This is a genomic window from Ruegeria sp. CDSC068, assembly GCF_059610545.1.
In genome coordinates, this window is sequence record NZ_JBXWNV010000001.1 from 57,672 (window position 1) to 115,342 (window position 57,671).

Annotated in this window: 47 protein-coding genes and 4 pseudogenes (2 of these 51 cut by a window edge); 36 read left to right on the plus strand and 15 right to left on the minus strand. The window is 53.6% G+C overall.

Features of this window, described 5'->3' with window-relative positions; translation table 11 throughout:
• The 6 genes from AC2FID_RS00245 to AC2FID_RS00270 form a co-directional block, all read left to right on the plus strand.
• Nucleotides 1-439, plus strand: partial view of a transglutaminase family protein gene (locus AC2FID_RS00245; protein WP_282121409.1) — the 3' portion only. The gene continues 359 nt to the left of window position 1, outside the view; 439 of the gene's 798 nt are visible here — the last part of the coding sequence; its start codon lies beyond the left edge, outside the window; the stop codon is at nt 437-439.
• An 11-nt stretch (nt 440-450) separates the two neighbouring features.
• A complete protein-coding gene (locus AC2FID_RS00250; protein ID WP_496834785.1) occupies nt 451-1,182 on the plus strand; it encodes a proteasome-type protease in 732 nt (243 codons plus the stop codon).
• Between the two features lie 447 nt (nt 1,183-1,629).
• Complete coding sequence (locus AC2FID_RS00255; protein WP_496834856.1) at nt 1,630-2,151, plus strand: ricin-type beta-trefoil lectin domain protein; 522 nt, start codon at nt 1,630-1,632, stop codon at nt 2,149-2,151.
• Nucleotides 2,148-2,825: a PEBP family protein gene (locus AC2FID_RS00260; protein ID WP_496834858.1), complete on the plus strand. Its 678-nt coding sequence runs from the start codon at nt 2,148-2,150 to the stop codon at nt 2,823-2,825. Before AC2FID_RS00255 ends, AC2FID_RS00260 begins: the two co-directional genes overlap by 4 nt.
• 36 nt (nt 2,826-2,861) lie before the next feature.
• The gene (locus tag AC2FID_RS00265; RefSeq protein WP_496834860.1) at nt 2,862-3,368 is read left to right on the plus strand and encodes a ricin-type beta-trefoil lectin domain protein; all 507 of its coding nucleotides are present in this window, start codon (nt 2,862-2,864) and stop codon (nt 3,366-3,368) included.
• Nucleotides 3,369-3,854: 486 nt separating this feature from the next.
• Nucleotides 3,855-4,010: a hypothetical protein gene (locus tag AC2FID_RS00270; protein WP_282151865.1), complete on the plus strand. Its 156-nt coding sequence runs from the start codon at nt 3,855-3,857 to the stop codon at nt 4,008-4,010.
• A 97-nt stretch (nt 4,011-4,107) separates the two neighbouring features.
• Here the strand turns inward: AC2FID_RS00270 and AC2FID_RS00275 are convergent, their stop codons facing one another.
• On the minus strand, nt 4,108-4,527 hold the full coding sequence (locus AC2FID_RS00275; protein WP_496834861.1) for a hypothetical protein: 420 nt from the start codon (nt 4,525-4,527) through the stop codon (nt 4,108-4,110).
• Nucleotides 4,528-4,803: 276 nt separating this feature from the next.
• Here AC2FID_RS00275 and AC2FID_RS00280 point away from each other — a divergent pair.
• Nucleotides 4,804-5,019, plus strand: a pseudogene (locus AC2FID_RS00280) (protease HtpX); the annotation flags it as partial.
• Between the two features lie 123 nt (nt 5,020-5,142).
• Here the strand turns inward: AC2FID_RS00280 and AC2FID_RS00285 are convergent.
• The 4 genes from AC2FID_RS00285 to AC2FID_RS00300 form a co-directional block, all read right to left on the minus strand.
• Nucleotides 5,143-6,168, minus strand: coding sequence for an adenylate/guanylate cyclase domain-containing protein (locus AC2FID_RS00285; RefSeq protein WP_496834862.1), 1,026 nt, complete (start codon nt 6,166-6,168; stop codon nt 5,143-5,145).
• Nucleotides 6,161-6,502, minus strand: coding sequence for an Hpt domain-containing protein (locus AC2FID_RS00290; protein ID WP_496834864.1), 342 nt, complete (start codon nt 6,500-6,502; stop codon nt 6,161-6,163). Before AC2FID_RS00290 ends, AC2FID_RS00285 begins: the two co-directional genes overlap by 8 nt.
• A 3-nt stretch (nt 6,503-6,505) precedes the next feature.
• Nucleotides 6,506-13,897: a GAF domain-containing protein gene (locus AC2FID_RS00295; RefSeq protein ID WP_496834865.1), complete on the minus strand. Its 7,392-nt coding sequence runs from the start codon at nt 13,895-13,897 to the stop codon at nt 6,506-6,508.
• A gap of 197 nt (nt 13,898-14,094) precedes the next feature.
• Nucleotides 14,095-14,421 carry a hypothetical protein gene (locus AC2FID_RS00300; RefSeq protein ID WP_496834867.1) on the minus strand — a complete coding sequence of 109 codons (327 nt, stop codon included), beginning with the start codon at nt 14,419-14,421 and terminating at the stop codon, nt 14,095-14,097.
• Between AC2FID_RS00300 and AC2FID_RS00305 the strand changes: the two are divergent.
• Nucleotides 14,360-14,992 (plus strand): annotated as a pseudogene (locus AC2FID_RS00305) (IS6 family transposase); the annotation flags it as partial. The gene AC2FID_RS00300 and the pseudogene AC2FID_RS00305 sit on opposite strands and share 62 nt — an antisense overlap.
• A gap of 469 nt (nt 14,993-15,461) precedes the next feature.
• Here AC2FID_RS00305 and AC2FID_RS00310 read toward each other — a convergent pair.
• Nucleotides 15,462-15,689 (minus strand): hypothetical protein, encoded by a 228-nt coding sequence (locus tag AC2FID_RS00310; protein WP_496834869.1) that lies wholly within the window; start codon nt 15,687-15,689, stop codon nt 15,462-15,464.
• Between the two features lie 59 nt (nt 15,690-15,748).
• Between AC2FID_RS00310 and AC2FID_RS00315 the strand changes: the two genes are divergently transcribed.
• From AC2FID_RS00315 to AC2FID_RS00340, 6 genes are all read left to right on the plus strand, one after another.
• Nucleotides 15,749-16,366 carry a GNAT family N-acetyltransferase gene (locus AC2FID_RS00315; RefSeq protein WP_282168692.1) on the plus strand — a complete coding sequence of 206 codons (618 nt, stop codon included), beginning with the start codon at nt 15,749-15,751 and terminating at the stop codon, nt 16,364-16,366.
• Between the two features lie 270 nt (nt 16,367-16,636).
• Nucleotides 16,637-18,367, plus strand: coding sequence for a sensor histidine kinase (locus AC2FID_RS00320; RefSeq protein WP_496834871.1), 1,731 nt, complete (start codon nt 16,637-16,639; stop codon nt 18,365-18,367).
• Nucleotides 18,364-19,704, plus strand: a complete 1,341-nt coding sequence (locus AC2FID_RS00325; protein ID WP_496760654.1) for a sigma-54-dependent transcriptional regulator — start codon at nt 18,364-18,366, stop codon at nt 19,702-19,704. The genes AC2FID_RS00320 and AC2FID_RS00325 overlap by 4 nt, the downstream gene beginning before the upstream one ends.
• A gap of 125 nt (nt 19,705-19,829) precedes the next feature.
• Nucleotides 19,830-20,840 carry a TRAP transporter substrate-binding protein DctP gene (gene dctP / locus AC2FID_RS00330; RefSeq protein ID WP_496699831.1) on the plus strand — a complete coding sequence of 337 codons (1,011 nt, stop codon included), beginning with the start codon at nt 19,830-19,832 and terminating at the stop codon, nt 20,838-20,840.
• A 68-nt stretch (nt 20,841-20,908) separates the two neighbouring features.
• On the plus strand, nt 20,909-21,541 hold the full coding sequence (locus AC2FID_RS00335) for a TRAP transporter small permease subunit (RefSeq protein ID WP_496834874.1): 633 nt from the start codon (nt 20,909-20,911) through the stop codon (nt 21,539-21,541).
• Between the two features lie 11 nt (nt 21,542-21,552).
• Complete coding sequence (locus AC2FID_RS00340; protein ID WP_282168687.1) at nt 21,553-22,953, plus strand: TRAP transporter large permease; 1,401 nt, start codon at nt 21,553-21,555, stop codon at nt 22,951-22,953.
• A gap of 460 nt (nt 22,954-23,413) precedes the next feature.
• Here the strand turns inward: AC2FID_RS00340 and AC2FID_RS00345 are convergent, their stop codons facing one another.
• Nucleotides 23,414-24,139 carry a TetR/AcrR family transcriptional regulator gene (locus AC2FID_RS00345; RefSeq protein WP_496834876.1) on the minus strand — a complete coding sequence of 242 codons (726 nt, stop codon included), beginning with the start codon at nt 24,137-24,139 and terminating at the stop codon, nt 23,414-23,416.
• Between the two features lie 394 nt (nt 24,140-24,533).
• On the opposite strand from AC2FID_RS00345, the gene AC2FID_RS00350 reads away from it, so the two are divergent.
• The 7 genes from AC2FID_RS00350 (at nt 24,534) to AC2FID_RS00380 (ending at nt 32,207) form a co-directional block, all read left to right on the plus strand.
• Nucleotides 24,534-25,031, plus strand: coding sequence for a hypothetical protein (locus AC2FID_RS00350; RefSeq protein WP_496834878.1), 498 nt, complete (start codon nt 24,534-24,536; stop codon nt 25,029-25,031).
• Between the two features lie 145 nt (nt 25,032-25,176).
• The gene (locus tag AC2FID_RS00355; RefSeq protein ID WP_282168684.1) at nt 25,177-25,680 is read left to right on the plus strand and encodes an outer membrane protein; all 504 of its coding nucleotides are present in this window, start codon (nt 25,177-25,179) and stop codon (nt 25,678-25,680) included.
• A 386-nt stretch (nt 25,681-26,066) separates the two neighbouring features.
• Nucleotides 26,067-27,170 carry an alpha/beta fold hydrolase gene (locus tag AC2FID_RS00360; protein ID WP_496834880.1) on the plus strand — a complete coding sequence of 368 codons (1,104 nt, stop codon included), beginning with the start codon at nt 26,067-26,069 and terminating at the stop codon, nt 27,168-27,170.
• Between the two features lie 82 nt (nt 27,171-27,252).
• Nucleotides 27,253-27,765: a DUF6653 family protein gene (locus AC2FID_RS00365; RefSeq protein ID WP_496834881.1), complete on the plus strand. Its 513-nt coding sequence runs from the start codon at nt 27,253-27,255 to the stop codon at nt 27,763-27,765.
• Nucleotides 27,766-27,901: 136 nt separating this feature from the next.
• Nucleotides 27,902-28,234: an NIPSNAP family protein gene (locus AC2FID_RS00370; RefSeq protein WP_496834883.1), complete on the plus strand. Its 333-nt coding sequence runs from the start codon at nt 27,902-27,904 to the stop codon at nt 28,232-28,234.
• Nucleotides 28,235-28,643: 409 nt separating this feature from the next.
• Nucleotides 28,644-29,510, plus strand: a complete 867-nt coding sequence (locus AC2FID_RS00375) for an NAD(P)-dependent oxidoreductase (RefSeq protein ID WP_496834885.1) — start codon at nt 28,644-28,646, stop codon at nt 29,508-29,510.
• A 324-nt stretch (nt 29,511-29,834) separates the two neighbouring features.
• Nucleotides 29,835-32,207 (plus strand): autotransporter family protein, encoded by a 2,373-nt coding sequence (locus tag AC2FID_RS00380; protein ID WP_496834887.1) that lies wholly within the window; start codon nt 29,835-29,837, stop codon nt 32,205-32,207.
• Between the two features lie 241 nt (nt 32,208-32,448).
• On the opposite strand, the gene AC2FID_RS00385 is transcribed toward AC2FID_RS00380, so the two are convergent.
• The gene (locus AC2FID_RS00385; RefSeq protein ID WP_496835625.1) at nt 32,449-33,354 is read right to left on the minus strand and encodes a LysR family transcriptional regulator; all 906 of its coding nucleotides are present in this window, start codon (nt 33,352-33,354) and stop codon (nt 32,449-32,451) included.
• 113 nt (nt 33,355-33,467) lie between these two features.
• Between AC2FID_RS00385 and AC2FID_RS00390 the strand changes: the two genes are divergently transcribed.
• The 6 genes from AC2FID_RS00390 (at nt 33,468) to AC2FID_RS00415 (ending at nt 39,740) form a co-directional block, all read left to right on the plus strand.
• Nucleotides 33,468-33,842 carry a hypothetical protein gene (locus AC2FID_RS00390; protein ID WP_496834889.1) on the plus strand — a complete coding sequence of 125 codons (375 nt, stop codon included), beginning with the start codon at nt 33,468-33,470 and terminating at the stop codon, nt 33,840-33,842.
• Nucleotides 33,843-33,854: 12 nt separating this feature from the next.
• Nucleotides 33,855-34,820 carry a TIGR03571 family LLM class oxidoreductase gene (locus AC2FID_RS00395; protein WP_496834891.1) on the plus strand — a complete coding sequence of 322 codons (966 nt, stop codon included), beginning with the start codon at nt 33,855-33,857 and terminating at the stop codon, nt 34,818-34,820.
• Between the two features lie 12 nt (nt 34,821-34,832).
• Nucleotides 34,833-35,621, plus strand: a complete 789-nt coding sequence (locus AC2FID_RS00400; protein ID WP_496834806.1) for an SDR family NAD(P)-dependent oxidoreductase — start codon at nt 34,833-34,835, stop codon at nt 35,619-35,621.
• A 92-nt stretch (nt 35,622-35,713) separates the two neighbouring features.
• The gene (locus tag AC2FID_RS00405; RefSeq protein ID WP_472724441.1) at nt 35,714-36,559 is read left to right on the plus strand and encodes an enoyl-CoA hydratase/isomerase family protein; all 846 of its coding nucleotides are present in this window, start codon (nt 35,714-35,716) and stop codon (nt 36,557-36,559) included.
• An 81-nt stretch (nt 36,560-36,640) separates the two neighbouring features.
• A complete protein-coding gene (locus AC2FID_RS00410; protein WP_496834893.1) occupies nt 36,641-37,627 on the plus strand; it encodes a zinc-dependent alcohol dehydrogenase family protein in 987 nt (328 codons plus the stop codon).
• 355 nt (nt 37,628-37,982) lie between these two features.
• A complete protein-coding gene (locus AC2FID_RS00415) occupies nt 37,983-39,740 on the plus strand; it encodes an adenylate/guanylate cyclase domain-containing protein (RefSeq protein ID WP_496834895.1) in 1,758 nt (585 codons plus the stop codon).
• 136 nt (nt 39,741-39,876) lie between these two features.
• On the opposite strand, the gene AC2FID_RS00420 is transcribed toward AC2FID_RS00415, so the two are convergent.
• Nucleotides 39,877-40,809 carry a LysR family transcriptional regulator gene (locus tag AC2FID_RS00420; RefSeq protein ID WP_496699845.1) on the minus strand — a complete coding sequence of 311 codons (933 nt, stop codon included), beginning with the start codon at nt 40,807-40,809 and terminating at the stop codon, nt 39,877-39,879.
• A gap of 366 nt (nt 40,810-41,175) precedes the next feature.
• Here AC2FID_RS00420 and AC2FID_RS00425 point away from each other — a divergent pair, with 366 nt between their 5' ends.
• Nucleotides 41,176-42,855, plus strand: a complete 1,680-nt coding sequence (locus AC2FID_RS00425; protein ID WP_282121420.1) for a BCCT family transporter — start codon at nt 41,176-41,178, stop codon at nt 42,853-42,855.
• 486 nt (nt 42,856-43,341) lie between these two features.
• On the opposite strand, the pseudogene AC2FID_RS00430 reads toward AC2FID_RS00425, so the two are convergent.
• A pseudogene (locus AC2FID_RS00430) lies at nt 43,342-44,088 on the minus strand (IS5 family transposase).
• A 545-nt stretch (nt 44,089-44,633) separates the two neighbouring features.
• Complete coding sequence (locus AC2FID_RS00435) at nt 44,634-45,203, minus strand: hypothetical protein (RefSeq protein ID WP_496754500.1); 570 nt, start codon at nt 45,201-45,203, stop codon at nt 44,634-44,636.
• A 482-nt stretch (nt 45,204-45,685) separates the two neighbouring features.
• Between AC2FID_RS00435 and AC2FID_RS00440 the strand changes: the two genes are divergently transcribed.
• From AC2FID_RS00440 to AC2FID_RS00470, 7 genes are read left to right on the plus strand one after another with little or no spacing between them, the layout of a single operon-like run.
• Nucleotides 45,686-46,807 carry an aromatic ring-hydroxylating oxygenase subunit alpha gene (locus tag AC2FID_RS00440; RefSeq protein ID WP_496834899.1) on the plus strand — a complete coding sequence of 374 codons (1,122 nt, stop codon included), beginning with the start codon at nt 45,686-45,688 and terminating at the stop codon, nt 46,805-46,807.
• Nucleotides 46,808-46,830: 23 nt separating this feature from the next.
• On the plus strand, nt 46,831-48,339 hold the full coding sequence (betC, locus tag AC2FID_RS00445; RefSeq protein ID WP_496835627.1) for a choline-sulfatase: 1,509 nt from the start codon (nt 46,831-46,833) through the stop codon (nt 48,337-48,339).
• Complete coding sequence (locus AC2FID_RS00450) at nt 48,339-49,130, plus strand: SDR family NAD(P)-dependent oxidoreductase (RefSeq protein ID WP_496834901.1); 792 nt, start codon at nt 48,339-48,341, stop codon at nt 49,128-49,130. The genes betC and AC2FID_RS00450 overlap by 1 nt, the downstream gene beginning before the upstream one ends.
• Nucleotides 49,130-50,062: a 3,5-dioxohexanoate:acetyl-CoA acetone transferase gene (gene kce / locus AC2FID_RS00455; RefSeq protein WP_496834903.1), complete on the plus strand. Its 933-nt coding sequence runs from the start codon at nt 49,130-49,132 to the stop codon at nt 50,060-50,062. The genes AC2FID_RS00450 and kce overlap by 1 nt, the downstream gene beginning before the upstream one ends.
• A 10-nt stretch (nt 50,063-50,072) precedes the next feature.
• Entirely contained in the window at nt 50,073-51,491 is a 1,419-nt protein-coding gene (locus tag AC2FID_RS00460) for an aminobutyraldehyde dehydrogenase (RefSeq protein ID WP_496834905.1), read from the plus strand.
• Nucleotides 51,491-52,231 (plus strand): SDR family NAD(P)-dependent oxidoreductase, encoded by a 741-nt coding sequence (locus AC2FID_RS00465; protein WP_496834907.1) that lies wholly within the window; start codon nt 51,491-51,493, stop codon nt 52,229-52,231. Before AC2FID_RS00460 ends, AC2FID_RS00465 begins: the two co-directional genes overlap by 1 nt.
• The gene (locus AC2FID_RS00470) at nt 52,231-53,163 is read left to right on the plus strand and encodes a 3-hydroxyacyl-CoA dehydrogenase NAD-binding domain-containing protein (protein ID WP_282168664.1); all 933 of its coding nucleotides are present in this window, start codon (nt 52,231-52,233) and stop codon (nt 53,161-53,163) included. Before AC2FID_RS00465 ends, AC2FID_RS00470 begins: the two co-directional genes overlap by 1 nt.
• Here AC2FID_RS00470 and AC2FID_RS00475 read toward each other — a convergent pair.
• Nucleotides 53,141-54,172, minus strand: a complete 1,032-nt coding sequence (locus tag AC2FID_RS00475; protein ID WP_282150826.1) for a GlxA family transcriptional regulator — start codon at nt 54,170-54,172, stop codon at nt 53,141-53,143. The two genes, AC2FID_RS00470 and AC2FID_RS00475, sit on opposite strands and share 23 nt — an antisense overlap.
• Nucleotides 54,173-54,297: 125 nt before the next feature.
• On the opposite strand from AC2FID_RS00475, the pseudogene AC2FID_RS00480 reads away from it, so the two are divergent.
• Nucleotides 54,298-54,426: pseudogene (locus AC2FID_RS00480) on the plus strand (IS6 family transposase); the annotation flags it as partial.
• Between the two features lie 2 nt (nt 54,427-54,428).
• Here the strand turns inward: AC2FID_RS00480 and AC2FID_RS00485 are convergent.
• The 3 genes in view from AC2FID_RS00485 to AC2FID_RS00495 are tightly spaced (at most 5 nt apart) and all read right to left on the minus strand, a layout consistent with a single transcriptional unit that may run on beyond the window.
• Nucleotides 54,429-55,484, minus strand: a complete 1,056-nt coding sequence (locus AC2FID_RS00485) for an ABC transporter ATP-binding protein (protein WP_496834909.1) — start codon at nt 55,482-55,484, stop codon at nt 54,429-54,431.
• The gene (locus AC2FID_RS00490; RefSeq protein WP_496834911.1) at nt 55,484-56,731 is read right to left on the minus strand and encodes an MGH1-like glycoside hydrolase domain-containing protein; all 1,248 of its coding nucleotides are present in this window, start codon (nt 56,729-56,731) and stop codon (nt 55,484-55,486) included. The genes AC2FID_RS00485 and AC2FID_RS00490 overlap by 1 nt, the downstream gene beginning before the upstream one ends.
• 5 nt (nt 56,732-56,736) lie before the next feature.
• Nucleotides 56,737-57,671: the 3' portion of a carbohydrate ABC transporter permease gene (locus AC2FID_RS00495; RefSeq protein ID WP_496834913.1), read on the minus strand. Its footprint extends 274 nt past the window's final position; 935 of the gene's 1,209 nt are visible here — the last part of the coding sequence; the start codon falls outside the window, past its right edge — the gene reads right to left on this strand; it ends in the stop codon at nt 56,737-56,739.

Here is a 57,671-nt window from a genome sequence, read left to right on the forward strand (position 1 = left end):
GTTGCCAACAGGCAAACCACTTGAGCAGATGCATGCCCTGTCTGAAAGAATTCGAACACAGGTCGCGTACGAGGTTGGAAGTTCGCACCCGGGTTGGAGCGCAGAAGACGCTCTCAGAGCAGGTTGTGGCGTGTGTCAGGACCACGCGCATATTTTCATTACCTGCGCGCGGCAGATCGGAGTGCCGGCACGCTATGTATCCGGTTACCTTATGATGAACGAAACGGAACTACAGGACGCGACCCATGCCTGGGCCGAAGTGCATTTGGATGGTTTGGGGTGGGTCGGGTTTGACGTTTCAAACGGTATTTCACCTGACGATCGATATGTACGTGTCGCGACCGGTCTGGACTATTCCCAATCTGCACCAGTAATAGGGAACAGAATAGGGACAGCGGGCGAGCAATTGACAGTGCAGTTGCAGGTCGCACAGCAGTAACGGAGAATCTGATGACCTATGCTGTGGGCATGCGGCTGAACCGCGGACTGGTTTTCATGTCCGATACACGCACAAATGCAGGCGTGGACAATGTTTCGACCTTCAACAAAATGTTCAATTGGACAGTCGAAGGCGATCGGTCGATCACAATCTTAGCAGCTGGAAACCTGGCGACGACCCAGGCCACGATAAGCCTTCTGGAAGAGCGTACGAAAGCGCCCGCAGATCGTTCGCCATCGATTTTAGAAGCGCCGACCATGTTTCAAGTTGCGCAATTGGTCGCAGCTACACTGAATGACGTCATCGAGGAGCATGCCCGGTCCGGTCAGCAAGCCGACAGTGCCTTTCACGCGACACTCATTTTAGGTGGGCAGATAAGGGGCGGCCCGTCACGCCTGTTTCTAATTTACCCCGAAGGCAACTTTATCGAGGCTGGCGACGACACCCCGTTCTTTCAGATTGGAGAGACAAAATATGGTCGCCCAATTCTGGTACGCGCCTATGATCCGGAAATGAGTTTTCCGGAAACCGTAAAACTCCTGCTTGTAAGTTTCGACTCCACAATTAAGGCCAACCTATCTGTCGGCGCTCCGCTTGACCTGCTTCTGTACGATGAAGACAGCTTTGAAAGTGGTACACGGTCCAGATTTGAAACCGACGACCAATACTTTCGTATTATTTCCGAAGGGTGGGGCGACGCATTGAAATCTGCCTTGTCCAAACTTCCGGAATACAACTCTTAGGGAAAACTAAACGGTTGAATGCCGGTTTTGTCCGCGGTGTGGCCGTTCGGATGTACTGCAGCGAAGGACCGCATCGAGTCCAAAGCGACCAGCGCGGCGACATACATAAATGTATGTTTCCATCTCCAAGAATAATTGCGACGGAAATTAACTAATCAGCCGTTGTACCAATTCGGACAACGGAGAAAAAATGCCGGACTGCGCACGAATACTACCTTTCATCGCATTGGTTGTCTTTTCTGGGATGAGTTTGCTCGCCATGGAAGCATTAGAGACGCTTGCCGTCGCGGGGTACACCCCGTTAGAACGCCTGTCACCGACGGCGAACCCAATTGCGTGGGGCGATGCCACGCTACAGGCAACGCGACCTTTGAGTTGAAAACCTTGGAGTGAAGAGCGTGACCCTCACGACCAGATCGCACCGAATATAGAAACGGAACACTGCTCATGAAACCTGATATCCTGTTCAATTCCATTGTGGCATTTGCCTTCATTGCCGCGCCTGCGCTTGCCGATTCACCGAGGCTTCCAACGCCTGCCCCCGTCATCTACTTGGCCGACAACCTTGACGAACAAGACGATCTCGGTTGGTGCATTGACACGCTTGGCAGAGGATTTGCCGAGCGACTGCAAGCCCATTCCTGCAAACCGGAAGGCGGCGACGTGCAGTTTTCGTTCGATGCCAAAACAGGAAATATTCAATCGGTCGCATTCTCGGACTATTGCATGTCTCATCAACCCAATGAGGAAAGCACGTTCGCCCTCGTCTCCTGCGATACTGCAGCAACTGACCAGCAGTTCGTATACGACCCAGAGAGTAGGGCCATTCGTACATCAGACGACGAAACCACTTGTGTTTCCGCTGGCCAACACAGCCAATCTGCCGGACCGTACATGTCACGGGCACTCGTTTTAACTGACTGCGTGACAACTCCTGAAGCGCTCAAGGAATGGGTGATTCTAGAATGAGACGCGCTAACGACTTCACAAAAGGACGTTTACTGAAACCAACAATTTACCTAATCGCGCTATTCTTTGTGACGCCCGCGGCCCTACAGGCCGAGACCTTCTCTGCGGATGTTTGGGCCGACAATTGGTTCGAACTGCGCGTAAATGGCACCCAAGTTGCTGAAGACAGCGTGCCGATCACGACGGAACGCTCGTTCAATGCAGAGAGCTTTGATTTCACGGCTGAGCGCCCCTTTGTGCTGGGTCTTGTGGCCAAGGACTTTAAAGAGGATGACACGGGACTGGAGTATATCGGCACCCGTCGTCAGCAAATGGGCGATGGTGGCGTGATCTTGCAAATCAGGGATGCCTCTGGCGCGACAGTGGTAGTAAGCAATGCTGACTGGCAATGCCATGTGATCCACGCCGCACCGCTAGATAAAACTTGCGAAAACGAAAACGATCCCGTGGCAGGCACTGCCCCGTGTGGATTTGATGCCAGTGAAGAGCCCTCGGGTTGGGATGGTGCTGACTTCGACGCATCGTCTTGGGCAAACGCAAGCGTTTTTATTGAGGCTGAAGTCGACCCAAAATTCGGGTATGATGAAATCTCTTGGGATGGGTCCGCCGAATTGATCTGGGGCCCGGAATTGGAACAGAGCAACACCGTTTTGTGCCGTTTGACCGTCAACTAACACCCAAGGACAACCAAATTGTTAAAATCAACCTTCTTGACCATTGCTGTTTTAAGCACCGGGATGGCCCATGCGGAAAACGTCGAAATTTATGTCGTTGATATGCTCGACAACATTCAGAACGGTTATTGTATCGACATAGCAAAAGGTAAAGGCGCTTCTGCCAATCCCGAAGATGGGCTCCAAGCGCACACCTGCTACAGCCCGCTCGGTGAAGTGCTGGTCGATCAGGCGTTTGATTCAGAGCAATTCGCGGACGGTGTCCTCTTTATGCCTGAGTTTGACGTCTGCATGCAGGTTATCTCGACCGAGGCCGATGCGTCCGCCGAATTGGCAGCCTGTGATGGCTCCACAGCCCAAAGTTGGATTTTTGACGGCGAAGGCACCATAACCCCTGCGGCTGCCCCAGAAATGTGTCTAACCCTGACGGGTGAGACCAGAACCGGTCGCAGCGAGGAAAACCAGATGATGGCAATGACGCTTCAGGCGTGCTCTGAAGAACGAGCGGCGTATCAGACTTGGTCTAATCGCACTGCGGACTGAAAGGGGCCAAAGAGGCACCCAAGTTGTGCTTCTGGGGCCGACAAGCGCGTCTGTGCAGATTTCTGTAAGTATCGTCAGAGTTCGTGTTTTTGAAAAGCCGATATTAGATTGAGCGCCCAGAATTGGCGCTTTGTCCGCAATGCGGCCTCTCTGGAAAATTTAGCAAAAGACCGCATTGAGCCCAAACTCTCGAATGCTGCGCAAAAGAACGTCGGTACGAATTAGGCAGAGGCCAGCTGTTGACCTCTGCCTTATGGGGTCATTTGCTGAAAAACTCTGCCACAGCATCAGTCGACGCTTTCACTGCCTCAGGCTTGTAGTAGAAGTCCACATGAGAGAATTCGTAAAACGCCAATTCTTCATGTTCGTTCGTCAGCTTGGCAACAAACTGGGTTGAGCAAGGCCCGATAGGTGTCTGGACACTCGGAGATCGACTTCCAGGTGAACGCCATGACTACTCGCCGAAGGTCTCTGTTGGTAACCGCAATGGCTGATCCGCACACTGCGCGGGGACAAACGGTGGCGCTGATTGATGCGGTAAGTAATCTTCCGCAGTTGCACTCTCTACAAATTCAACACGGAGACGAGGTCATTTTGCTCAAGCCCAACATGGCGCTGGCTTTGATAGGTTGGCCAATCTGAAGTTTTGTTCGAAAAGCATTGTGGCTCTGTTGCTATGGACGGCAATAGATCAGCAGGAAATCCCACCCGTAGTCGAAATTCCTTGTTGGGAACTCATTTAGTTGAGAAAATCTTCACCGAATTTACTTGCCACGTCGACCACACGGTTATCGTCAGTTTGAATGGAGTTCGCGGGATTGCCTCCTCCAAGTTCAGCCTTAGGGGAGGTCATCCAAAAAGCTCGTTGCCAGGGCGTCAAATCGGCCGGCAGCGCCTTTAACACAGTTTCCATCAAGGGAAGCGGAGTTCCGTCTTCTGCGAACTGAAAAGATGGGTACGCGTTGATGCCTTCATATGGGACAGAAAAAACCTTTCCGGTCCTCTTCCAGATCTCACCTATTCGCGTGATTTGCCAGGAACCTTTCTTCCACTGCGCATGAACAGATCTATTGTCCAGCAACGGATATTTCCGGGCAAACTCATCTTTGCGGATGTCATCGACCGCGCAAAACGGTTCTTCGAACTTGGTAAAATACATCTTCTAACCAACAACACTTGTTGAAACACACAAGTCCATACTGTCAGAAACCCAACTTCTTGAAAGTAAGATTGTTCACACATTGCAGCACGATCTTTAGTGAGGGTTAAGGTTCATATTGTTGAATATAAATGATTTATTTAAAATTCAGTTCGAGGGAAAATCACCATTTGCTCAGCGTAGTAGCCCCCATTGCCGCAGATCGGGGCGACAATCATTGCAACATGAACGTATTGATCACACATCATGTATGAGCCGCGTAGAGGTCTGCATCGAATGGGTTATACGAAGACTGCATTATTGATGGCCGCAATGACGGCCTTGTTCATGGGATTGGGATACCTTCTGGCCGGAGCGGGCGGCATGCTGTTCGCATTGGTGCTGGCAGCAGGCATGAACCTGTTTACCTGGTGGAACTCAGACAAAATGGTCCTTCGCATGCACAACGCAAGGCCAGTTTCATCTGGTGACCATACGGGGTTGTCCCAAATGGTCGGCGTAAAAAATTCAAACCGTTTTCGCGAATCCAAATTGAGTGGCTGCGACGGCGGGGAGGTTAATAGTAAACGATCTTTCAGGAAATGATATCTGAGAAACGATACTCGTGTCGGAAGATCACAAAGCGTGAATGTCGAATGGATCGGAGAAGCCCTTGATCTGGGTCCCGCCAAATGTCTCCTGAATATCAACTCCGTCGAGCAGATCCAGGGTCTCTTGATCGACCAAAATCCGGCTTCCGGTGTTCTGGGTTTCCGCTTCCAATCGGGCTGCGAGATTTACCGCGGATCCGATACAGGTATAGGTCGCCCGGTTGTCAGTGCCGGAATAGCCCGCGACGACTTCGCCTGTGGCGATACCGATCCCGATCCTTAGACTCCGTTCTCCATCCGCGAGCCGGTCGTGATTCAGCATCTCTATCATGCTCTGCATTTCATGCCCCGCAGCTACAGCACTTTGCGCAGTGTTGTTCAGAGGTTGTGGAACACCGAAGAGAGCCATCAACCCGTCACCCAGCATCAGGCTGACAATGCCGCCATTGCTGGTCACCGCCTCGAACATCAACGTGTAAAAGGTGTTGAGTAGATCAATTGTTGCCTCGGGCGCTAGGCTTTCTGAAAGGGCTGTGAAACCGCGAATGTCGCAAAAAAGAACCGATGCGTTTGCACGTTTGCCGCCGATGGCAAACCCAGACTCTTGTAGGTCTTGCGCAACCTCGGTGGTTGCGAAGCGTTCGAGAAGGCGTCTTTGTTCGTCCCGCAGTCGCTTTTTTTCAAGGCAGCTGGAGACGCGGGCGCTGAGAAGCGTCTTGTTCACCGGCTTAGGCAAGTAGTCTTCTGCGCCTAACTCGATGCAGCGCACAATATTGTCGAGCCCTTCGACAGAGGAGGTCACAATTACCGGTAATTCGCGCAGGTCGGGGTCCGCATTGATTGCCTCCAGAACCTGAAACCCGTCCATTTCCGGCATTTCGATATCGAGTAGAAGCAGGTCATAGGACTGACTCGACAACATCTCCATCGCGACGAGGCCGTTTTCCGCGACAGAGGCTTTGTGCCCCAACAATTCAACATTGCGAGACAGGAGTAGCCGATTGACTTTGTTGTCATCAACGATGAGGAGATGGCCGGGTGTATCAGTCATTGTTCAGGGTCCGCAGGGCCGCAGCAGCTTTGGCGAAAGCGGCCTCCAGATCTTTCGCATCTGTAAGGTCGCCAGTCGCTGGTATGTCCCCGAGCTCGATTTTTCTGGCCAACTCGGCCAGTGCAGTCGCACCAAAGGTGTTTGCATTCGACTTAATGGAATGAGCCGCGCGGCGATATCCATCAGCGTCAGACGCGTCGGCAGCCGCTTTCAATTCGGCGATCATGCCAGGGGCTTCGTCGAGGAAGGTGTTCACAAGCTCGGCGGCAAATTCGTCGCCTGTCGCGTCCTTGAGTTCAGCGAAGATATCAAGATCAATTGGACCGTTTGTCATGGATTACTTGCTTTTCCTAGGAACATTCAAAAGGGCTTCGATAAGAATAGGCAGGCGGATCGGTTTGGCGATGTAGTCGTCCATCCCGGCATCTAAACACATCTCGCGGTCGCCTTGCATGGCGTTAGCGGTCATGGCGACTATACGCGGTCGGTCTTCTCCGGGAAAATCTTGGTTTATGCAGCGTGAGGCTTCGAGCCCATCCATTTCGGGCATCTGCACGTCCATCAATACGACATCGTATGCTTGCCGGTTCACGCTTTCGACCGCCTCAGCGCCGTTGCTGGCCAGATCAGCGCGATAGCCCATCTGTTCAAGCAGGCGAAGCGCAAGTTTCTGGTTCACCAAATTATCCTCAGCCAACAGAATACGCAGAGGGTGGCGTTTTGCCATCTCTGGATCGGTCTGGGGTTTGTCTACGGGCTTGGCCGGCTTCACTGGGGTATCTTCGGTTGAAAACAACGTGACCAGAGTGTCAAAGAGATGCGACTGACGCAGCGGCTTGGTGAGGTTGGCAGCAAAGAGGCCGTCTTCGAGGTCAATGTCGCGCGGACCAAGAGAACTAAAGAGGATCAGCGGCAAGTCCGGATGCTTGGCCCGAATTTTCCGGGCAAGTTCCTCACCATCCATTTCTGGCATGTGCATGTCGAGAATTGCCAGATCGAACTTTTGAGCCTTCTCGAGTGTGGCCAGCGCATCGGACGGGGTTTCGCAGGTAGTGGTTTTAGTGCCCCATTTCTCGGTCTGGAGCGACAAGATTTTACGGTTGGTGGCGTTGTCATCCACCATAAGGATGCGTTTGCCTTCAAGCTCGGACTGAACGCCCACCAGATCGCGCGACGATGATTTGACCGGTTTGGAGGGTTTGGCCCGGATCGTAAACATAAAGGTCGAACCGTGCCCCACGCCGTCACTTCGTGCCCACATGGTGCCGCCCATGAGTTCTGCAAGACGTTTGGAAATCGCCAGACCAAGACCGGTGCCGCCATATTTACGAGTTGTTGAGCTGTCTGCCTGACTGAAGGACTGGAACAGACGGCTCATACCTTTTTCGCTCAGGCCAATACCAGTGTCGCGGACTGTGAAAGTCAGCTCAAGCGATCCGCGTTTCTTGGTGGTTTGTTCAACAGATAAAACCACTTCCCCGCTTTCGGTAAACTTCACGGCGTTGGAAAGCAGATTCAGCAGGATCTGCCGCAACCGGGTCAGGTCAGCACTGATCGCAATGGGCAGAGCGTCGTCAAATTCATAGGCCAGATCAAGCTTCTTTTCGGCGGCCTTGCCGCTGATCAGATCTAGCGCGCTTTCAATACATTCACGCAAATCGAACGGATGGTTCTCGATGTCCATCTGCCCGGCTTCGATTTTTGAGAAATCGAGGATTTCGTTGATTATGCCCAGTAGTGCGTCGCCACTGTCCCGGATCGTGTTGGCATAATCGCTTTGCTCGGCATCTAACTTGGTATCAATCAGGAGCCCACTCATCCCGATAACGGCATTCATCGGTGTGCGGATTTCGTGGGACATGGTGGCGAGGAAGGCACTTTTGGCCTCGTTGGCAGACTCGGCCGCTTCACGTGCCTCTTGAGCCTCTTGGAATAGGCGCACGTTCTCGATGGCAATAACAGACTGATCTGCAAAAGACTCAGCCATTGCAATATCGTCGTTCGAGAACGGTGTTTTTGATTTCCTGATGAAATAGAGCCCGCCCAAACACTTGTCTCCGCGCATTAACGGTATGCCAAGGAAAGCTTCAAATCCGTTTTCTTCGTGAAGCTTCTTTGCCAAGCGCGGCAAGCCCTGCGACGTCAAATCGTGGACATGCATGGTTTTCCCGGACAGTAACACGGACGACAGAAAATTATCCTTCGGGTCCAACGGGTGTTGGGTTCGTCCGAAATCACGTAAAAGGCCTTTTGGCGTCGCCAAAGCCACTTGCCACCAGGAACTGTCATCTGACAAAGCGGCGCCTGCCATGTCGCATGAAACAAGCCGTGTCGCGGAATTTACAATCGCCTCAAAAACAGGTGTGGTATCTGAAGGCGATTGGCTGATCACCCGCAGTACATCAGCACTGGCAGTCTGTCGCGCTAAGGAAGCCTGAGTTTCATTGAACAGACGCACGTTTTCCAGCGCGATGATAGCCTGATCCGCGAAAGATTCGGCAATGGCTACTTCGTCATCACTGAAAGCCTTCGACGTTTTCCGAATAAAGACGAGAGTGCCGAAACAGTCTTTCCCTCGCATCAAGGGTACCATCAAGAACGACTTGAATCCTTGTCGCTCAACGATTTCCGTGTCCCGCGGAGATAGTTCATCAAAGCGCGATTCATCCAATTGCAGCGTCTTGCCGCTCTGGATGACGCGGGATGGCAGGTTGTCGTCGGGATCAATTGGCAGGCGCTCAGTCCAAGTGATTTCCTCTAAACCATCCGGAGTTGCGGCCGCCACTTGCCAGTATTCAGTTTTGTTAGCCTGCATGGCAATCGACAAGTCGCAATCGATGAGAGCTGTAGCCAGTCCGACAATCTTCTCAAAAACCGGTTTGGTATCTGTCGGGGATTCCGAGATCACTCTGAGAACATCCGCACTTGCCGTTTGGCGAGAGAGTGCGACTTGCGTATCGTTGAACAATTTAGAGTTTTGAATCGCTATGATCGCCTGCGAGGCAAAAGTCTCCATCTGCTTGATTTGCTTGTCCTCAAAGGCGGCTTTATTTCGGCTGCCCATACTGATGACACCAATCGTGTCACCGTCGCGTATCAAAGGTACAGAGAGAACCGACCTGTATCCTTGCAAGTTGGACCTAAGGACCGGATCATAGTTAGGGTCCGCTTGAGTATCCTCAACGTAGTCGGCGCGCCCATATAAAAGCGCCCGGGCGGTCGCCGACGTTTCCCCTGGCTCAAATGGATGCGACTCGAGGAATTTGGCAAAACTCTCTGTGAGATTGTGCCCGGCAAAGAAATGGAATTTTCCGTCCTCGGGTTTCTTTAGCGCCACGAAAGCATCTTGTAGGCGGCAGATGCGCGACGAAACGGCCACCAACGCTTCCAAAACCGGCTCTAAAGCGTCAGGGGAACGGGAAATCACCTCGAGCACTTCGGATGTCGCCTTCTGATACCCCAATGCCTCTTCAACTTCTGCAGTGCGGGCCTGCACTTCTTTGAACAGTCGCGTATTGTTGATGGCGATCACGGCCTGGGACGCGAAGGTTTCGAGTAGGCTGACTTGTTTGTCGCTAAACGCAGCTGCCTGCCGATGCGCCATAACAATAACGCCAACGGTTACGCCATTGCTGACCAAAGGGACACCAAGAGTGGTAAGATAGTCCCCGATCTCAGCCGCTTTTTTCCATGTGTAAGTCGGATCCCTACGGGTGTCTTTTATATAAACCGTCTTGCCGTGCAGAGCCGTGCGCCCGATGCAAGAACCTTCCTCTGGCGCGATAGGGTTATCGGACAGGAATTTGAGAAAAGCATCACTTACATTGTGGGACATGGCCACGCGGTATAGGCCATCGTCAGCATCCTTCATTGCAAAGAACGCGTATTCCGGTGAACAGATACGCGACGAGACCTCCAGGATGGCGTCCAATACCGGTGGAAGATCGTTCGGTGAGCGCGAGATGACGTCGAGCACTTCAGACGTCGCCGTCTGATACTTCAACGCCTCCTCGACTTCAGCAGTGCGTTCCTGAGTTTCCCGGAATAGCCGTGCGTTCTCGATGGCGATACTGGCTTGATTGGCAAAACCCTGAACGAGCTCGACGCTGTTTTGTTGCGGCGGTCCGGCCTCGGCCCAACCGACAATTATGACGCCCCAAATCCGCGCCTCAGCCCGGATCGGTACGGCCATCAAGCGCCGATACCCAGCCTTTCGGGCAAGCTCTGGACTGAAATACTCGGGTCCCCGCGCATCTGCTAGATGCTGAACTTCGCCGCTTTCCACGACCAATGGAGCCAGATGACCCTTTGAAGCTTCCAAGGGATAATCCGAAGTCAGTGCCTTCAAAGTAGCCTGCGGAAACCCGTATTGTGCGCAGAAATGATAGAGATTGCCGTCAAAGCGCTCGAGGACGCAGAACTGCGCTCCACAAAGCTCAGCGGATTTTTGCACGACAAGGTCAAACACAGGCTGGATGTCGGACGATGCTTCGTTGATGAGGTGCAAGATTTCAGCACTGGCACGTTCGCGCACCAATGCCTCTTCGACCTCGGCCGTGCGCGCCCGAACTTGCTCAAAAAGCCGAGTGTTATTGATAGCAATCAACGCTTGGGAGGCGAACGTTTCCAAGAGCGCGATCTGTTTTGAATTGAATGGTGCAACTTTGTCGTGGCAGAGCACGACCACACCGACCACAACCTTATCCTTGACCAATGGGACACCCAGAAGCGAGCGATACTTGCCAATACGTGCGGCTTCCTTCCAGGCGTATTCGTTAGCTTCAGTGTCCTGGTAGTAGACTGTTTCTCCTCGTGCAGCTGTTTGGCCAATGCCGCTCCCATGACCTGCCGGCACTGGGTGTGCCTTCATGAACTTCATGAAATCACTGTCAAAGTCGAGCATGATGTTAGTATGGTAAAGGTTGTCTTGGGGATTCAGAATCGAGATTGCCGCATATTTTGGCTCGCAAATCCGGCTGGCGACTCTCAGTATCTCCGTCAGCACCGGCTCCAGCTCATTCGGAGATCGCGAAATCACCGACAATACGTCTGACGTGGCGGTCTGATACTCCAGCGCCTGCGTGACTTCTTCTGTCCGCTCCTCCAACTCGTGGAAAAGGTTTGCGTTGGTAATCGCGATAACCGCCTGATCCGCAAAAGTTTCCAGCAGTTTGATCTGTTTGGCGGAAAAACCCGAGACCATTGGCGCCCCAAGAGAGATAACGCCTACGACTTCGCCGTTTTTGACAAGCGGAAGTCCAAGCAATGATTTGTAATCACCCACGCCGCTTTCTTCCAACCAGGTGTAGGTGTCATCCGCTTCGACATCTTCGACATAGCTTGTGCGTTTCGACAAGATTGCACGCCCGCTTACACCGTTCTCCGCTGGCGAAATCGGGTGAGCTTTGACGTACTCTGCAAAGGCCGTGTCTTGTGTGAGCGTCGAGTGCACATGAAAAAGCCCATCGTCCGGGTCGAGCATTGCGACATAGGCATCCTGCAATTCGCAGATGCGCGACGCTTCTTTAAGAATGGCGTCCAGAACAGGCGACAGTTGATTGGGAGACGCTGAGATCACACGCAGCACTTCGGATGTTGAAGTCTGATACTCCAAGGCTTGCGTGACTTCCGCGGTACGGTCCTGCACCTCTCGGAACTGGCGTACGTTATCCATTGCGATCACGGCTTGGGCCGCAAAGGTTTGGACCAGAGCGACATCATCATCCGAAAATGGCGAAACTTCACGGCGATAGAGAACGATCACCCCAAGACCCGTGTCGTCTTTCATCAACGGCACCGCAAGGACCGAGCGAGCCCCTTCGACTTCAACCATCTGAACCCGTTTTGGATCGCGATCCTGATAATAAAGCGGATCATCTGCAATATCGTCTTGCCGGATGACCTGGCCATCGAACATAGGGCGGATTGCAACGAGTTCCGTGCGGGTCAAGGGCTCCACGAACCCCTTCAGGGCCTCATCAAAATCCGTTCGCGCACCGATATTGGCCGGAATTGTTGCAAGGCCACGTTCGTGATCGGCGACACACAGAAAGGCCAGTGGGGCTTTGCACAAACGGCTGGCATTTTTGAGTATGCTATTGAAGACAGGGCTATCGTCATCGCGACTGCGGCTGATGACTTCGAGGATTTCGCGCGACGCTTCTTCCCGTTCAAGTCGTTCCTGAACTTCACGAAACTGGCGCGTATTTTCGATGGCAATGACTGCATGTTTGGCGAATTCTTCGATCAACTGCACGTCAGGGTCAGCAAATGGCCGCACCTCACGGCGGCTGACCGCGATGGCACCGATAGCCTGATCTCCTTGCATCAGGGGGACTGTAACGCGTGACCGAATGCCTTCTATCTCAACCATCATGGCAGCTGTAGGATGGCCCGAGCGATAAAAATCCGTGTCGGTCAAATCATCGATGCGACCAACCTTACCTGTTCGTATCGCAGTGGCTATGGGAATCGATTCATCCAACTGCCACTCGTCTCCAACATCAAATTCGGTTCTCTGATGCCCCCAATTCGCCGCCAACCGCCCGTGGGTCCCTGCAGCGTTGATCAAAATAAGTACCGCCTGATCTGCATCACATACCCTGGTGGCCTGCTGAAGCACTGAATCAAAGACGCGCGCATCGTCATCACGGCTTTGGCTAATGACCGTTAGAATTTTCTGTGTTGCCGCCTGACGCTCCAACTGCGTGTGCAGTTCATTCAATTGTCGCGTGTTGTCCAAGGCGATCACGGCCTGGGCGGCAAAGCCCTCAACCAGAGAAATCTCGTCTTCTGTAAAGGCCCGAACCTCACGTCGGTAAATCCCGATAACGCCCGCGGGCGTGCCATCTGCCGACATTAATGGGACCGTCAGAAATGACCGGACACCTTCTTCGTCTACAAGTTGACGGCGCCATGGGTCGCCCTTGATATACTGGTCAGTCAGGCGCAAATCGACATTGTGAACAACGCGCGCCCCGCGCACGGACTCCGCAATCTGGAGATGTGAGTCCAGTGACCAACGATCTACGCCAACCTCGTAGGTCGCCAACTGATCACCAAAATGGGCCGCATATTCAAGGTGGGTTCCTGCCTCATTCAAAAGGCTCAATGTGGCGACATCTGTTTCGCAAAGCCGAGCGGTGTTTTCCAGGATCGTCTGGAACACCGGCGTCTCATCTTCTCGTGATTGGCTAATTGTCTCAAGAACTTCACGCGAGGCGCCTTCGCGTGCCAGGCGGATTTGCAATTCGCGGAATTGGCGAACGTTCTCAATGGCGATTACCGCTTGGGCGGCAAAGGTTTCGACGAGCTTAACCTGATCGTCGGTATAGGGCCGCACCTCGTCTCGCGCCAACATCAAGCATCCGATTGCACCGCCGTCCACCTTTAGAGGAACAAACAGATTGCTGCGGCACCCATGCTTGTCGACAATCAACTTGAACCGTTTATCGCCGGATTTGTGGAAATCAGTGTCTCCCATATCCACAACGCGTTTGGTCTCGCCGCTGAGGATTGTTTCAGTCACCAGAGAATTGCCCGGCTCCATCGTGTATTTACCGTCGCGCCAGAGCTGCTGAATGTCAGGGTGCAGGTTAACACTGGCCACGAGCCGCTGAAGAGCGTCGCCTTCCTGTCCAAGAACCAAGCCAGCAAAAACAGCGTCGCAAAGGTCTTTGGCAAGCGCGACAATCAGATCGCAAACCGGCTGTACGTCGTCCTTGGTCACAGAGATCGCCTGCATCACGCGAGCGGTGGCTTCAAACCGCGCCTGTTGATCAGCTGCGCTTAACTCCGAACTTGGCGCAGATGATGGCGCAGGACTTATAGGGGTCCCTGATGCCTTTTTGTCGCCCAACTGCGCCCAAACTCCCACGTCAATTCTGACTAACAACTGCCCGGAGTTTAGAGAGCATGTAATAGAAGTCACTGGAATTCTTTACGGATGATGCCCCTTGCATTCATGCACATGCGAGCACGGCCCACTAAGCTCGGATCATCCAGCAGGTCAGCGCGATGAATCAACAGTATAGTGTCAAGGCGCTGAAGGGCCTTATAGGCCTTACTGCTCTGGCCCTCCATACGCGCTTCGAAATCCTCAGGATGTTCGACCTCTGAGGTCTCCACCGAAGGTTTAGTCAGCAGAACTTGTGTTGAAGCGGGCAGGGTGCCCTCGTAGCCTTCGCGCAAGATTAAGCAATCGCTATTCAAGTACTTCAAAACCAGTCCAGAGGTCATTCGTCTGGCGGTCATGCTGTACGTTCATTTCCCACTTTAGAGACGTGGAAGACCTATTGCATGAGCGTGGTATTGAGGTGAGCAACGAAACCATCCGCTATTTGTGAAACAGGATTGGCCCGATGTTTGCTGCTGAGATCAGACGGAAGCGTGTCTAGCAACTGCGCGCGTTCTCCCAATAGAAGTGGCACGTGGAAGAGGTTTTTGTGAAGGTGAATGGCAAGCGGCATTGTCTTTGGCGGGCTGTTGATCACGAAGGCGAGGTACTGGAAGCGATTGTCACCAAACGTCGAAACAAGCATGCGGCATTGAAATTCCTCAAGAAATTTATGAAGCGACACGGTAAAGCGGAAAACGTCGTCACGGATCGCTTCGCATCGTATCGGGCCGCTCTCAGAGAGCTTGGTGCAACCGAAAGACAGCAGACGAGCAGGTGGCTCAACGACCGCGTTGAGATCTCCCACCTGCATTCCGACGAAGAGAACGCGCCATTCAACGTTTCAGGCGCATGCGAAGTTTGCAGAAATTCGCCTCCGTCCATTCCTCTGTCTACAACCAATTCAACCAGGAGAGATCTCTAACTAGCTGAGACACTTTCAAACTGACACGCTCCGGCGCTCTTTCCGAGTGGCACGATCTTTGTGCCAAATAAAGGTCAGCTATGCTGGACTAGCTGAGACTGGTTCGAATTTGTCTAACAGCACCGCCATAAATATATGGCAAATCCGACCACCCTTTGACCACGCTAGAAACCGTCGATTTTGCGGTTTCCCAGAAAGTTTCTCACGTTCATGTTCAGTTCTTGTTCTGGTCCCGCTTAACCGGGCCTGCTTCGCGAGTCGCTTTTGACTGGCACTCTTCGAGTATTTTTGGACCATGGCCAGCCTTTTGTGACCTGTGATGGCCGAAATTTGGTGGTCAGTTCATCCCGCCTCTGCCAGTTCGCTTGCTGCGCTATATCGCAAGCCGTGAAGGCTGTAAGCGTCGAGGCCCAGCTTTTTGCGTTGCACGATCGTGGCCTTCTGAATTTGGTCGTAGTTCAGTTTACGACCATGTTAGTCGCAAAGGATGTAACGCAGGCTATTGGTCCGCAAAGTCCCGGAGTGTGAGAGTTCAGCCAGCGCAATGCTTTGCCAGTACAGCGAATGGCCGGTTTGTAGAAGTTTCACTGTGGCGTATGACGTCAACGTCAACGGCCAGAATGGGCCGGTATTCATCCAAGTGAAATGCGCCTGACCTCCGAATGTTGTACCGCCCACAAACGCCTGGGCCAGTTCAGTCATCCATCGGTGCTTGAGCAGGACAAAAATTGCTCATTTGACAACATGTATTTGCGACCCACATGCTGAAACGTGAAAATCGAGGTGGAACGACCAAAGGTAATTTCATGTTTAGATCATCAACCCGACGTGAAGCAGAAAGTTTGTTAAGCGGACTTGCTCTTGGATTTTCTGCCGACCCATTCATGCGTTGGCTGTATCCTGAACCTGCCGATTTCCTTACCCACTTCCCGCGAGTAATGGACTTCTTTGGCGGGCGTGCATTTGAAAAGGGTAGCGCGTTTCAAAACGATGATTTCACTGCTGGCGCACTTTGGCTTCCGCCAAGCATTCACCCTGACGAAGAACGGCTTGTCGCCTGTTTTGAGCAGACGGTCTCACCAGAAAAGCATGATGCGTTGTTCGAAACCTTCGGGCAGATGGACAATTATCATCCCGATGAAGACTGCTGGCATTTAGCTTTTATTGCGGTCGATCCAATTCGCCAAGGAAAAGGGTTGGGGTCCGCGTTGCTTGAATGCTGCCTTAAACGTTGTGACGAAGATGGAAGACCTGCTTACTTGGAGTCGACAAACCCTACAAATCTATCGCTGTATAGGCGCTATGGTTTCCAAGAGATGGGTCTAATAAAAGCCGACCAAGCCCCACCCCTGTTTCCGATGTTTCGAGCCGCCCAATAGAGAGAGATCAAACGGCTGCATTGTCTGCGATCTGTGAGTTTGACAGGCTTCCTATCTCGCCGCTGCAACGAATGGCGGCAAAGAGGGCTGCGACCGCAGCAATTCGGTTGGCTACTGGATGTTGGCTGTGGCCCGGAACGTTAACTTAACTTGCCATAAAGACCCTGACAGCCTTATTGGGCCTGAAAACTCACACTTAGGATTAGAAGTCCCGGGATGGACGGCCAAAAAATGCTGTGATCCTATGCTGACGCAGTTTATGAGCAATTAATGCGGTCAACTTCGCTTATTGTCATCTTTTTAGCGGCCATTGCAGCGAGCATTGGCCTTAATCTGGTGTCATACCAATACTTCCTTTCGGAGGAGCTTTCGAAAGCGCAGGGCCGACTTTCTCTCTATCAAAGTTCGGTTAACAGCGAACTCGAACGGTTTTCCCACTTCACATATGTGCTTTCACAAGACTCCTATGTCATTGGAACGGCCGAAGGTGACGGCACGGGAATATTAAACCGACGGCTCGAAGATTTTGCGGCGCGGGCGGGACTGGATGCGATCTACCTGATGGACGAGGACGGGATCACGATTTCCGCATCGAACTACCGCGACACTGAGAGCTTTGTTGGGCAGAACTACGCATTCCGCCCGTATTTCCAAACTGCCATTTCCGGTGAACAAGGCCGCTTCTATGCCATTGGGGCAACGACTGGCTTGCCGGGCTACTTCATTTCCAACGCGGTGCTTGACGATCACGGAGCTTCAACTGGAGTCATAGCTATCAAGATCGACTTCTCGGACCTTCAGGACAGTTGGAAAAATTCGGGCGAACAGGTTTTGTTGGCCAATGAGGACGGTGTTGTTCTTCTGTCCTCTAACTCTGATTGGCAATACCGCGTGCTGACGCCATTGTCGGAACAGCAACAAGAACGGATTCAAAACGCAAGACAATTTCCGGGGCAAGACTTAGATCCATTGGATTGGGCTGAGTTGCCGGGGGATCGGGCCAGAATTGCGGGGACGAAGCGGTTGCATCTTGCAGCAGCAAACTTACCGCATGGGTGGTCGCTTCACTATTTCGCAAGCGATGATCGGGCCGTCGCGCGAAGCTGGCTTGTGACCGCGCTTTTTGTCCTTTTGGCAGGGCTCGCATTCACTTTTTTTCAGGTACAACGTGCACGACGTGTAAGCGCGGCCTTGGCGCGGTCTGAACAAGAGGAATCGATGTTGCGCGAAGCGAATGAACGGCTCGCGATCGAAGTCGAAGACCGCAAGTCAGCCGAACGGCGCCTCAAACGCACCCAAGGCGAATTGGAGCGTGCAAGTAGACTGGCGGCCCTTGGACAACTCTCGGCGTCAGTAACACATGAACTGGGCCAACCAATCGCCGCCATGCGCAATCATTTGGTTGCGGCAGAGATCGGATCTCCGGTTGAAACCAAGCTATCGCGAAAAATCGGAAGCTTGGTTGACAGGATGGAAGGGATTACACGCCAATTGCGGTTCTTCGCGCGCTCAGAGAGCGAGGCTTTCGCCGACGTAAACCTGTGCGCTTCAGTTAATGCCGCGTTGGCTCTGGTTGCGCCAAACATCGAGCAGTGTAAGGCAAAAATCTCAGTTGATGCGCCGACCGGTCCGGTTTTTATCCGGGGCAGTGCACTGCGGATCGAACAAGTCATCACTAATCTTTTGCGCAATGCCATAGATGCTACGGATGAAGCGGATGCGCCTGAAATCCATATCGCTGTCACGGCTTCTGATGATGAGGTCGTGTTGGAAATTCAGGACAACGGTCACGGGTTGGGCGAGGCAACGCTGGCTGAGTTGCAAGAGCCATTTGTAACCACAAGAGAGAGCGGGAAAGGCATGGGTTTGGGACTGGCCATTTCCACCAGCATTGTCAAAGATCACGATGGCAAGATGGCGGCCCGAAATCGTGATGGCGGTGGAACAGTTTTTCGTGTCACCTTCCCGATGGCCTCGATGACTGAAGAAATGAACGAATGACCCAGCAGCAACCTTTCAAAGTTCTGGTCGTTGATGATGACAAATCGATGCGACAATCGCTTGTCGAGTTGCTCGAAGCCGCCGGCTGGACTGTTAGCGCCCTGTCGCGCGCGACCCACGTGACGGAACATCTGGCCAACGCCTCGCCCGATGTCATTTTGTCTGATGTGCGTATGCCCGGCATGTCGGGCCTTGAATTGCTGGCCAGCCTGGATAGGCATGTGGCGCCTCCAGTAGTTTTAATTTCGGCACATGGTGACATCCCGATGGCGGTTCAGGCCATACAGGACGGGGCGTATGGGTTTATCGAAAAGCCATATGAACCAAGGCGATTGCTTACGGTGCTGAGACACGCGGCTGAACAAAACCGAATGCGAAAAAGCAATGCCCGTCTCAAAGACCGGCTGTTCAAACTGTCAGGCCTTGACCGCATCCTGCTGGGACAAACAGACGCCATTACAGACTTGCGACAAGATGTACTTGATCTTGCTGATACTTCGGTTGCGGTTTTGTTGCAGGGGGATACCGGCACCGGGAAAGAGCTGGTTGCCCACGCTTTACATGATTTGGGCCGCTCGCCGGAAGCACCGTTTCTTGCGCTGAACTGCGCCGCGTTATCGGCCGATACGTTTGAAGCGGAAATGTTCGGCGTCGCAGGTGAATCTGACGGAAGGCTTGTGGCAGCATCGGGCGGTACCTTGTTTCTGGATGAAATCTGCTCGTGCCCACCAGCGGCGCAGGCCAAGCTACTAAGGGTCATCGAAGATCAGCAGGTGCTGCCGGTGGGGGCTGTGTCGCCGGTGCCAGTAAGTTTCAGGGTCGTGTCAGCAACCAACGAAGACGTTGTACTGGCAGCCGAGGAAGGCCGCCTGCGTCAGGACCTTTTGTTTCGATTGAATACTGTTGTCCTGTCTTTACCTCCACTACGTCAAAGACGGGATGATCTGGTTCTGTTGGCGACACATTTCTTGAACGAATTTGCGCAGGTTTATGAGATAGACGCGCCAGAACTCGATCAGGACGATTTGGCCGCTCTGCTTGCACATGATTGGCCTGGCAATGTGCGTGAATTGCGCCATGTCTGCGAACGGCGCATTTTGGCGGCCCGAAGGGGAGGGGGGTCAGTGGCACAGGCTATACACAGCGATCAGCACCTCGACGAAGTGCCGGATACGCTGCGCGAAGCGGTTGCTGCTTTTGAACGTGAACTCGTCGGCAAAGCCATCAAGGCGCATAAAGGCCGAATGGATGCCGCCGCCGAAGCGCTTGGGATCGGCCGCCGGACACTCAACGAAAAGATCGTCAAACTTGGTCTCGATAAAGAGGCGCTGTTGTAGGAGAAATCACTCTGCGGATATCCGCAGGGCCTCCGAAACTTCGCGCGCATTTTCCTTCATAGGCAGGCTGCTGCGCATCCTGAATACTCTGCCCAAACACATTGCGTGATCTGGGAGGAGCCATTATGCGCAAACACCTTAACCGGGCGGCCATCGCCGCCCTGTCGCTGACCGTTGCATCCGAAGCACTAGCTGTCGAATGGAACGTTTCCTTGTGGGGCAAGCGTCGTGCCTTTACCGAACACGTCGAGAAACTCGCCGAACTGGTGAACGAAAAGACGGGCGGCGAGTTCACGCTCAACATCAGCTATGGCGGCTTGTCGAAGAACAAAGAAAATCTCGATGGGATTTCGATTGGTGCGTTTGAAATGGCCCAGTTCTGCGCTGGCTACCACCGCGACAAGAACCCCTCGATCACCGTTCTGGAACTGCCGTTTCTGGGCGTGACATCGCTGGAACAGGAAATTGACCTGTCGAGGGCTGTCTATCAACACCCGGCAGTTGTCGAGGATTTGGCACGCTGGGACGCGACTCTGCTGATGCCGTCGCCGCTACCGCAGTACAACCTTGTTGGCGTCGGTGACGCGCCGAAATCCTTAACCGATTTCGAAGGTCTGAGTGTGCGCGCCACCGGCGGCATCGGTAAAGCGATGGAGACGGTTGGAGCAGTTCCGACCTCGATGTCTGCGTCCGAAGTGCGTCAGGCCATGGATAGCGGCATCGTCAAAGCTGTCAGCTTTGCACCACACGCACATATGTCCTTCGGCACCATTGAAAATGGCACGTGGTGGACGACGAACCTCAACCCCGGCACCGTCAACTGCCCAGTCGTGGTGAACACGCTGGCGCTGGAAGACTTATCTGACGAACACCGCGAAGCTCTGCTGGGATCGGTGGAGGAGGCATTGGATCACTATGTGAGCCACTACCAGACCAAAACGATGGAAGCGTGGGGTCCTGAGCTGGATCAACGCGGCATCGAACGGGTCACTTTCAGCGATGAAGAAGTCGCGGCGTTTAAAGAAGCCGCTGCCGCCCCCGCGGCCGAGGCCTGGATTGCAGAAAACACCGAGCGTGGCCTGCCAGCACAAGAGCTTTATGACCTTGTGACTGGGAAGATCGCAAACGGCAGCTAATCCACTCACAACCCGGCGTCGGCCAAGCTGGCGTCGGGTGCCCTTTCCCCTGACAGCGGAGTACAACGATGGCCGGGTCATCCCAGGTGCTGTCTGACGACAGCCGTCTCAGCATTCTCGATCAACATCTCTACAAACTGGAGAGCTTTCTGGCCTTGATCAGCGGTCTTGCAGTTTTCTCGCTGATGGTCATGGCCGTAGTCTCCGTTGGTGGTCGGAATTTCGCCAATGCGCCACTTCCTGGTTACGTGGACTGGATCGAGCAGGCCATGCCGTTAATCGCTTTCATGGGAATTTCCTATGCGCAGCGTGATGGCGGTCATATCCGAATGGACATGGTTGTTGGAGCGCTTAGAGGCCGGACGCTCTATATCGTTGAGTTCATCACGACAGCTGTCATTCTGGCGCTGATCGTCTTGCTGATCTGGGGGAGCTGGGCGCATTTCGCACGTAGCTTTGACTTTGGTGCGCCACTCTGGAGCCGCGACAGCTCTATCGACATAGGTATCCCGTTGTGGCCCGCAAAGCTGTTGGCCCCCGTCGCCTTTAGCGTGCTTTGCCTAAGGCTTGCCGTACAGCTCTGGGCCTATGGGCGCGCGATCCGGCATCCCGATCAAGCACCTATTGCCGTCCCACTAATAGCCGATGCAGCCACTCAAGCTGCAATGGAAGCCGAGCACGTCTCGGGCCACGACAACTGAGGTTAAATCTGATGGAACCCATTGATATTGGCCTGATCGTCTCGGGCGGTATGCTTGTTCTTGTGGTGCTGGGGATGCGCGTGGCCTTTGCCGCCGCGACAGCAGGCATGGTTGGTCTGATCTGGATCTTCTGGGCCAAGTTTGGGTATGATCCGGCGCGGTTCGGCAAGGCAGTGACTGTGGCTGTCAAAACAGCGGGGCAGGTGCCGCACTCCAAGATTTCAAGCCAAGCGTTGAGCCTTATCCCGACTTTCATCCTGATTGGCTACCTCGCCTATTACGCGGGCCTGACCAAAGCACTGTTCGAAGCCGCAAAGCGTTGGCTGGCATGGGTCCCCGGTGGGCTGGCGGTTTCGACCGTTTTCGCAACCGCTGGGTTTGCGGCGGTATCCGGGGCCTCGGTCGCCACATCCGCTGTGTTCGCCCGTATCGCCATCCCCGAGATGCTGAGGATCGGCTACGACAAGCGTTTTGCTGCAGGTGTCGTCGCTGCAGGCGGTACGCTTGCCTCGCTCATTCCGCCTTCGGCCATTCTGGTCATCTACGCGATTATCGTCGAGCAGGACGTGGGCAAACTGCTGTTGGCGGGATTCATCCCGGGCATGTTCTCGGCTGTGATCTATGGCTTGCTGATCATTGGCATGGCTGTTGTGATCAAAGACTTTGGTCCCGCAGTCTCAGGCTTTACATGGAAAGAGCGTTTCATGTCTCTTCCGCCCGCACTGCCTATCTTGTTTGTCGTCGTTACCATCATCTTCTTTGTCTACAACCCATTCGGAGGCGATGCTTGGGGCACGCCAACCGAGGGTGGCGCAATCGGTGCCTTCGTTGTCTTTCTGATGGCGCTATATCAGGGCATGCGCTGGTCCGAACTTAAAGACGCGTTGCTGGAGACGGCCAAGCTAAGCGTCATGATCTTTACCATCATCTGGGGCGTGTTAGTTTACGTCCGGTTCTTGGGTTTTGCTGAGCTGCCCATCGCGTTCTCCGACTGGATCGTCTCGCTCGAGATGTCGCCAATGCTGATCCTGATCTGCATCCTTCTGGCTTATGCCGTTCTGGGCATGTTCATGGATGCGATCGGAATGTTGTTGCTGACATTGCCGGTTGTTTATCCCGCTGTCATGGCTCTGAACGGTGGCGAGGCCGTAAGTGCGGCCGACAGTACCTTCGGGATGTCCGGCCCGATGTGTGCAATCTGGTTCGGTATTCTGGTCGTAAAAATGGCGGAGTTCTGTCTAATTACGCCACCGATCGGATTGAACTGCTTTGTCGTCGCCGGCGTGCGCGATGACCTAAGCGTCCAAGATGTTTTCAAAGGGGTAACACCCTTCTTTCTGGCGGATGCAGCGACGATCGCAATGCTCGTTGCCTTCCCGGCGATCGTTCTTTGGCTGCCTGGACAGGTTTGAACGTTATGGGAATTGCTACAGGTCGAAACACGTTTGTTTTTGAATCTAATGAACGTTCGAACATCATGACATAAGATAAAAATCTCGCGAGACTTTTCAAATACGGCGACTGAGTCGCATGCGGACAGTCAATTTGAGTCGCCCTTTGGCTTTCGGAGTTTTGATCCGACGAAGCATGAATTGTCTGCGAATTTGAAAATGCAGATATTGGGCTAACGCGCAGCGAGGTTTCGACTTGTTGTGCATTGAGTAAGTTTGGCCAGCCTCAAGTTTTTCTCCCGCAGCGAACGGCAGGTTCGACGGGGCGCAGCGCAGCGACGATGTGATCAGTTGAAAGGCAACAATTGGCTGTCCCCACGTCAGTTTTTGTGGGGCAGGGGGCTTTGCCGCAACGGCACCGAAGTCAGCATCGAGCCCTTTTTACTGAATGCTGCATGAGGTAATCGCTGACTAGACCAGATTAGTTTGCCGACGGAGGAGTTGCAGGCACAGTTTCCATGGTAGCTTCCACCGCTTCTGGCCAGCCGAAATCCGTTGTCCCATCCGGCAATCCCAAAATGCGGTCGAGCGTGAGAAACTGCATGTCGATTGCCGCCTGCAATTTCTCTGCGGCTTGATCGGCTGTGTCAGATCCCCGTACTTCAATCGCGCGCAACAGGGCGAGATCAATGAAGTTGCTTAGGAACAAAATGAGTTCTGCGGCGGTATCGACATCCGCAACGGTAAACGTGCCCTCATCACAGCCTTTCTGAATAATCCTGATCAGGACGGGCATGGCGCCAGTTCTGACCCTGCGCTTGAAGTGTTCAAGCAGAACTATGTTTTTGTCCTGATTCATGACCCGGAAAAATTCGACCTGACCTGGGTAGTCATGTTCGCGTAAGTAGTTAGCCCGCAGGTGGGTAAAGCTGTGCAACAGGTCAAGCGCAGAGGACATCTCATCAGAAGCAACAACAGCCATTTGCGAAGTTACACCCTCTGCCATTCCGTCCAATACACCGAACAACAACTCGTCTTTAGATTTGAAGTGATGATAAAATCCGCCCTTCGAGACGCTCGCCATATCCAGCACATCTTGTATGGTGGTATCCTCGAAGCCTTTGGAAAAGAACAACATCTGCGCGCATCCCAGCAGCTGAGCACGCCGTTCTTCGGGCGGCATGTTCTTTCGCGTCGTAGATTTCATACACTTTCCCCTTGCAAACCGACCGGCGGTCTGTAAATACAGACCCGTGGTCGGTTTGTACCTCGACTCGCCTGGCAGAGCAATGCAATTCGCCTGCCAACCCTAGTTTAACGATGCGTTTACGCAGCCTAATTCCGCAAGCGATAGTGCTTTGTGGACCCGGTTGAGTTGCGCTCACTATGCAGGATTGAATGCCATGATTGTTCTTGTCTGCGGGAATGTTTCACCACCCGAGTTGCGTCGAATGTCTCGCCTGACGGGTACTCGCGAATTGCTCGGGTTTCTGATCACAAATTGCCTGAAGCAGTGTGTGGCACTACGAGTGATAACCCCGACAAGCTCGAAGCAGAAGCCCCCAAAGCAACGCACAATTCAATCAGGATATGGAAAGGCTATGAAAAAACGCCACAAACCACGGGGTCCGGAGAACCCGGCATCTTTTGAAGTAAGTCGAAGTCGAAGGTTTTCTATACGACGCATTGCCAACTCAGTTCAGTTTGTACGTTCAGCGTTCGTCGCGCTCATCTGTGGTGCCGCTCTGAGCGGATGTGCCGCCAACATGGCGGCGACAGGCAGAGATGGCCCTGATCTGAGCGTCGTTAGCCAGGAGGTCACCCGGTTCAATGTTGAACGCCAGTTGGGCTCACCCGATGAATTGCAGCAACAAGCCAATGGAGACTGGGTGGCCGTCTATGATGTTGAGCCCAGGACAAAACCGAACCTTGCGCGAGCAGCAGGTCATGGAACATTGGATCTTTTTACCTTCGGGCTTTGGGAAGTTGTGGGTGGCCCGCTAGAGGTGGCACACGCGCGTCGGGTACTGGTCACTGCCCGATATGACCAATCAGGGAAACTGCTTCAAATGACCAGTAAACCCAAACCCATCTTCTAATCAAAGTTTTGGACCACGGCTGGACGGAAACCGGAAAGCGGTAATTCCAATACCCCCACTAACGGAAAATCACTCCCGCTGGCGCATCACGTATGGCCAGCGTTCAGATGGCCTTTCCACACAACCAAAAGAACGGACCTTTAAAATGAAGACTATCACGATGATTGCGCTTGCTGCCATGATGCCGACTTTGTCCTTGGCAAATGAAAGCTGGACCGGCTTCAACGCCGGTTTGCAGCTATCCACAATCGATGTCTCCGAGGGCAACAACGACAACGGAAATGCGGCCCTCGGTCTCCATGCTGGTTATCTTCACGATTTTGACGGTTACATAATTGGTGGTGAACTTACTTATGACGCAGGTGCTGAGGTTGAGTCCGGAGGGAAAGCCGAAAAAGTCGATACTGTACGCCTGAAGTTCAAAGGCGGGCATGTAATTGGCCGGACATACCTTTATGGCGTGATTGGTTACGCGAACATCGATGGCGGATCCACGAGCGAAGACGGCTATTCTGCTGGCTTTGGCGTGGCCTATCGTGCGACGGACAGGGTTCTGGTTGGTCTTGAATACCTACGAGACACATATGACACGCCGGGTGATGATATCACGGCTGAATCTGTCGCGCTTCGGGTGTCCTACAAGTTCTAGCTGTAGCCATTCGAGATTTCGAAAATGGCGGGGACTTCAAACGGTTCCCCACTATTTTACCACCTTCAAATTTCGACGAGGCGCCAGGTGACTAAAGTATCGACTCTAAAGAATGAACGGCTACACCTAGGACCAATTAAAGTGAAAGCTTGGCTCGGCTATCTTTCTTTTATGGTCTCGAAACGCCCAGCGTTTATGGGCGGTCCTGTTTCCCCGCGTTTGCCCAAACATGGGGAGCTGGCATTCCTGTCTAATCACATGCGTCGCGATGTTGGCCTCCCAGAATATCACGAGCGCGAGCCCAATCTCTACCTGAGGTATTGAGATCAGGTCGCAACGGAATTCGAGACGCCACCGCAATGCAATAATCCAATGGACAGCGAGCAATGTACTCATTCAAACTTCGACGCCTTCTCTTACTACTGACATTTTGTGTTGCCATCGTTGCTGGATGGTCTTTTGCCCAGGATCGTCAAGAAGTTACCGTGACGCGCAGCGGTGAAGATGTTGCAGCCAAAAAGTGTTTCGGAAGTTTCGTTTCACAGGAAGTAGTTGTTCTTGGCGGAATTGAACAAGCGATACTTATTCGCACTTGTGATTTGTCCCAACCGGTGCTGCTTTTTTTGCACGGAGGTCCGGGTGGTGCCGTGATGCCCTGGGTCGAATTGTTTCACACGCCCTTGCTGGAAGAGAGCTTTGTCGTTGTCCATTGGGATCAACGCGGAGCCGGAAGTTCATTCAACGAAGATCTCACGATAGAAGGCATCGCGCCATCCAAGTTGGTGGCGGATACACTTCAACTTACCAACCTCTTACGCGACCGCTTTGGGCAAGAAAAAATATTCCTGACCGGTCATTCCTGGGGCAGCGCGCTAGGTTTCATGACTATCGCAGAAAATAGTTCACCCTATCACGCATTCATCCCAACGTCAGAGCGTGTCGCGTGGGTAAGCAGTATGAACATGGGCTTTGAGTGGGCATTGGATCAGGCAGAAGTTCGCGGCGATGCTGAAACTCAGCGGAAACTCAAGGCGATTGAGCCGTTCGATGCACTTGATGAGGCAGATCTCACCGTTCAGCGTGAAGTTTTAGCAGACTACGGAGCCGGAGACTTTCATACCGAAGGGCTATGGGATCGCTATCTCTCCTATGTGCTAGAAGGGCGGAGCCCCTACTACACGGACGCACAGGTTAAGAACTATCTCCGCGGTCTTGAGCTATCGAGCACAGCAATTGAACAGCCCGAGATCGTTGGTGCATACGACCTCGTCACCTCGCACCCGGTCCTAGATCTACCGGTCCACTTCATAACTGGAGCAGAAGACCAGAACACCCCGGCAGATCTGGCACATGAGTATTACAAACACCTCAAGGCTCCAGCGAAGAGTTTTACCCGTATCGATGGCGCCGCCCATATGGTGATGTACGACCAACCCATTGCCTGGGCTGAAGCCCTGGTTCAAATAAGAAACCAGACGCCTACCAACTGACGAGCGGTACGGCGCGTCGTCATACAGTTCAATCAATCCTACCCCTCCCATTTTCGGAGAGGTGGATCAAGGAGTTGCAAAGATGGACATAGCTCGATTTTCCGAACGCCTGATGGGCATGAAGGACGAGGTTTGGCTGCGGCATGCGAACCCTTGGTCCGTCTGGACCCGTGTGTTGACACCCCTGCCGCTTATGGGCTTGGCAATCTGGAGCAGAGCATGGATTGATTTTTGGGCATGGCTTGCGGTCGGCGTCGTTCTTGTCTGGATATGGACCAACCCACGCGTTTTTTCGCGGCCGGAGACTTTCGACAGTTGGTCCGCGCAGGGTGTTCTTGGCGAGCGTGTCTGGCTGCGGCACCGCGATAAGGTTGCGGCTCATCATAAACGCGCCGCAAATGCAGTTGCCTTCGCCAGTGGTATGGGTCTGGTGCCTTTTGCATACGGCCTTTGGGCGTTCGATCTGGGGTTCACTTGCCTCGGCATAGTTGTGATCTCAGGTGGCAAGATGTGGTTTGTGGACCGCATGGCCTGGGTTTGGAGCGACTTCGTGCGCGACGGTGGAACTCTAGATGATCTGACAGTTGGAAGTTGAGCTATGGCACCACACTTCCATCAATCGGAATGTTCTGAGCTTCTTGCATCATTCAAGGGTACGTTGGGTGGCACGGCGAGGATCAGCCTCAACAGGCTTCACCCAAGAGAATATTCTAAACAATCAGGTTACACACATGATTATCGAAGTTCGCCGCTACACACTAAAACCCGGACGTCGCGAGGAGTTTATCGAGTTCTTTGAACAAGAGAACCGTGTTGCATTGCGAGACGCCGGGATGCTGGTCTTTGGCCCCCTGCGAGATCTGGACAATCCGGACAAAGTCCACTGGATGCGGGCATTCTCGTCGCTCGAGGAACGAGACAGGGTCAAAGATAGTTTCTACAAGGGACCCGTATGGAACAAGCACATCGAGCCCTTGGTAATGTCCTTAATCGCCCACTTCGAGGCGGATGTAACCGAAACAACAAACGGGTTTGAGAATTTCGGCGGTGGCGTATCCCTTTAAATTCCGGGGCCCACAATCCGAAGGGCTGGCAGAAGAGAACAAGACACGTTCCACAGCACCGATTGTAGCCACTGGCGGGTGCGCAGTGGGTGGCGATGATCCAAAACAGACCTTGATCGGACGGCAAACTAGCGACGCCAATACCCACCCAATTAACCGGAAGCGAAAAAGGCATTAGATCTCGAAAGTAAAGAGGGCTGCGACCGCAGCTTCTCGGCTGGCTGCTGGATGTCTGCTGTGGGCCGCCCTCGTGATCAGCTATTGGCGGGGCAGGGGGCTTTGCTGCAAGGGCACCGAGGTCAGCAGCGAGCTCAAAACGGAAAATTAGATTCCCCGGCTCTTCTCAGTCATCCGTGATATCGTTTTCAGGCTTGCGGTTGGTAAGCGGGGCACAATGGTGGAATAGGGAATGACAAGCGACATTACAGTTGTTGGACTGGGTGCAATGGGAACTGCTCTGGCAACCGCGCTCTTGGACGCCGGGCGTAATGTTACCGTCTGGAACCGCACGCAAGACAAAATAGAGCCCTTGGTGGAGCGGGGTGCGCGGGGTGCCGATGAATTGGATGAGGCCATTTCGGCAAGCCCTAGGACATTGATCTGCCTTCTCAACTACTCAACCACAAACGCTCTTTTTGATACTCCTCCAGTCTCAAAGGCTGCCGTCGGTAGCGACATTATTCAGCTTGGCACTTCGTCGCCGCAAGAATCTGAGGACAGTAAAAAGCAATTTAACAATTGGGGCGCAGGTTACCTTGACGGCACGATCATGTGTTGGCCAGGCGACATCGGAACGTCAACCGGCCGGATAGCGGTCGCAGGAGACGAAATCGCATTTTCTGATAGCAAAGCAGACCTTGACGTACTCGCCGGCGATTTACGCTACTTGGGTTCCAACGTCCGCTCGGCAGCGACATTGGAGCTTGCGTTTCTTTCGCGACTCCTTGGCATAATTTTTGGAAGTATACACGGATCGCTTGTCTGCGAAGCCGAGGGGTTACCTGTGTCTGAGTTCACGTCCATCCTTCCGCCTGGTGACAGGGCTATTCCTCTAACCGAAGCAATCCATGCAGGCTCTTTCGACGAGATTTCTGGCGGCGGCGCATCAGTTGATGTGGCAGCAGAGGCGGTCACCGGTTTGTACGATCACGCTGTTTCCATGGGTATCAACACTGAACTACCGACTGTAATGCGCAATTGGGTCAAACGTGCGCAGGACGCTGGCTTTGGAAAACAGGAAACAGCAGCAATTATCAAAGCGCTTCGTAAAAATTGAGGCGCCAATTGTCCGCTGCGTCCGCAGACTGTGAGTTACCGTTCTACAGGATTTCGCACGCGCGACGAACGGCAGCTATGCGGGTTGCGACTGCAGCATCGAGACAAGCCGATGGATGTCGGCTAAGGGCTGTTACCACGCGTTCCAACAAACTGACTTATCGGCAGCATTGTCCCGCCCGGCAGTCGTTCATGTCGCCTGCAGCAAACGTCTGCTTTGAGCCCAAAGCAGTCAATCGTTCGACTTTTCCAAAATATTTAAAAAAAGTGCACTGCATATCAAAAACGGGTGTAGCCTCACTTGTGTAGTTAGGGGAGAACGCTAATGCAAACAAAGGACCCGGCAAATTCAGCAAGGTACGCTCAGCGCTTAATTGTCTCTAGTTCCACGTTGGGTGCCTTGGCTTATTTGCTATTGCCGGGCGATGCCTGGGCCCAAAGTTCGCAATCTTGCGTCGAAGTTGGTGCTCCCCGTGACGAATACACTGCTGGAACAGAGACTATTCTTAGCGGGCAGACGATATCTTCTACTGTGAAAACCTGCCTGCCAATTCCAAACGGACCCATCACGGCGCTTCTGATTGGTAATTCTTCCATAACGCCTTCTGGGGAAATTGAGCTTTATGTCCCGGGGCAGAGTCAAAATCCAGACAGAGCATCGGTACTGACTTTGTTGAACGTCGATGTAGCGGCTGGGAGCGGCGACTTTGTTTCACGGGAGGCCTTGACGACGCAAATCAACGGCACACTACGAGTCAATATTGTAGGGACTTCGATTGGATCAGGACGATCCATGACATTTGCACCTGCAAACGGTGGCGATGTTGATCCTACAGAGGTTTACTTCCAGTCAGATACTCCATTGACCTACGATGATTTGACAGTCACTAACGCGACAGAAATCGCTTTTGGTGTGCTCAATATTCAGACAAGAGTTGCTGAAGCGTCTGATTTTACTCTGACCAACAGTTCGATGTCGGCCACTAGCGATATGGTGATAGGTGGCGGCACAACGCTACGACTCGATGCATCCAGCAGTCTGACCACGGTCGATTTTGATAACTTTGGTACTCTGGCCGGCAACGGCACCGTGAACGCATTCAATTTCAACGTGAGAAATGGCGCTGTTCTTTCACCGGGCTCCTCGATTGGGACGTTGAATATTAATAGTGCAATTTCCTTCGATGCAGGGTCGACGATTTTGTCGGAAGTCGACCCCACAGCGGCACAAAATGCGGATCTGGTTTCGTCAACAGACGCAGTCACTGGTATCAACAAAGCTACCATACAAGTCGAAGCTGCTCGGCCCGGCCTGACTGCGCAAGACTACGCTGCCGGCAACAATTATACTGTTTTTCGAGCTTCAAGTTTTGATGGAGACTCACCGACGCTCGTTGCAGGTGGATCTCTGCCAGCTTTGTCTAACCTTACGATAGCCAATACGCCCACGGCAGATGGTCAGGTCGACATTGCATTCACTGCACAACCGGTCTCAAGCTTACCGCAGAACCCGGCAGTTACCAGTTCGCCAAATGCCAGCAACCTCGCTGGAGCGGTTGCTAATACCACAAACACATCACCGGGGACGGGGCTCAGTAGCGGTTCAACAATTGGTGCCGCTGTCAATACGCTCACCAATTCAGGTCTGGCTGGGTTTAATCGTGTGCATGCGGAACCCTATTCCTCCAACCTGACTATTGGGCTTGAGCAACTAGACCTGATAACCAACACGGTTTTGAGCCATGCTGACTGCCGCAAATATCAAGCAGTTGGTTTCAACAATCAAAACAGACCCGTTGCATCAGGTGGCATCGACACGGTCCACAGCCCTAGTGACGCAATCGACTGCTCTGATCGGCGCTGGTGGATCGACACGGCCTATGTGAGCGGGGACGTTGATGGAAGTAACGGCCTCGGGACATTCGACTATTCGCTCGGCACTATTTTGGTCGGTGCGGATGTCTTCAGTTCGGAAAGAGGGGTCGTTGGCGTGTACGCAGGATTCGGGACGTCCTCCATGGATGAGCACGATCAAGTTGATCAGGACTTTTCGACCGACAGCTATCACGCGGGCGTCTACGGGCGTACAACGACCGGAACGTGGGAGTTCTCCGGGCTAATCGGTTACATGTTCGGTGAAACTGACGCCAAGCGGAATAACCCATCTGTAGATGGGTTTACGGGAGGCGAGGCAAAGTCGGATTTGGACCAAGAAGGCATTCACGCCGGTATCCAGGCACGGAAGCTGTTTAATCTGGACAGTGGCGCAAGAGTTTCCACGGTTTTCGGACTAAACTACGGGCGCATCCAACAAGGCTCTGGAACAGAAACCGGAGGCGGCGATTTCAACTATTCAATTGAAAAAGCGGATGCAGAGTCTTTGGTCGCCTCGATTGGCGTCGACTATCAACGGGACTTCTTGAGTGACAATGGTGTGCTAACCCCAATTGCCTTTGCTCGCTACGAGTACGACTTTTTTGCCAACAAGGATAGTGAGCATGAAGTCACGGTTACAAGCCCGATATTTGGGACATTTACGCAGGTCGGGCAAAACCGAGGAGCCAACGGCTTCGTTCTCGGGTTGGGGCTAGGGTATCAAATATCCGAGCAAGCCAGACTAACAGCAGGATACGGCTATTCGGTACGTTCAAATGGTCAAGAACATGGTTTGGGGGCAAATCTTAGTGTTCGATTCTGATTTCGTGACACAGTTGTTTCTTTTTTGACATCATACACGTTGACCACAGTTGTTGCGGCAATCATCGATGAGCCCTGTGGACGTCAGCTTCGTCCGCAACGTGGACATTCAAACAAGTTGCAGCGTACGGCTGCTGTGTGGACAAACCAGGCTTTCGCGATTGGACAAAGCATGTCCGCTTAGCGCCAGTCTCCGACCTTGGCGTCAGGATGTCTGAAAGCGCACTTGACCTACTTTGCACTCATGTTTCCCAAGGAGGCTTTGTGCCAATCTCAGCGACCAGAAAGTCCATGAACACCCGAACTTTGGGGGACAGCACGTTGGACTTGGGATAGATCAACCACAAGACATTGTCTTCGCTGGCCTCAAAGCTTGGGAGAACCCGTATCAATCGGCCTGATTTTAGTTGATCGTGCACGCTCCATAGAGCGTTCAAGGAAATACCGGCTCCGGCTAATGTGGCGTGAACCTGGCATTGACCGTCATCGATAATCAATTGACCTTTGGCTGATGCGGGATCGAAAATGGCGTTCTCGCCTGCCGGTCCTGTCAGTGGTCGCGGTTGTCGGTTTTGGAAAGCGATCAGATGGTGGTTTGTCAAATCGGCTGGTGTATCGAGAACGCCGTGCGTGTCGAGGTAGTGCGGCGCGGCACAAAGAATACGCTGGTCATCAGCCAGTTTGCGACCCTTAAGGCTGCTGTCGACAAGTGGCGCGTTCCTGAGTGCTAGATCATAGCTTCCTTCGATCAGGTCGAACTGCACATCCGACAGGCGCAGATCGAGCTTGAGATCGGGGTGCTGTTCAAGGAACTTCGGCAGGATTGGCGCAATGTAGAGCTGTGCAAAACTGCTTGGCGCAGCGAAGCGCAACGTGCCCTTGATGGTTGTTTTTTGCTTGCCCAGAGCCGCAAGTGCGGCCTCTTCCTGCGCGATGATTTCTCGGGCGAAAGGCAGGAAATCGGCACCTTCAACTGACAGCGACACTTTGCGTGTAGTGCGATGCAGCAATTCGGAACCCAAGCTCTGCTCCAACTTGGCGAGCTTTGCGCTTGAGACGGCCGGGGCCATTCCAAGTGCGCGCCCCGCCGCGCTGATGTTCAACATTTCTGCCGCTCTTACAAATAATCGCAGCGCGTCTATATCAATTCCCATTATGTGGCAAACCCGAATTATCAATCCGTGAATAGGTAGTTTATATGCAATTGGATTGACGTTAAATCCCTCTCATCGATGCAATGAAGCATGGGAAGGAGGCGCAAATGGCGTGGACAGCCACAGTCAACTACCACGTTCACAAACCCTATCGGCAAGCATTTGAGCTAGATGAAGGCGGGACTGCTGGTAATCTGGTGTCCCCCGAACTGACCTCCGCGGTTGTTGCACTGGAAGATACCCGCGCGACTACCAACACAGTTGCATTTGCCTCTGATGCCGTTGAATTCATATCGCTAGAAACGCAGGCTCGGGATTTTGCCGGAGAGGCTTGGAAACCGGTATACGATGCTGAGCTGACAGCGACGTTGTCGGACAGGTTGGGCGTGCGCGAGGTTGTAGTTTTTGATCACACTGGTCGGACGGATGACTCCCATGCAACGCGCAAAAGCATCGAGAGCCGTACTTTGGTGCTCTACTAAAGGAACCCAGAGATGTTGGATAAAGTGCAGCCTACTGAGTTTGCCCAGATCAACGTGGCCTACAACCGGGTGTTCCGTCCCGGACGACTGAGCGTTGGCCTTGTGTTGCCTCTCGAAGCCTATGCCGTCGACGCAGAGCCGACGCTACGGGGACACCTGAAAGCGGCTCAGAAAGCCGAGGAACTTGGGTTTGCAGCACTTTGGCTGCGCGACGTACCTTTCAATGTTCCAAGCTTTGGTGATCCCGGACAAGTTTACGATCCATTTGTCTATCTGGGGGCTCTGGCAACAGTGACAGACCGGATTGCGCTTGGAACGTCGAGTGTCATCCTGCCATTGCGTCACCCTGCGCATGTGGCCAATGCAGCGGCGACCGCAGATATGCTCTCGAGTGGTCGGTTACTGTTGGGCGTTGCTTCAGGTGACCGCCCCGAGGAGTACCCGGCGATGAACCACAGCTTTGACGACCGAGGGGCACGTTTCCGCGACAGCATTGACTACATTCGCGCGGTTGGAACGGCCTATCTCAAGTATGATAGCGCTCAGGGCACGCTGTCTGGCGGTATTGACCTATTGCCAAAGCCGCATGGCACACGACTGCCGATGCTCATCACCGGTGGTAGCCAGCAATCACCCGATTGGGTAGCGCAGAACGGGGACGGTTGGATGACCTATCCTCGCAACGCGGTGGCTCAGGGCCAAGTCATCGCAGACTACCGACGACGCGTTAGGGAAGCGGGCCAACTGGACAAGCCCGTCATGCAATCGCTTTATGTCGATGTCGTTGCCGACCCCGCTGCGCCTCCGCGTCCGATCCATCTTGGGTTTCAGTCTGGCACCGATTTCCTTCGCAGCTATCTGCGCGAGGTTGAAACGCTCGGGGTCAATCACGTCGCCCTGAACCTTCGGTTCAATCAAGCATCTATCGTTTCAACCCTCGAACACCTGGCAGACACTTTGCTGTCTGACTTTTCCTAAAGGATCAGACCGATGACCAAAACTATTCTCATCACAGGCTCGACCGACGGCATTGGCTTGCTCACAGCAAAGAAGCTGGCCGCCGATGGGCACAAAGTGCTTTTGCATGGTCGCAGTGTACCCAAATTGGAGAGCGCAGCTGCCGCTGTCGGAGGCGATGTCGAAACCTATGCCGCTGATCTGAGCGATCTGTCTGCGGTTCGAAAACTGGCCGAAAGCATACGGGCCGAACATGACAGGTTGGATGTATTGATCAACAACGCAGGTGTGCTGAAAGCCCCGCAAACCGTGCTTGAGAATGGGCAGGATATCCGCTTTGTGGTGAACACGCTCGCACCATACCTTTTGACCGAATTGCTACTGCCGATCATTCCCACCGACGGGCGGGTCGTGAATCTGTCATCGGCAGCACAGGCCCCGGTGAACATCAAGGCCATGCAAGGCAATGTTCCGCTGGCGGATATGGAAGCCTATGCTCAAAGCAAGCTGGCTATCACCATCTGGACCCGGGAATGGGCGAGATCGCAAACCGAGGCACCGGTTATGGTCGCTGTAAATCCCGGATCACTATTGGCCTCAAAAATGGTGAAAGAGGGCTTCGGCGTTGCCGGGAACGACATGAGCATAGGTGCTGATGTTCTTGTTGATGCGGCGTTGGGTGAGCAGTTCGCTGGTGCGTCGGGTGCATATTTCGACAATGATAGTGGAGCCTTCGCAAATCCGCATGCTGCGGCGCTGGACAAAGGTCACGTTGCAGACGTCATGAACACAATTAGAGGCTTGATCAGCCAGACTGCCTGACCAACGCGGCGCGAAAGCGCCTCGTACTTCCACCATTAACTCTCCCCTGACCCTCGCGCATGCCGCGTCGAGGCCCAAGAAAGGACTGCCTGATGAAATACGAGAACTTTCAAACCTTTGACGTAGCCGTTGAGAACGGAATCGCTACAGTGACATTCAACTTTGGCTCCGTGAATGTGCAGGGCCAGGAAATGCTGGCAGATCTCAACAGTCTGGCCATGCGGCTGGAGCGTGATCGCGATACCAAGGTCGTAATCTTTCAATCTGCCAATCCGGAAATCTGGGTCTGCCACTACGACACCGACCTGCTCAAGGACATGTCGACTGAGGCAGTATCCCGCGAGGATGCGCAGCTTTTGGATCTGCAATCCATCTGCGAGCGGATCAGTAAGGTGCCGCAGGCAACTATCGCAAAGCTGGAAGGGTTTACACGTGGTGGTGGGCACGAATTGGCGTTGGCCCTCGACATGCGCTTTGCAGCGCGGGGAAAGTATAAGTTCATGCAGATGGAAGTTGGCATGGGTATCCTGCCCTGCGGCGGCGGCGCCTCGCGCATGGCGCGTCAGACCGGCCTTGGAAAAGCGCTTGAGATCATCCTGAGCGCGCAAGACTACGACGCGGATGATGCAGAGCGTTTGGGCACCATCAACAAGGCTCTGGAGCCGGATGAAATCGGCCCGTATGTGACCGCACTTGCCGAACGGATCGCACAGTTCCCCGCAGAGTCGATCAATGCCTGCAAACAGATGGTTTATGAATCCATCGACAAACCGATTGATGAGGCGCTGAAGGCCGAAGCCTATTGGCTCTATCAGGCCACCAGCAAAACTCCGGCGGTCAAACGGTTCACCATCGCAGATGAACAAGGTCTGGAACACGACATCGAAAACCAGCGCAAGTGGGGCGATCTGGTGATGCAGGTGCAGGACATCAACTGATCACACCCCAACACAAAAAACTCATCAGGCGGGCGTCGTTGCAACGTCGGCCTGAAACTCCGTCACAAAAGGAACATCTCAATGAAAGCAATGGTTCTAAACTCCTTCGGACCCAATGCCCCGTTCGAGCTTGCTGAAATGCCCGACCCGGTCGCAACTTATGGACATGTGGTCGTCAAAGTGGCCGCAACCAGCGTCAACACCGTCGACACAATGATCCGAAGCTTGGGCGGGGACCTGCCTCTGTCCCCCCAATTGCCCGCCGTGCTGGGTATGGATTTTGCTGGCACGGTCGTCGCTATTGGCGACGGAGTGACAGGTTTTGCCATCGGTGATGAGGTTTACGGCTGTGCGGGTGGTTTGATGGACCTCCCGGGCTCTCTGGCGGAGTACATTAACGCAGATGCTCGTCTGATAGCACGCAAACCCAAGACGCTACGTATGCGGGAAGCCGCCGCGCTGCCTCTCGTCGGAATCACCGCCTACGAAGGGCTGACCCGTGCTGGTGTTGGAGAAGGGCAGAACGTGCTGGTACAGGGCGGTGCCGGTGGCGTTGGTCATATTGCCATCCAAATCGCCCGCCACCTTGGTGCCAAAGTGTCCGCAACTGGTCGCGGCGCGGATCAGATGGCCCTGATCGAAGAGCTGGGCGCGCGTCCTGTGGATTTCACAAAGCAAAAGGTCGAGGACTATGTGGCAGAGCACGCCGAAGGCGTGGGCTTCGATGCGGTATTTGATAGCGTTGGCGGGCCGAACATGACGAACTCGTTCGAAGCCGCCAGGCTCAATGGCCATGTCGCCTCAACGGTCGCGATGGTCGAGATTGATTTGACGCCTGCGCATTTCAAAGGTCTGTCTCTGCACGTCGTTTTCATGCTGATCCCAATGATGCACGATGTCGGGCGGCAAACCCATGGAGACATCTTGCGGTCGTTGGCGGATCTGGTGGATTCTGGCAGGCTCAAGCCAATTGTCGACGAACAGAAGTTTGGGTGGGGCAATGTCGATGCCGCCTATGCGCATCTAACGCATGGAGGTGCGGTCGGAAAAGTCGTTGTGGAACTATGATCTGATCCGGTTGGGGTTGGTGCGTGTATGATGACCTTGCGCACCAACTCAGTTTGAGCTGCAATTGATGTCGCCTTTCAGTGCTTAGCTGACTTCAGTGCAAACTCCAGCATAGGTTACTTTGGGCCCGTTGCTGAAGTTCAATGCACCCTGTAACAGCGACCGATAGGCAGTCCAAAGCGGTCTTTGATTTCGAATTCCCAAAGTTGAATTCAGGCCGTACGGAGCCTTGGTGGCCATATTATTATTGGCTTCAACAAGGGTCTTCGCGATAGAACAGCAGACGTTAAGGGGTGGCACGAATGTAGACCGCGACGGGTATTACCTCTAACGTGATTTTCGCGGAGGGCTGACTGTGAAGCGGAAACTTGCGGCGATATTGGCAGCCGATGTCGTCGGCTTCTCACGCCTCATGGGGCGCGATGAAGAAAACACAATTCGGCGTCTAAACCTTCTGCTTTCTGAATTGGTTCAACCCCAAATACGCGATTCCAGTGGGCGAATTGTCAAGTTGATGGGCGATGGTCTGTTGGCCGAATTCACAAGTGTGGTCGACGCGGCGGACTGCGCTGTCGCCATTCAACGGGCTATGCAGGACCGAGAACCTGACGCCCCCCATGGGCAACCCATTCAGTTGCGGATCGGTATTCATCTGGGAGATGTGATTTCCGAAGGCTCCGATATTTTTGGGGAAGGCGTCAACGTGGCCGCAAGATTGGAAGCAATCGCAGAACCTGGAGGCGTCTGCATTTCCGAAGATGTATACCGTCAGATCAAAGGAAAGGTCTCCGGCAGTTTCAGGGATCTGGGCGAGCAAAACTTAAGAAACATCGAACATAAGATTGGGGCCTACAGCATCGATCTCGACCCGGCGCGCCTGTCACCTGAGTTCTACGAAGTTCTGACGGGTGAGCGGTTGGAGTTGCCGGACCAACCGTCAATCGCTGTCCTGCCGTTTCAAAACATGTCAGGCGACCCAGAGCAGGAATACTTCGCGGACGGAATTACCGAAGACATCATCACTGCCTTGTCGCATATCAATGGTCTCATCGTGATGGCGCGCAATTCGACATTTGCCTACAAAGGAAGGTCTGTCGATGTAAGACAGGTCGGACGGGAATTAGGTGTTCGTTTCGTCCTTGAAGGGAGCGTCCGAAAGGCGGGGCAGCGGGTTCGCATCACCGGGCAGCTTATTGAATGTCAATCCGGCTCGCATTTATGGGCCGACCGGTATGACCGTCAGATTGAAGATATTTTTGCAGTTCAAGATGAAATCACACGCGAAATCTCCGTTTCATTGGCAGTCAACCTTACACACGGACAAGAGCTCAGACTTTGGGCTGATCAAGCGCCTAACTTTGAGGCGTGGGACTTGATGATGCGTGGCATCAGTGAACAATACAAATTTACAAAAGAAGGGAACCTCTCCGCGATTCAGCTTTACCGGAAAGCAGTTGAGCTTGACCCCGAGAACTCGTCATTCAGAACGGGCCTTGGGTGGGCGTTGCAAGCTGGTGCCCGCCTTGGGTTCCATCTAGACCCAAAGGCGTCAACTGACGAGGCCCAGTCAATTTGCGATGCATTGTTAAAGAGGAACGATGTCTCAGCTGATGTCTATGCGCTGCAAGGATATATTTTCACAAACCAATCTCGTTTTGATGAAGCCAAAGCCTTCTGCAACGAAGCTATCGAACGGCAACCGAGTGTCTCGCTTTCTCATGCCATGCTGGCAATTGCGTACAATAGTTGTGGTGAATTTGAGGAAAGCCTGAACAGCATGCGAAAGGCTATTCGGCTGTCGCCCTATAGCCCAGACTGGTATTTCAGCCATTTGGGGGATGCCTATCGCGGGTTAGGGCAGCTGGAGCAGGCAAGAACGGTTTACCGGCACTTGGAAACCCGCCTGCCTGGCACCGTTTTGTGCCAAGTCCGTTTGGCCGCGATCCACGCTGATTTTGATGACACTGAAAACGCTAAGAAAGCGGTAGAGGCCGTTCTTTCCATCGATCCGCAATTTTCAGTTCAAACCTATACCGGCCACACCGTCTACAAGACTGACGCCCTGCGCAAGTTCTGGGCGGATGCTATGCTAAAAGCGGGTCTACCAGAATAACGTCGCAGTATTGCAGAGATCAGAAGATTGCTTAGGCTGCCAGGAAATTGCGCGGCGCTTTCATATGTAAATCGGAAACTTGGATCAGGCACAGTATCGACTAAGATAGATGTGATTTCACTGCCGATGCAGGGCACTATGCCGAAGGCGATGAGAAAACCTGGTCCGCGATCCAGTCGAAAACCATGCGAGGACCGCGACCCAAATTGGCCGGGTCCCGCGACATGACGTAGCCAGCGTCGCTTATGACTACGTCATTTGTGACTTTCACAAGCGAACCATTGTTGAGCAAGCCATCAATTAGGCCGATCCAACCCAACGCGACGCCATCTCCTGCCAAAGCAGCCTGTGTGACCATGTCGTAGTTGTTAAAGCTGATGTAGTTTTTCTTTCTTTCGCCTGTAATGCCCAGGTTATCAAACCATCCCTGCCAGGTTTGCCACTCGGCGGTGGCGGGTTTTGACAAACTTAGAAGTTGAACATCCAGTAGGTCTGTCGAAGATCGAATTGGTGTTATCTTTTCTAATAGCTGGGGGCTGCAAACTGCCGCGACGATTTCTTCCAATAATAGAATTTCACCAGGTCTAATCTGGCTCCTAGGTGCGACATGGATCTGTATGTCACAATCCGGGTCGTCCAGGCCTGGTGGCACGGTAGATGCCAGAATTTGAATTTCAATCTCGTCCCCAAGTTCCTCACGTAAATAGGCCAGACGCGGTAACAGCCAGAACGTAGAGAAGGCGAAGTCGGCAGAAATCCGAACCCTTGGTTTGGATTTACGTTCCAGTAATGAACCAACCGCATAGCCCATTTGTGTCATTGCTGGTTTGACCACGTTGAGAAGCCTGAGCCCTTCATACGTTAGCGAAACGCCTCGGTGTTCTCGTTTGAAAAGTACTACGCCCAGATCGATCTCCAAGCCTTTGATCCGTTGAGAGATCGAGGATTGGGTCAAGCCAAGCGCTTCTCCGGCACTTGTGAAGTTCCCGTGTTTTGCGACCGTTTCAAACGCATAGAGCGCAACAAGGTTACGGCTGAGATTGATATTAGCCTGGTTAATGTCACTCATAATTACTGAGCTACTGCAAAACCACTCGAATATGTACCAAAAACTTTGTCAAAGGGTGATTTTCCGAACCGGTTAGAAAAACATGGGACCGAGTTATGACAGACCACAGACGCAACCAGACGGTTCAGCCTGCAATGGCAATGCAGGTGGGTAGGGTTACTGAGGGCATCTTTGGATGGGGTGTCTCGTCTGCACGGTGGGGCGATTGCCATTTAACAGACTGTGCATGCAGAACCTAATTCGCCGCTTTTCTTTGGCTTCGGTTGGGCGACACGGATTGTGGCTGCTCCAAGCGCAGCATGGACATTCATGGCAGAGCAATCTGATCTTGCAATCTGCTTGATCAGCAATAGGGAGAAAATGAATATGGCAGTTAAGCCTCCACTATCGGAACTTCCGATCAAAACCGCTGACAACGGTTTTTATCGGGGGTTCAGCGTCAACGTGACGGTAATCAGTAAGATCATAATCAGTTTGTTGGTGGTCTGGTGTATTGTGTGGCCTACACAAGCTGGCAGGGTCTTGGGCGATTGGAACGCGGCCATTCTGGCTCAATTTGCCGCTTGGTACATCTGGGTCGTAACAGCTTTTGTCATCGTTTGTATTGGGCTGGCAATCTGGCCCACAGCAGGGCGGCTAAACCTGGGTGTGAAAGGTGAAAAGCCCGAATTCTCGAACTTCTCATGGTTTTCGATGATGTTTGGCGCCGGGATCGGGGTCGGAATGCTGACATGGGCCGTTGCGGAACCTGTCGCGCATTTCAAGAATAACCCATCAGTCATTCAAGGCGTCACAACCGCCCTCGAGGCGGATAATGTTCGTACCGCCTATGTCTGGTCCTATTTGCATTGGGGCCTTGGTGCTTGGGCGTGTTACGCCATTGCAGGCCTCGCGCTGGCGTTCTTTAGCTACCGCCGCGGATTACCATTGACGATCCGATCGTCGCTGACTCCGCTGTTTGGCAAGGCGCTGTCCGGTAATCTGGGTCATCTGATCGATATTGTGGCCGTTGTTGCCACGATCCTCGGCGTTGCTCAAACTCTGGGTTTCGGGGTTGAACAGTTCGTAGCGGGTCTAACGCGGATCGGTATTGGCGGGTTGGCACATGCTGATGGCTCGGCGACCACGCTTGGGATCATTGTTGCGCTTTTGGTCATCATGGGCGCCTCGACATTGTCGGCGCTGTCCGGTGTTGGCAAGGGCATCAAATGGCTGTCGAACATCAACATGGTGTTGTCGATATTCCTGCTGGGCTTCTTCATCATCTTCGGTGCCACGTTCTTTGGCGCAAGTGCTTTCTTCGTCGGGATTTGGGACTATCTGGTCGCTCTGCCGTGGCTGAGCTTCAACGTTTATGCATCTGATGGCGTCGAAGGATCGGAATCCTTCCTGCTTGCCCAATGGCAAGGCTGGTGGCCAGTGTTCTACTGGGCCTGGTGGATAGCGTTCGCACCTTTCGTTGGACTGTTCCTGGCCCGCATCTCTCGTGGTCGTACGATCCGAGAGTTTGTGTTGGGTGCAATGATCGTTCCTTCGCTGATGTGTTTTGTCTGGTTTGCATGGGCCGGTGGTACAGCGATTGATCTGGAATTGAATGGCAATGCGAACGGCGTGATCCTGGACGCAGCGAATGGCGACAAAATCTTTGCCATGACAGAATTCATGCTGGCTCCGATTGCTCAAGCGCTGGCCTGGGCTATGGCGGTGGTCATCGTTGTTCTACTGATGACATTCTTGGTCACCTCGGCTGACTCTGCCGTTTTGATTGTGAATACGATTAACGCTGCAGGCGACGAAGGTCCCAAGGCACGCCCGCACATCATGTTCTGGGGTGCTGCACTGGCTCTGGTTGTTGGGGGGTTGCTGATCTCAGGCGGCACCGGTGCCATTCAGACTGCAATGGTGATTGGGGCATTGCCGTTCTCGATTGTGATGGCTCTTATGTGCATCGCTTTGATCAAGGCCATCTGGAATGATGGTCGGCGCGAGGCCGCAGGCGTTGCTTCAACAATTGATCCGGAAACTTCGACGATGCCAGCTGAATAGGCATCGCAGAAAACAATGAGGCCCTGGTTAACATCTGGGGCCTCATTTTCCACGACACCCTTATCCATTTTGAAATTTGCTATGCGATCATAAACGGCAGGAATGGGGTATCTAAACTGTGGAGTTTACTGAGTCGAAGAATGTCGGCTTTTGACCGTCCTGACTGGGCAGGTGGCACTGTGACACGTGACTTTGCAAAGTCCGCTTTCTGCGCATCGCAGACCTTAGTGTGTCGAGAAGCAATTTGAACTTTGGGCTCGAACCAATCGCTGAAAGAAGCGTCACGGCTGGCAGATGTTCGGATGCACCGGGTGGCTGACTGAGGAGAGTGCAAGCGCTCTATTTTCGCGACTTATTTTGAATTTAATACAGTCTCTGGATCGGGTGCAAAGTCCGCAATTCTTATACGTGAGATTAATTTCGGCCTGCGATGGTTGCCTGATATTCTACATGAGGAATTGACATGACGAGACCTAGGGTCCGGATTCATAAACAGTATATGACGGTTTCCGCGAGTGCGATGGCTGAGAGGAAGACCTTGGGACAACGGTCAAAGCGTGTCGCCACGCGCCTCCAATACATGAGCCTGTCAAACATAATCTCGATGCGGTTTCGCCGCTTGTAACTGCGCTTGTCGTACTTGACCGGCGTCTTGCCTTGCTTTCGCCCCGGGATGCACGCACGTATCCCTTTGTCTTTCGGCGAGTTTCGGAACCATTCGGCGTCATAGCCGCGATTCCCGAGCAGCCAATCCACGTTTGATATACTGCTGAGCAGAGCCCGAGCACCGATGTCATCACTGACTTGCCCGGCGGTAGCGAACAGGTTGAGCGGGCGCCCTTGGCTATCACATATAGCATGCAGCGCCGCCCTTGGTTCTACCGATCACGCGGTCACACCCCCCTTTTTCGCGGCCATACTGGTCGCAGTGCGGTGTGCTTTTAGATAGGTCGCGTCAATCATGAATGTCTTCTCTTCGCCGTGCTCGGCGGCCAGACCAGCCATGATCCGCGCTAAGATGCCTTTCTCACTCCAACGCTTCCATCGGCTATAAAGCGTCTTGTGAGGTCCGTATTCTTTTGAGGCATCTCGCCAGCGCAAACCATTGCGATTGATCAATATAATCCTACTCAACACCCGTTTGTCATCAACCCGGGGCTTGCCGTGCGACTTCGGAAAAAATGGGACGAGCTTGGCGATCTGCTCGTCGGTTAGCCGATAAAGATCGCTCATGTCACCGCTCCGTTTTGGGAGCCATGAGTCAGTTTGCGCACCGAAAATCAATGCATCCTGACCCTAGCAGCCTTCAGTCCTGTTCTCGGATCAGGCATAGCCGCTCTGGCCAAGAAGCAGCGGCTTTGCAAGCTTTACCGGAATGGCGACTGGAGCCAGGAGCTAGTCAAGAATTAGCCCTGCGAGCATTCAGCTTCGAGTTCAAGAAACAACGGGCGGTCACTGCGCCCAAAGCTTTGGGCCAAAGACGCAAACCTTTAGGCGAAATGCAAAGCTATGGGCGCACCTACAATAAGTTGTAGGGACGCGCATAACACTGCACTGCGGCGCACGAAATTGCAGGGAAGATTCGGCGTTGCTACCAAAAACTGTGCACTCGGATTCAACCGAAACTTTGCACTCCAAATTTCAGGATTAATTCGCATGCCGCAATCGTTCTTGGTCGGCGAAGCTCGCCTCTCCCATCGAAATTCCGAAGGAGGCAAACGGCCCTTGAAAGCGGCCGTTTCCATCGGCCTCATCGAAGGTCTGGTTCGAGCCCAAACCTACGGTTCTACGCAAGCCGAATTCTGCTCACAGGCCGTATGAGGTTGGTCGAACAAATTGATCATCGTGAAATTAGTGGACGGCTCTCGCATCGCAATGACGATAGTCACCCAGTTTTCTGCTTCGTGGTAGAAATTTGAGCTGACCCATTTTGTCTCGCCGAGTGCCGCATCTATTGCTGCGTTTGGATGCTCCAAATCTTCAAAGAGCCTCTTTGCTGCAGTTGCAATCTCGTTCGATACAATACCTCCGTATGGAACAGTGTCGCTTGCGCACTGTTCGGTAGTATATTGAGCTTCAATCCCGGTGACGACTACTAACACATTGAAACTTAATGCCTTTGGTGGGCGCTTAGGGCCATCCTTCACATTCACTGTTGCGGTGTTTTGATCTAGTTCGCTGAGAAACTGAGAGACACGCGAAGCGTTGATCTCATCAAAATCCGAGCACAAAATTAAGCTGTCAGCGTCAAGCAAAGCAGATTTGCTGTAGAAAGGCGTCGGTATATCTGCCAACGCAAAACATGGGGTAACGCAAACACAGACGATAGTGGCCAGAAGATTTCTCATTGGATCAGATACTATCAAGATTGCTTATGTCTCAAGGCAAAGTGTGGGCAAGTCGTTTAGAAAGAAGCGAGGTGCGTATTCACGCCACATGAAAGTTAGCTTTGTCCGCAACTCGGACGTAGGTCCTGTTCAATTCAAGGTCCGGTTCCCGCATAAGCAGTCAGTGGGACGTCAAAGCAGACGTTGCCGCGTGCCGGCTGGTATTAGCGTCCGGTTGCAGCCGCTTTGTGGACATCCGACAAAAGTGCTCAGATGTCCGCGTTGGGCCCATTTTGCTGATTTCTGCAATGTGCAGGAATGACCGCTGAACAGGAGCCGGCAAGGGGCCAGCATTCGCTTGTCAGCTAATTCCAATGCTTGGTGGATTAATACGGTGTCCCCGAAAGCCAAATGCTTGGCGAAAATAATCAAACTAGCGGCTGATTAAACATAGCTCCGAATCCCACTTGAAATAGATTTAACCTAACATCGGAGGCGCAATCATGACTGATTCAGATACAATTTTCTTTGGCTATCATGCTGATCCATCGCGCTCCAGCTCATTGCAGGCTGCAGCCTACACCGAGCGCAAGTGGTTTGACGCAGACCTTCGCGCCATCCTCTCCAAAACTTGGCAATGGGTATGTCATGTCGAGAAAACACGTGGGCCGGGATCTTATGTAACAGTGGATATTGCCGGCCAACCAATTGCCGTTGTGCGTGATAAAGAGGGTAAGCTTCGTGCCTTTTATAATGTCTGCAAACACCGTGCGCATGAATTGCTGTCGGGCGAAGGCAATACAACGCGGATCATGTGCCCCTATCATGCTTGGGTCTATAAACTTGACGGGCAATTGGCCCGCGCGCCACATACCGAAAACCTCGAAGATTTCAGGAAAGACGAGATTTGTCTCGATGCAGTGCAGGTCGAGGAATTTTGCGGCTTTGTTTTCGTTAATTTGGATCCGATGGCAGCTTCTTTGTCAGAACAATCCGGCAACTTGGAAACCGAAGTGCGCCATTGGGCACCGGATGTGGATCAACTCACTTTTGGCTATCGTCTGACCTATGACATCAAATCCAACTGGAAGAACGTCGTGGACAACTTCCTAGAGTGCTATCACTGTCCTACAGCGCACAAAGATTTTTGTGACCTCGTGGATATGGATACCTACAAGGTTACGACCTACGGCATTTACTCCAGCCATATGGCTGACGCGGGCACAAGTCCGAATTCCGCTTATGACGTGTCGAATGCCACCGTGAAAACCCATGCGGTTTGGTGGCTCTACCCGACGACCTGCCTGATGCGGTATCCGGGACGGTCAAGCATGATCGTGTTGAACATCATCCCCGTTGGGCCAGATCGGACGCTTGAAACTTACGACTTCTTCCTTGAGACGCCGGAACCCGACGCGATGGAGTTGGACGCAATTCGTTATCTGGACGAAGTTCTTCAGGTCGAAGATATCAGCCTTGTCGAAAGTGTGCAGCGCGGGATGAACACACCTGCGTTCACCCAAGGTCGGATCGTCAATGACCCGGATGGTTCCGGCAAATCTGAGCACGCCGTACATCACTTCCATGGCCTAGTCCTGGATGCTTACGCAAAAGGTGCTGCGTGACGCGGCCAAACATCCTCGTGATAATGGCGGACCAATTGGCACCGCACTTCACTGGGGCATACGGGCACAAGGTTGCCAAGACACCCCACCTTGATGCGTTAGCCGCGCGCGGCATGCGCTTTGATGCGGCTTACTGCAATTCTCCACTCTGCGCACCTTCACGGTTTGCTTTTATGTCGGGCCAGCACATCAGCCGCATTGCAGCTTATGACAATGCATCCGAGTTCAGAGCATCGGTGCCAACATTTGCGTATTACCTTAAATCGCTAGGCTACCGGACCTGTCTTTCAGGCAAGATGCATTTCGTTGGCCCAGATCAGATGCATGGGTTCGAAGACAGGGTAACAACCGATATCTACCCCGCAGATTTCGCATGGACCCCGGATTGGGAAGCGCCTGATGAGCGGATCGATAAGTGGTATCATAACATGCAAACCGTCAAGGAAAGCGGTTTGGCCCATGCAACCTTCCAGATCGACTATGACAATGAAGTTGGCTTTGCCGCCAATCGCTGGCTCTTCGATGTTGCCCGAGACAAAGCACGTGGGAACGATGCGCCCTTTGCGATGGTGGTAAGCTTCATTCACCCGCATGATCCTTACGTTGCGAGGCCCGAATGGTGGAATCTCTATTTGGACGATGAGATCGACATGCCGTCCTTTACACCCGCGACAGAGGATCAGGACCCGTTCTCGCGTCGATTGATGGATGGGATCGAAGCATCATATGTGCCGCTCAGCGACGAAGAAATCCGTCGCGCGCGTCATGCTTACCTGGCCAATGTCAGCTACTTCGACAGCAAGATCGGGGAGCTGATTCAGACCCTCGAAGAGACGGGCGAGTTGGACAACACTATAGTGTTTGTAACTGCGGATCACGGCGACATGCTGGGAGAACGTGGGCTGTGGTATAAAATGAATTTCTTTGAACACTCTGCGCGCGTTCCACTGGTCATGGCCGGGCCGGGCGTTGTAGTGGGGACAACGCAGAATGCAGTGTCACTGGTTGATTTGCTGCCGACCTTTATCGATATCGGCGGCGGTAATGAGACGATGATCGGAGAACCGATCGACGGCCGCAGTCTAATGCCTTTGGCCCGTGGCGAATACGACCCAGTTGATGAAGCCATCGGTGAGTATTGCGCTGAGATGACGGGCTATCCCGTAATCATGATCCGGCGCGGCCCTTTAAAATACATTCATTGTGACAGCGACCCGCCGCAGCTCTACGACCTAAACGCTGACCCGCTGGAAACAAAAAATGTTGCCACAGACCCTGACTATGCTGACCCGGCAGCCCGCTTTGCAGCCGAAGTCGCGGAACGGTGGGACGGTAGTGAATTGCGAAAGAAGATTATCGCCACGCAGAGATCACGCCGCGCGTTACATGCCGCGATGGAGGCAGGTGCCAGCGCGCCATGGGATTACAACCCACCATCTGATGCAAGCCAGCAGTATGTCCGCAACAACTTGGATTGGACGGTGGCCGCGAGTCGCTACCGCTATCCGCCTTTGAAGGATGGAGGCCAATGATGCTGAACGGAAAAATTGCCCTTGTGACCGGCGCGCGCGGTGGTATCGGGCGTGCAATTGTCGCGCGGTTCCTAAAAGAAGGCGCAACAGTATTTGCAGCTGACCTCACACCGGAAGGATCGTTAGACCAGCACGACGAAGATGGCAGTCATTTTGTTAAGCTGGATGTGACTCAAGAGGCAGACTCGGTTGCGGCGATGGATCATGTGCGCGCCACACACGGAAAGTTGGACATCCTAGTAAACGCGGCCGGGATCGAGATCGAAAAAACCGTTGAAGAGACTACGCTGGAGGAATGGAACCAAAGCTTTGCGGTTAATTCCACGGGCACGTTCCTGACCTCGAAATACGCCATCCCATTGATGCGCGAAGCGGCGAAGACAGGGAATAGCGCAAGCCTCATCAATTTTGGCTCCTACGATGGGTTCATCGCTGATCCGGGCCTTGCGGCCTATTGCGCAACCAAAGGTGCAGTACACGCTTTGACCCGCGCAATGGCTTGCGATCATGGCCCCGAAGGTATCCGCGTAAACGCCATCTGCCCCGGCTATATCGATACCCCAATGCTGCAGAGCTTTTTCAACGGAGATGGATCTGGTGGCGGCGGTGGCAATATTGAAACGCTGCAACAGGCCGTGCGCGATGTTCATCCGACGCGCACCTACGGGACGCCACAGGACATTGCAAACCTGGTTAACTGGCTTGCTTCCGACGAAGCACGGTATGCCTCTGGCCAGTTGTGGGTTCTGGACGGGGGGCTGTCTGCACAAGTGCAGCAGATGAAACTCTGATGCCCAAATCCGTCATCATCACCTGCGCACCCACAGGGGGCATCCATACGCCGTCGATGTCGCCACATCTGCCGATTACGCCTGCCGAGATCGCGACAGCAAGTATTGAAGCGGCACAAGCCGGCGCGTCGATCATTCACTTGCACGCACGGCATCCAGAGACCGGCAAACCCGACCCCCGACCCGAGCTATTTCAGCAGTTCCTGCCCGTGATCAAACAGTCCACTGATGTGGTGATGAATGTCTCTACCGGCGGCGGTTTGGGTATGTCGATGGATGAGCGCCTGCTGGCCGCAACCTCGACTAGCCCAGAGATGGCATCTCTCAACATGGGTTCCATGAACTTTGGCATCTTTCCGATGCTGCAGAAATACACCGAGTTTCAGCATGATTGGGAACAGCCATTCCTGGAGATGACAGAGGACTTCATCTTTCCCAACACCTTCAAAACAATTCGTTACGCCATTGAAAAACTTGGTGGTGATCATGGCACCAAGTTCGAGTTCGAATGCTATGATCTTGGCCATCTCTACAACGTCAAATGGTTCGTGGATCAAGGCCTGATCAAACCGCCTTTTTTCATTCAGATGGTGTTCGGCATCTTGGGTGGCGTTGGCGCGGATGCAGACCATCTAACCCACATGCACAACACAGCGGATAAGCTGTTCGGGGCAGAGAATTACGAATGGTCTGTCCTTGCCGCTGGCCGTCACCAAATGCCTTTTGCAACCCAAAGTGCATTGCGCGGCGGCAACCTACGCGTGGGCCTCGAAGATAGCCTGTTCATCGGCAAGGGTGAGTTGGCAAAATCCAACGCGGAGCAGGTCACGCGCATCCGATCAATCATAGAGAACCTTGGCCTTACGGTCGCGACGCCAGCAGAAGCGCGCATGCGGCTCGCACTAAAAGGCGGCGATCAGGTTGGGTTTTGAGGAGACGCTTATGCAGACGAAAATGTTGATCAATGGCGAATTGGTCGAAGGTACCGAAGAGGCGTTGGAAATCCTGAACCCTGCAACAGGCGAAATCATCTGCACAGTAAAAGAGGCCGGCGATGCACAGACCGAGGCGGCAGTGCGCAGTTCGGCAGAGGCATTTGAGACCTTTTCGGGTGCGACCCCCGCGGAACGCGCTGCGATATTGCTTCACATAGCTGAAGTTATCGAGGCGAACGGCCAGGAGTTGGCAGAACTTGAGAGCTTGGATGTGGGAAAACCCTGGCCATCGGCTCATGATGACGAAATGCCGCTGACGATCGATGTCTTTCGCTTTTTCGCCGGGGCTGCGCGCACCATGATGGGGTCTGCCTCTGGAGAGTATGTCGCGGGTCATACCTCGATGATCCGGCGCGACCCCATTGGCCCTGTCGCGGCCATAGCGCCGTGGAACTATCCGCTGATGATGGCGTCCTGGAAGATTGCCGCACCAATTGCAACAGGATGTTCGGTGGTGTTGAAACCTTCCGAGATCACGCCGCTATCTACTTTGCGACTTGCAGAATTGTTACAAGATGTTCTGCCAAAAGGCGTGCTAAACGTGATTCATGGTCGCGGGCTCGGCGTGGGAAATACCCTGATGAACAGCCCGCAGATGGAAGGGATCAGTGTTACGGGCTCTCCGGCGACAGGCATGGCTGCAATGCGGGCTGCTTCCCAGAAAATTAAACACGTTCATCTGGAATTGGGCGGCAAGGCACCGGTCATTGTCTTTGATGATGCTGATCTCGATGCTGTGGCCGAGACGATCCGATATGGCAGCTACTTCAATGCCGGTCAGGACTGCGCACAGCCTTGCCGCGTGATGGTTGCAGACAGTGTTTACGACAAACTTGTGGCTGCGATTGCCGATCAAGTTGACCAGATCCAGACTGGTGCACCGAAAGCTGAAGGAACGGAAATGGGCCCGCTTGTCTCTGCGGCACAGCGGGATCGTGTGGCTGGTTTTGTCGATCGCGCACGCTGCAGCTCTGAAATCGTTTCCGGTGGGTCGTCTGGCGAAGAAGACGGCTTTTTCTACCAGCCGACAGTCATTGCCAATGTCGACAACACTGCAGAGATTGCCTGCAACGAGGTCTTTGGACCTGTTGTAACTGTCTCTCGTTTTTCCGAGGCAGAAGATGCGTTGAAGATCGCCAACAACGGACCTTACGGGTTGGCCTCATCGGTTTGGACACGAGATGTTGGGAGAGCAATGCAAATGACGTCCAAGTTGCGCTATGGATTCACCTGGGTAAACACGCATGGGGTTGCGACCCCCGAGATGCCATGGGCCGCGATGAAAGGCTCGGGCACGGGCAGTGATATGTCGGTCTATGCATTGGACGCTTATACTGCGATCCGTCATGTCATGGTGGCACACTGATGCGGTTGGCTGGAAAACGCGCTTTTGTCACAGGCGGCAAGCAGGGCATTGGGCGGGGTATTGTTGAGGCGTTCTTGGCTGAAGGGACCGCTGTCACTACCTGCGGGCGCGGCCCTCAACCCGATGATCTGCCGGAAAATGTGGTTTGGTACACACTGGATGTGTCCGACGCCGAAGCGGTTGCAGAGATCGTCAGTATAGTCGGTGGGACTGATATCCTTGTAAACAACGCCGGCGTTCAGGTCGAAAAAACTGTTACCGAAAGCTCGGACGCGGATTGGGACTTGGTGATGGGTGTAAATGCGCGAGGCGTTTTTAACTGTTGTCGCGCCTTCATTCCAGAAATGTCGCAAGGTGGCTCGATCATCAACATCGGTTCGATCTCGGGCAATGCCGCGGACCCATCGATGGCGCTCTACAATGCGTCAAAAGCGTTTGTGCATGGGCTCACACGCTCTATCGCAGTGGACCACGGACCAGCGGTGCGCTGCAATGCGATCTGCCCGGGATGGATTGAAACAGGCATGCTGGACGCAGCGTTCGACCTCGCGCATGACCCGGAACAGGCCAAATCCGACGCGCTGGCTCGCCACGCGGTCAAACGCTTTGGCAAACCTGCCGATATTGCAGCGATGGCTGTGTGGCTGGCCTCTGACGACTCGTCTTTTGCAACCGGCCAGTTGTTCACGGTGGACGGTGGCCTGACGGCGGCCTCCCCCCTTAATCCTGGACTGTTATGATGTCAGAAATTGAAAGAACCGCCATTCTTGGAGCCGGTGTGATAGGGGCAAGCTGGGCCGCGTTGTTTCTCGCCTCGGGCCGTAGTGTGACCGTCTTTGATCCCGATCCGAATACCGAAGCATCCGTTCGCTCTTATGTCGAAAAAGCCTGGCCGGCACTGGACGAGTTGAACCTCACAGATAGGGCCACACCCGACGCTATCACTTTCGTTTCAACCGCCGAGGCGGCTGTCCAGGGCGCACAATTTGTTCAGGAGAACGTGCCAGAAAGACTGGCAATTAAGCATTCGACCTATGCCGGGATTGAGCCAGAGTTGAACCCTAACGCAATAGTTTCAAGCTCAACTTCCGGCCTGACGCTTGAAGCTTTGCAAGAGGGATGGCGCGATCCCAGCAAATTGATCCTAGGTCATCCATTTAACCCACCGCATCTCATCCCATTGGTCGAATTGACTGTCAACGATTCCACCGGTTCAGATGTCTTGGACCGCACAGAAGCTTTCTACAAAGACATTGGTAAGATCACGATCCGGATCAAGAAAGGCATGCCAGGACATGTCGCGAACCGTTTGCAAGCCGCAGTTTGGCGCGAGGCCGTTCATATGGCGGTCGAAGGTGTTGCCAGTGTCGAAGACATCGATAAAGCGATGTGGGCTGGCCCGGGACTGCGATGGGCGGCGATGGGTCCGACAACCCTTTTTCACTTAGGCGCAGGCGATGGTGGCCTGCAGGCTTTCTGTGACCATTTCAAAGACACATTCAATGGCTGGTGGGACGACCTGGGCGACCCTCGTCTTGATGAGGATGTCATCAATAAACTGGTCGATGGCATTAACGATCAAACTCAGGGGCAAAGTACCGAAGAGTTATCAGCGCAACGCGACAAGATGCTTACAGCGATGCAAAAAGCTACCCAACACTTTCGGACTTGATGTCGGGATTGAACATTGGCCAAGCGCGAAACTCGAACGGGGTGCGGCCTTCAATGCGATCCGCACTGGGTGTCAATCCAAATCGTTTGCGGTATGCCCGGCTGAAATGAACCTGTCCATTAAACCCTGATGCTTCCGCAATCTCGCTGAACTTAAGCTCAGTTTGCGTCACTAATCCGCGCGCGCGATCAAGGCGAATGTCGCGGTAATACTCGATCGGTGACTTATGGACATATTGCTGAAACAATCGGCTAAGTTGTCGTTGCGAAATCTTCAACCTCGCTGATATTTCAGGGATCGACAAAGTGGCTTCCAAGTGCGCCTCCATCAAATCGATCGCGTCCCTTACCACTCCAGAGGTGACGTAACCCAGCGGCTCCATGTCTTTGGGGTTCTGTGATTGGCCTTCTCCGCGCACATTGTGATGAAAAAGGTATCGAGCAGATGCATTGGCGATACTCTCACCAGCGACAGAATGTACAAACCGCAATCCCAGATCGGTTGCTGCAGAACCCCCGCAACAAGTGAAAATCTTTCCATCCATAATAATCATGTTCTCTGACACGGTGGTGTCATGGGCCGTTTCGGCAAAGGCGTCGATGTGTTCATAGTGAACCGTTGCGGTCTTTCCTTTGAGTAGTCCAGCCGTCGCAAGTACAATCGCGCCGGTATCCAAACCACCAACGATTGCTCCACCCGATTCCCATTTCTGTAGGGCTACCTTGAACTGAGGTGTCCCGTGACGCTCAGGTGTCCAACTAGTACTCACCAGAACCATCCAAGGCTTGCGCCTCACCACCTCCGCCAATGGGGCAGTGTCAACGACCAAGCCACTGCTGGATTCAATTGGACCACCGGGGTCTGAGACATAGGTCCAAGAAAATCGAGCTGAACCCGTCAGGTAATTTGCTACTCTGAATGGATCCACGAAAGACGTTGTCGCCGAAACATTAAAATGCGAACTCACCAAAACAACTATGTCTAACTTGCGATCTATTGGCTGCGTCATGGCCGATTTTGTAAAACAGCGTCCAAAATTGTCAATTATGTTCCGGAAATACGCAAAAGACACCAAAGGGCATTGTCAGAGGAAACCGGCTTGAGGCGGGTAGGGTGGTTTCGTCGCTTCGCGGGATGACAAGACGCTCGCGCTTCCACTACTTCAAAACCAGCCCTGAGATCATCCGCCTGATGTTGATGATGTATGTTCGATTTCCGCTGTCACTTCGCAACGTCGAAGACCTGCTGCCTGAGCGTGGCATTTGCTATTCATGCCCCAGAGCCTGCCCGTTTTCGTCAAAAAAGTGCAGTTTGTCGGTCGGGAAGTGCAGACCAATCTTCGCCCCAGGCTTAAGGTCCGTATCACCGTTAAGTCGGACGGTTACCTTTTCTTCCACGCCGCAATCAACAATCAGGAAAGTGTCTGCACCCAGGTATTCGATCACCTCGATTATCCCATCACTCTGACCCTCACCCGCGGCAACCACCTCGATGTGTTCAGGACGAACACCCAACTTCTCGGCAACACCTGGCAGAGCAAAATCACCGCTTCTGCCGTATTCCAGGGTGTATCTGCCCGCCTGCGTGGAACACGGAAGTACATTCATCTTCGGGCTGCCGATAAACTGTGCGACGAACAGGTTGGCCGGGTGTTCGTAAAGCTCGCGAGGCGTACCTACTTGAGCGATTTTGCCATACTCGAGAACAACAATGCGATCCGCGAGTGTCATTGCTTCAACTTGATCATGCGTGACGTAGATCATCGTACGCTTGAGGCTTTGGTGAAGTTTGGCGATCTCATACCGCATCTCAACCCGAAGCGCTGCATCTAGGTTTGAAAGCGGCTCATCGAACAGGAACGCCGTCGGATCGCGTACGATAGATCTTCCGATGGCCACCCGCTGCCGCTGACCGCCGGACAGGTCCTTTGGTCTGCGCTCAAGGAACGGTCCCAGCTTGAGAACTTCGGCGGCCCGGTTGACCTGTTCGGCTATCTCGACCTTAGGTACCCCTGCAACTTTCAGAGAGAACCCCATGTTTTCAGCAACCGTCAGGTGCGGGTATAGCGCATAGGATTGGAACACCATCGTCAGCCCGCGTTTTGAGGGCGGATGATCTGTGACGTCGCTGTCACTGATCAACAGAGATCCGCGCGAGATGTCCTCGAGCCCACCAATCATGCGCAGCAGGGTGGACTTTCCGCAGCCGGACGGGCCGACGAAGACAATGAACTCACCTTCCTTGATCTTGAGATCTACGCCCTTGATAACCTGCGCCGAGCCGAACCATTTTTCGACTGACTTTAGTTCGATGCTACCCATCAGGCCCTCCCTGCCCAGTGAAGCCAGACGGCGGCTGTCCAGGTGAATGCCTGGCCACCCGCAGGGCTGCCGGTTTTTGGGTCGAAGTACTCTGCGAACCCATAGCCCGATATCAGTTCGGCAGTTTTCTGGCGCAGCTGTTCTGCCTGTTGTGCATGCCCCATATCCGCCAGGCCAAACCCGATCATCATGTTCATGAAAGCCCAGGTCGGACCTCGCCAGTACCGACGTGCGTCGAATTTCGGCATGTCCGGATCATAGCTTGGAACGGGGTAAGGCACAGTTTCCAGTACTGATTTCAATCCTTTAAGCATCCGATCAGACTCCATGCCAGCGTACCAACACAAGTATGACGCGTTGGAAATACTCTCGGCCATCTCCCCGGTATGCGCGTCACGGGAGTCGAAGCTCCCTAGGTCATCGTTCCAAAGCGAACGCGCGCCGGATTCCAGCTTTTCAATGTCCTCACTCAGGCCCTCGGCCTCCAGTTCGAGCTTCTCGCTGATCATCAGCACGTCCCGTGCAGCACGAAGAGTGGTGAACGTCATAGTGGGATCGGCGACGCGGAACGGGTTCAGGGACAACAGGGCTTGCTGGTCCCATCCCGCATCTCTGCCGATCTGAACCAGCTTGATGTATCGGTCGTAGTCGAACTTTGTGGGTCGGTCGTCGCTGTTCACGTGGCTGGTGTCGCGGCGCTGGTATTCTCCAACATCCGATGCATCCATGCGCGCCATGGAGTTGTCCCAATCAGGTGCGTTGTCGCGACCTGCCTCCCACGGATGGGTCGTGCAAACGGCACCGAATTCATCCAGGCGCCATTTCATAATCCAACGATGCCACGCCAACAATTTAGGGAACAGCTCCTTCATGCGAGCATCCCCAAACGCGGTATCCTGTTCCCAGATTTTACGTGCCATGGTCGCGGCAATGGGGGGTTGGATGATGCCCGAAGACGGGATCGGGCCATTGCATCCCCAAACATCGGGACCGGGGAAATACCCTTCATCCTGCTGGTGGAACAGGATATGCGGAACCATGCCATCTTCCCATTGCCCGGTGAACAGCGTCTCGATCTCAGTCCAGGCGCGATCGAGGTCGAATTGGGCAAAGCCAAGCGCGGCAATCGCGCTGTCCCAGTTCCACTGGTATGGGTACAGCCCCTCGGTAGGAATGGTGTAGCCGCCGCGATCGTTGGCATTCAGGATATTGCGCGCTTCGCGATCGGGGTTCGTATGTTGGTTCATCTGTGTCATCCTTTGACAGACCCCGCTGTGAGGCCCTTGGTCATGAAACGTTCAAGCCCCAGGAACAGCGCCATGATCGGAACGGTGGCGATCACCGCACCGGCCATCAGGTGCTGACGGGGAATTTCTGAGGAGTTCAGCATCGTGACCCCTCGGGTCAGAGTGAATTTCGACGGGTCGTCCAGCAGCATGAAGGCCAGCAGGAATTCATTCCACGCGATCATGAAGACATAGAGCGAGACTGAGGCCAGCGCGGGCAGGCTGAGGGGCAGGGTGATCTTCCAGATCACCGCCAGGCGCGACAGACCGTCCATCAGCCCGGCTTCCTCCACCTCGGTCGGCAGGCCCCGGAAATAACCTTGCAGCATGTACAGGGCCACCGGGATCGTGGTGACCGGATAGATCATGACAATCCCGAGGATCGAGTTGCGCAGCCCTGTCAGCGAGAAGGCGATATAGATCGGTAGTGCCAGAACGATCATCGGCACCATGTAGATCAACAGTATCGAACGCGAGAACGCCTTTTGACCCTGAAACCGGAACCGCGCCACCGCGTAAGCTCCGGGCACGCTGAACAGTAGCGTGATGAATACGGTCAGGACCGAGACATAAAGCGAAGTCCATAGGTATGTACCGAAATTGAAGTCACGAAACAGCTCGGTGTAGCTGCGGAACAGATCGGCGCCTTGGGAGAGGTCGACGGAGAAGTCCAACGGGTTCTGCAGCAATGCCTGTTGAGATTTCAGGCTGGTCATCACCATCACGTAGAAGGGGATCACGACGATTGCCGTGAAGAAGATGTACCCGAACCCTGTGAAGAAGCGGATCACCGCCTCTTCGTATTCATGGCGCGTGAGCTCTCCGAAGGGCGTTTCTTTAAGGATCGCCGCCAGGGAAAGGTGCATGACGATGGCCATGGCGACAACTGTGACCACAACAG

Bases quoted from the DNA above. Each gene is read 5' to 3' on its own strand.
- kce (WP_496834903.1), top strand. From the start codon at position 49,130: ATGCCCAAATCCGTCATCATCACCTGCGCACCCACAGGGGGCATCCAT.
- AC2FID_RS00365 (WP_496834881.1), top strand. From the start codon at position 27,253: ATGGACATAGCTCGATTTTCCGAACGCCTGATGGGCATGAAGGACGAG.
- AC2FID_RS00255 (WP_496834856.1), top strand. From the start codon at position 1,630: ATGAAACCTGATATCCTGTTCAATTCCATTGTGGCATTTGCCTTCATT.
- AC2FID_RS00490 (WP_496834911.1), bottom strand. From the start codon at position 56,731: ATGAACCAACATACGAACCCCGATCGCGAAGCGCGCAATATCCTGAAT.
- AC2FID_RS00420 (WP_496699845.1), bottom strand. From the start codon at position 40,809: ATGAGTGACATTAACCAGGCTAATATCAATCTCAGCCGTAACCTTGTT.
- AC2FID_RS00440 (WP_496834899.1), top strand. From the start codon at position 45,686: ATGACTGATTCAGATACAATTTTCTTTGGCTATCATGCTGATCCATCG.
- AC2FID_RS00260 (WP_496834858.1), top strand. From the start codon at position 2,148: ATGAGACGCGCTAACGACTTCACAAAAGGACGTTTACTGAAACCAACA.
- AC2FID_RS00270 (WP_282151865.1), top strand. From the start codon at position 3,855: ATGGCTGATCCGCACACTGCGCGGGGACAAACGGTGGCGCTGATTGAT.
- AC2FID_RS00465 (WP_496834907.1), top strand. From the start codon at position 51,491: ATGCGGTTGGCTGGAAAACGCGCTTTTGTCACAGGCGGCAAGCAGGGC.
- AC2FID_RS00300 (WP_496834867.1), bottom strand. From the start codon at position 14,421: ATGACCGCCAGACGAATGACCTCTGGACTGGTTTTGAAGTACTTGAAT.
- AC2FID_RS00335 (WP_496834874.1), top strand. From the start codon at position 20,909: ATGGCCGGGTCATCCCAGGTGCTGTCTGACGACAGCCGTCTCAGCATT.
- AC2FID_RS00250 (WP_496834785.1), top strand. From the start codon at position 451: ATGACCTATGCTGTGGGCATGCGGCTGAACCGCGGACTGGTTTTCATG.
- AC2FID_RS00315 (WP_282168692.1), top strand. From the start codon at position 15,749: ATGCTGAAACGTGAAAATCGAGGTGGAACGACCAAAGGTAATTTCATG.
- AC2FID_RS00345 (WP_496834876.1), bottom strand. From the start codon at position 24,139: ATGAAATCTACGACGCGAAAGAACATGCCGCCCGAAGAACGGCGTGCT.
- AC2FID_RS00400 (WP_496834806.1), top strand. From the start codon at position 34,833: ATGACCAAAACTATTCTCATCACAGGCTCGACCGACGGCATTGGCTTG.
- AC2FID_RS00425 (WP_282121420.1), top strand. From the start codon at position 41,176: ATGGCAGTTAAGCCTCCACTATCGGAACTTCCGATCAAAACCGCTGAC.
- AC2FID_RS00470 (WP_282168664.1), top strand. From the start codon at position 52,231: ATGTCAGAAATTGAAAGAACCGCCATTCTTGGAGCCGGTGTGATAGGG.
- AC2FID_RS00405 (WP_472724441.1), top strand. From the start codon at position 35,714: ATGAAATACGAGAACTTTCAAACCTTTGACGTAGCCGTTGAGAACGGA.
- AC2FID_RS00325 (WP_496760654.1), top strand. From the start codon at position 18,364: ATGACCCAGCAGCAACCTTTCAAAGTTCTGGTCGTTGATGATGACAAA.
- AC2FID_RS00350 (WP_496834878.1), top strand. From the start codon at position 24,534: ATGAAAAAACGCCACAAACCACGGGGTCCGGAGAACCCGGCATCTTTT.
- AC2FID_RS00390 (WP_496834889.1), top strand. From the start codon at position 33,468: ATGGCGTGGACAGCCACAGTCAACTACCACGTTCACAAACCCTATCGG.
- dctP (WP_496699831.1), top strand. From the start codon at position 19,830: ATGCGCAAACACCTTAACCGGGCGGCCATCGCCGCCCTGTCGCTGACC.
- AC2FID_RS00435 (WP_496754500.1), bottom strand. From the start codon at position 45,203: ATGAGAAATCTTCTGGCCACTATCGTCTGTGTTTGCGTTACCCCATGT.
- AC2FID_RS00285 (WP_496834862.1), bottom strand. From the start codon at position 6,168: ATGACTGATACACCCGGCCATCTCCTCATCGTTGATGACAACAAAGTC.
- AC2FID_RS00275 (WP_496834861.1), bottom strand. From the start codon at position 4,527: ATGTATTTTACCAAGTTCGAAGAACCGTTTTGCGCGGTCGATGACATC.
- AC2FID_RS00460 (WP_496834905.1), top strand. From the start codon at position 50,073: ATGCAGACGAAAATGTTGATCAATGGCGAATTGGTCGAAGGTACCGAA.
- betC (WP_496835627.1), top strand. From the start codon at position 46,831: ATGGCGGACCAATTGGCACCGCACTTCACTGGGGCATACGGGCACAAG.
- AC2FID_RS00340 (WP_282168687.1), top strand. From the start codon at position 21,553: ATGGAACCCATTGATATTGGCCTGATCGTCTCGGGCGGTATGCTTGTT.
- AC2FID_RS00475 (WP_282150826.1), bottom strand. From the start codon at position 54,172: ATGACGCAGCCAATAGATCGCAAGTTAGACATAGTTGTTTTGGTGAGT.
- AC2FID_RS00395 (WP_496834891.1), top strand. From the start codon at position 33,855: ATGTTGGATAAAGTGCAGCCTACTGAGTTTGCCCAGATCAACGTGGCC.
- AC2FID_RS00410 (WP_496834893.1), top strand. From the start codon at position 36,641: ATGAAAGCAATGGTTCTAAACTCCTTCGGACCCAATGCCCCGTTCGAG.
- AC2FID_RS00360 (WP_496834880.1), top strand. From the start codon at position 26,067: ATGTACTCATTCAAACTTCGACGCCTTCTCTTACTACTGACATTTTGT.
- AC2FID_RS00320 (WP_496834871.1), top strand. From the start codon at position 16,637: ATGCGGTCAACTTCGCTTATTGTCATCTTTTTAGCGGCCATTGCAGCG.
- AC2FID_RS00355 (WP_282168684.1), top strand. From the start codon at position 25,177: ATGAAGACTATCACGATGATTGCGCTTGCTGCCATGATGCCGACTTTG.
- AC2FID_RS00375 (WP_496834885.1), top strand. From the start codon at position 28,644: ATGACAAGCGACATTACAGTTGTTGGACTGGGTGCAATGGGAACTGCT.
- AC2FID_RS00370 (WP_496834883.1), top strand. From the start codon at position 27,902: ATGATTATCGAAGTTCGCCGCTACACACTAAAACCCGGACGTCGCGAG.
- AC2FID_RS00290 (WP_496834864.1), bottom strand. From the start codon at position 6,502: ATGACAAACGGTCCAATTGATCTTGATATCTTCGCTGAACTCAAGGAC.
- AC2FID_RS00450 (WP_496834901.1), top strand. From the start codon at position 48,339: ATGCTGAACGGAAAAATTGCCCTTGTGACCGGCGCGCGCGGTGGTATC.
- AC2FID_RS00485 (WP_496834909.1), bottom strand. From the start codon at position 55,484: ATGGGTAGCATCGAACTAAAGTCAGTCGAAAAATGGTTCGGCTCGGCG.
- AC2FID_RS00310 (WP_496834869.1), bottom strand. From the start codon at position 15,689: ATGACTGAACTGGCCCAGGCGTTTGTGGGCGGTACAACATTCGGAGGT.
- AC2FID_RS00380 (WP_496834887.1), top strand. From the start codon at position 29,835: ATGCAAACAAAGGACCCGGCAAATTCAGCAAGGTACGCTCAGCGCTTA.